The following is a 57671-nucleotide window of genomic DNA, read 5'->3' on the forward strand; positions in this document are numbered from 1 at the left end:
AAATATTTTTGATTTAATTTATAATATTCCTGTGTCAATAATTCTGCTGTTAACGCCTCATTATTTTGTTCTTTTACATGAATGAGTTGTTCAAATTCAGCAAACATTGTTTGGCGGAAAACAGTAGCTCTAAAACCTTCTAAATAATGATTAAGTAAATAAAGGCGTTTTTGTTCATCTGTAATGTTTTTTAATAAATAATCATTTAATAACGCTTCATTACAAGTTGACGCAACCTCTGCAACAAAGATTGAATAATTCCCGTATGTGTAAGGCTGTGTTTTTCTTGTGTAATAGCTATGAACAGAGTGACCGAATTCATGTGCAAGTGTAAAAAGATTATTTACATTGTCTTGCCAGTTCATTAAGATATACGGATTTGTGCCGTATGCACCAGAAGAGTAAGCACCGCTTCTTTTTCCTTTATTTTCATGAACATCCACCCATCTGTTTTCAAATCCTTCTTTTAAAATGGAGGCATATTCTTCCCCAAGAGGTTGAAGTCCCTTAATGATTAAATCTTTTGCCTCGTCATAGCTGACTTCCATTTTAACGTCTTTTACTAGAGGTGTATAAAGATCGTACATATGAAGCTCTTCTACCCCTAGCACTTTTTTACGAAGTTTAATATATCGATGTAGTAATGGCAAGTGCTCATGAATGGTTTCGACTAGATTTTCATATACTTGTTCCGGAATATTATTAGCTGATAGTGCTGCATGACGAGCTGAATCATAATGACGTATTTTCGCATTAAAAATATGGTTCTTCACATTTCCTGTTAAAGTTGAAGCAAAGGTATTTTTAAATTTTCCATACGTATCATAAACAGCTTGAAATGCATCATGACGTACACGCTGATCTCCGCTTTCTAAAAAACGGGAATATCGTCCATGCGTTACCTCCACTTCTTCACCATTTTCGTCTTTAATACTTGGAAATTCTAAATCAGCGTTATTTAACATGCCAAATGTATTGCTGGATGCATCTAAAACCTCTGATGCTTGTGCAAGTAGAGATTCTTGATCTGCAGAAAGTACATGCGGACGCTGCAAATTGATTTCTTCTAACACTTTTTCATATAGTTTTAATTCTTTCTTTCCCTCTAAAAACGATGTAACCGTTTCTTCTTCAATAGATAGAATTTCTGGAACAATATAGGCTAATGCACTGGCAGTATGTGCATAAAGATTTTTTATTCGGCTGTCAAATCCTTGATAAAAGCTATTAGTTGTATCTTGGTCATAGCGCATATGTGCATATGTATATAGTTTTTCTAAACGGCTGAATAATGTGTCTTGAAAAGAAAGAGCATTGTATAATGTATCTGCATTCTCTGATAGTTTTCCTTGGTATTCTACTGCTTGTTCAGAGAGTTGTTTTACTTCGTCATATTCTTTCTCCCAGGCTTCATCTGTTGGAAATATATCTTCTAACTTCCATGTATCTTCCACCGAAAGTTCGCTTCGTTGTGGTAATTTTTTTACTGTTGTTTCACTTGTCATCATCAAGTCCCCCGTTCTTTATTTCGCAATACGAAATCCATTCGTTCTTTCATAATTCTAGTTCCCGTCTTATAATTCCTGCCTGTTCCGACGATTTTTTCATATGCTATGATTAGCTTATGTAATAAGTGTTCTTTTTATTTCTTTCGTTTTGGTCTGCTGAAAAAAGGTTCCCCAGGTTGCATATACTTCGCTGTCCTGTGGGAGTCTTCCTACTCTGTGCTATAAATTATTTCTTTTTAAGGGTGCGCATTTTTCCAATATTATCATTTAGGCTTTAAACCGGTGAATGAGACTAATTTATTCAGAATAGCTGCATTTTCATAATAAAATATATCTTCTTTTTTGGTAATGGTTTCATAGTTCTTCTCTATTATAACTCTTTCTTTTAAAACGTAAAAAAGAGGCTTCACTTCTATTAGAATATTGGCAGCTGTTAAAAAATGCAGATAATCATAAACAGCTTGCCTCCAAGTTTCTCCTGCTATCATCGGAAGCTGTCTTTTTTTTATTTCTTTCCTGTTCATCCTTCTTTGAAATTGTTCGGTAATTTTATGAAGAGAAATGATTTTATTGCCCTTTTCACCAGTAAAATGATCCAAAAAGATGTATGTTTGCCAAAACAATGGAGCTGTTTCTATATGAATATTGGAACGGAGCGGAACGCCAATATAAGGAGGTAAAAAATGCGGATGCCATTTGTTTATATAGATTTCTTTTAAAAAATAATCATTATTTTTCGTTTGATAATGGATAGAATGGATTTTTTGTTTTCGTATTTCTTTTTTCCATTGTTGAAAAGGGATAGGAGAAGATCTTGATTTCCATAATGGTGGGAAAAACATGGAGTTAATTGATTGAGTATGGCAGGAAGCAAACAATTGATTTATCGTAATTGGAAATAAGGAGTGATAAAAATGAAAGTTTTTTTGGGAAGGACAGTATGTGGGCAAAATATATTGACCGTTGTATGCTATAAGAAATTGATAACAAAATGAAGATACTCGCAATTTATTTCTTATCATTTTTTGCATATTTTTAAATCCAATGATCCATATAGGATGAAAATTTTCTTTGCGGTAGCCATTCGTTCTTTTGATTAATAGTGCGGAAGAGATAGGAGAGCATTGATATTCTATAACATAATATTTATTATTGTAACGAAATCCAATATCTGCTCGTTGTTTAATGGTTGAAAAATATGGTTCCAAAACAGGCTGTAATCCTAGTTTATCAAGCCAGTTGTAAAGTTGCAATTTCCCCTCTAAATGATACTCCGACTCTGCTTCTGCACTTGCACAGCAAATAGAATTCTTTTCGTGAGCAAAATGAGTTACCCTTTTTTCCCCTAATTTCAAAATAACCCTTTCTGAACATTCCGGGCAAAAAAAATGATGACTGGAGCGAAGCTTTCGCAAGTATTCCTTATCACTTATTTTTTCATATAAACGGATGAAAGAACCATCCTCAGTTTTAGCAGTAAACACGAATATGCTCCTTTCCTAATTAAATTTTTCTAATAAATATATTCGCCTTTTCCAGCCACTTTCCTTCTTTTATTTCATTATATAAAAGAAGGAAAGCAAAAAGTATATTCCACCTGCGAAACCCTTTTTACAGTGTAGACATCATCCATGCAACAAAGTTATAAAGCAGGGAGCAGCCAGAACACACGAAGACACCCGCGGGAATGCGAGAAAGACGAGACCCCGCAACCGCAGCGAGGAGGCTCGTAGATGAGCCCACAGGAAAGCGAAGTGTATTCTGGATGCGGATTCATCGAGAAAGCCAAACCCTTTTTCAGGGTAGACATTATAATAAAGGAGACAATAACCTCGATGTTGATTCAAGAATTCGAAAACCAACATGTCTTTTATTAAAAGACTCACATTCTAATTCCTTAGCATCCTCCATATCATGCACCAAATCTTCCACCAGCTGTTTCGTGCTTTTCGTTTTATATAAAAATGCGCTTACTTCAAAATTCAGATGAAAGCTTCGCATATCCATATTACATGTTCCAATTGAGGCAATTTCCCCATCTACAATAACAATTTTACTATGCATAAATCCCTTTTCATACTCATATATCTTCACACCCGCTTCCAACAGTTCCGGAAAATAGGAGCGTGATGCATGAAAAACAATTCTTTTATCTGGTTTATTCGGTACTAATAACCGAACATCCAATCCACTTAAAGAAGCAATTTTTATAGCTGAGAATATATCCTCATCAGGAATAAAATAAGGAGTAGCAATCCAAATTGATTTCGTAGCAGATGTCATCATACTAAAGAAAATATTTTTGATGACACTCCATTCATTATCAGGGCCACCTGCAATCAGCTGCACTCCACCATGTGTATTTCCTACTGAAATCGGGGATAAATATTCATCTGTTAAGAAGCTGCTATTAGTCATGTAAAACCAATCTTGCAGAAAAATCAGCTGGAGTGATCGAACTGCTTCTCCTTCTACCATCAAATGAGTATCACGCCAAAACCCAACCGATGCATCTCGACCTAGATATTCATCTCCAATATTTAACCCGCCTACAAAACCAATTGTTCCATCAATAACAATAATTTTCCGATGGTTACGGAAATTAAATTTGCTGTTTAACACAGGCATTCTAACTGGACCAAATGCGATTACTTCTATACCAGCAGTTTTCAGCTGATGGATGTATTTTTTTGATAATTGCCAAGAACCAACTGCATCATAAAGAAATCTAATTTTCACCCCTTCTTCTGCTTTTTTTATTAACACTGATTTAATCTCTTCACCAATCTGATCATCGCGAACAATATAATATTCTAAGTGTATATGATGTTTGGCATTTTTTAATGCTTCTATAATAGCAGTGAAAGTTTCATCTCCATTTGTAAGCACTTTCGTAGAAGTGTTGAAAGAAATGGGTGTATTACCCAATTTTTCTGCTAACCGAAAAAGATTTCTTTGATGGACTTCTAATTTTTCTATTTTCTCTTCTGTTCCAAGACGCATTTCATTTTCAATACGTAAATACGCTTCTTTATCTAAAAAATATTTTTCCCGATAGATTCTTTCCTTGCGATAATTCCTTCCAAATAGTAAATAAAAAATAAATCCTACAACTGGAAAACTCCCTAAAACAACCAACCACGTCAGTGTCTGAGTTGGATGCCTATTCTCAAAAAATATTACAAATCCAATAAAAATAACAGACAAACTCATCAATAAGCTCAGCTGTCCGTATACTCCACCTTTTATTGTGATAAAAAAATTAGATATATATACAAAAAGTCCTGCTACTGCTAAAAAAATACTTAATCTAGCTGTATGATTCATTCCAACACCCGCCTATACTTCTCTGTTTAAATAAGGTTTTATATTCTCTTCTTTATGTACCCGATTACAATGAATGCTATTCTTTTTAGGGGGAACCGAAACCACAAGACAATGAAGCTCCAAACTCTTGCAGAGACACTCAAGTTAGCAGCTGATTAAGAAAAGCGCAAGCGCCTTGGTAAGCCCCGAAGAAAAATGTTCTCCTGACTCAAAAAGTGCTTTTTACTTTTAGAGGCATAAGGCAATACTTACTGGAGCTAGACACTAATCTAAGTTGAAAAACTTTATACTTTCTTACCTTCTTAAGAAACGTGCGGGGCACCTTACTTTCTTTTCTTAGTTAAAAAATACCGATTTCTAATGAAATCGGCATTTTTTATGGAAAATACTTTCTTAACTCAGTAAATACTTCATCTTGTATAATTATTTTTCCATATTCATCTAACACATGTATCGTTTTTTGCGTTTCATGTCCATATTCTAAAATAATACTTAAAGTGTTATCTATTTCCTCTTCCATCGTCTCATCTAAGAACTGAACAAATAAGTAATATTGATTTTCATAACTGTATAAAGTTGTATCAATATCTTGAATGCCCTGATGTTTAGAAAGAGAAATTAAATCCTCAAAATCTTTAAAAGCAATCACAAATTCTAATGTATCGTCTAGATCATCTTCACTGTCATTTACGGTAAAATGTTCTTCAATCATTTCTTCAAAACGATCATCTGTTGGTAGGTCCTTAAGTTTATCTTCTGGTATGGAAATTTCGAACTTTTGTCCATCTTTTGAAAGCTGAGCTCTAGTAACCAGTATTTCCAGCCCTTTATCCAACGCTTGAACTTGAATCCATAAAGGACCATCCAATACGAATTCTTCTTCTTGATGAACCTCATCCATCATTTCCCAAAAGAGTTCTTCGCTTCTTTCTCTGTTATACCAAATTTCCTCACGCTTAAAGCCGCGTTCTTCTATATCAATGTACGAAATATAAAACTTAACTGTATGATCATTTATACGTTCAATTTCCATTCTGTAACACTCCCTTCAGGCTATGATGGAAGGGACTAATACCCCCATACAGATACTTGTCTTATTCTTTACCCATTTTCTTAATAATTTAATACTTTTAAAATTTAAATAATTTGTACCTTGTACTTATATATTCTATGACAAAAGTGAGTGAAATGGAATTAAAATATACTGAGAATAAAAAAACCATTATATGCCTATTCAAATATTTTTCACATTTTTTCTTGTTTCTAATTAACCTATTCATCATTCTTTTATATTAGTAGTATTACCGATGAAAATAATTTCACTCAACAGATTATTGAATCAGCATATTTAGAGCATCGATTCCATTAGCTCGCCTTTTTACATATATAGGGCAAGGTGATTAATATGTTCGTTATTTATAACTTATTTATAATTGTTCTATATTTTAGCATTCTCGCTTGATTATCACAAATTTTAACTTCTTATACTAAAGAAAAACTTCCATTAAAGAAGATCTTCTTGCTTTCTAATGCCAGTTAGAATGACATAAAGTTTTATACGATGCACTATAAATGAAAAGGCCTGACTTATCCATACCAAAATTAGAATTAGGTATGGATAACTGTCAGACCTTTAAGATAAGAAACCAAGTTATATTAATTTACTAAGCGCTGTGCTTCACGCAATTGGAATGTCCGTACTTTTCTTGGTAAGAAACGACGAATTTCATCTTCGTTATAGCCAACTTGAAGTCTTTTTTCATCAATTATAATTGGACGACGTAATAGCCCTGGATTATCCTTTATAAGCCCAAATAAATCTTGTAAAGGCATTGTTTCTAAATTAACATTCAATTTTTGAAATGTTTTGCTTCTAGTTGAAATAATTTCGTCTGTTCCATCTTCCGTCATACGAAGAATTTCTTTAATTTCTTCGATTGAAAGAGGTTCGGAAAATATATTTCTTTCTTTGTAAGCTATATCATGTTCTTCTAACCATGCTTTTGCTTTTCTACAGGATGTACAACTTGGTGAAGTGTATAATGTTACCATTTTACAAATTCACACTCCCTTTATTTAGACATATATTTTAGAATCAATTACTATGATAACTACTTGGTATCAATAAATTATAATTAATTTAATCAAGTAATTTATATTAATTATTATACACTATTTATCATTAATTGGGTATATGTTTTTTAAAATATCATTCACAGTTCATAAAAAATGTTTCCATTTGAAGAATATGCTGATTTCCCATGCAATTTAGTTTATTTTTTCCTTTTTCTCCCCCTTTTTTTACCGAATTCTCCTATATTCCTTTAAGAATTCTATTATTTTTTTCATGTTAATAATATAGACGATTGAAAAGCAAAAAGGTTTCATTTATTCTTAATTTTTCTTCTGTTTTTTCTGTTATAGGGTATATTTACCCGTTATCTATTTTTTTAAACCACTTTTTATTCTCAATTAAGTCATTTTTATTGAAAATAAGATAGAAACATACATACTATTTTTCATATATCTACATGTTTAGTCAAATTTCATCAAAAATATCTTTTATTTCATCATGATTATTTTCTCGAACTACATCTTCAACCGGTTCATACGATTGACCATAAAACTGTTTATCTTTATATGTATGTATTTTTTTATACGTTTTTACAAGAGCATCGTAAACCATGTCTTCCCCTTCATGATTTGGCGCCCAATATAAAATCTCCATCTTAGTAACTTGATTTGTTGCCAATGATCTTCTTCTATATCCTATTGTTTTTGCATGCTGAAATTCTTCTCTTTGATAAAACTTTAATCTTTTATGTGTATCGGTATCTTTATAATCAACCGGCTCTACTTCTAATAAAATCGGTTTACCTTTTTCTTTTAATCTCTGAAGGAGTGTATGACCAATTCCTTTTCCTCTTGCTTCACTGGATACATATAAATAGTCAATAAAAATAAAGTCATCTAATTCCACATACATCAAAACATGATATTTTCCCTCATCTTTATGATAAGTATCTGGGAAATCTTTTAATAGCGCTTCCAAATGCTCTTGTGATTTCATCTCTTCTATAGGAAAATAATCATTTAATTTATCATACCAATGCATTGTATTTTGCCCCTTATTATTATCATTTTAGATTCTGACATAATCTTAACAGAAAAATTCATCGTTTTTTACGGTGTATAGTCAACATTTTTTGTATAGTTGGTTCCTGCATTCCATAATAGAAACTCGTTAATTCCATTGTCTTGTAATGCCTTAATCTGATCTTCAATTTGTTTACTGCCATATTGCTGAAAATTTCCTTTTCCAAGCCATGCTGCCGTAAAATCCTGTAGCCATGGTCTAGAAATTGGTGCTTTTTTTAGTTTTTCCAACTTGCTTTTTTCTACTTTACTATATGCATCCACAAGTTGATATGGCTGTAAATCTGGTTTTTCCAAACCGAAATAAGCACTCCAGTGACTGGGGTAAATCATTGATGAAATAACATCCACATTTTCGCTTATTTTTAAGAAGTTCTGTCCGATTCCTGGTGCTTCCTTTAACGTTGCAGTATATCCAAATATATCAACTGAAACCTTCACATTATATGGTCTTAATTTTTCTTTTGCATATTTTACAAAATCAGATACTGCCCTTACTCTTTGTGACCCTTCCTTACTATCTGTTTTAGCAAAATCACCTTTAGAATACCTTAACTGCTTCTCTTTCGACTCGAATCCTTCAGGAAAACGAACATAATCAAATTGAATTTCCTCGAACCCCATTTTCGCTGCTTCTATCGCAATATTTACATTATAATCCCAAACTTCTTTTTGAAAGGGATTAACAAAAGCTTCCTTTCTGCCATTTTTCCATATATTCTTGCCGTCCATAAATGACCATTCAGGCTTTTCAGATGCTAATAGCGTGTCTTTGAATACGACTACTCTAGCAATGGGATAAATTTTTTCTTGTTCCATTTTTTTTAAAAGTGCAGGCATATTTGGTATATAAGGTTTGCTGATAGAATAATATTGCGACTCTTTTGACGTTCTAAAAGTTAAGTTCCCATTATCATCTTTAAAGTCAATTACCATTGCATTTAAATCAGTGTGATGAAACAAGCTAATTAATTGATTCCATTTTTCACTTCCAGCAGCATGTCCATTTACATAGACTCCTCTAATCGCGTCAGGGTAGGAAAAGGAAAGCGTAGATGTTTGTAGCCGTGGGAAAAAGGTTGGAATATTTTTTATAGACATATTGACTTTTTTCTCTGGTTGTAAAGAAAACTCTCGGTTTTTTTCTGCAAGAGTACAAGTAGGGATAATAAAGACACTTAAAAGTGACAAAACTGCTAAACAATATTTATTTTTCAATATAATCCCTCCACCATCCTCATCCAAAATGGTTCTTTTAAACAGTATTATTATTTACAATACTTTCACATCACATTACAAATATTCATTTCCTTTATATTGTAACAATATTTAGTTCTAGTATTCAGTATTGTGTTTAAAATTATATCTTTCCATATAATTGACAGGTTATATTCCATTCTTTAAGAAAGACTGTCCTAAAATAGGAAATCATTTGGGACAGTACCTTAAAGCATCCTTTATTTTACTAGACTACTTAATAGGATTCCTTACGTTGCAGCACATGATGAACCAAATGGAATAAAGCAGGATTTTGATTTTCTCTTTTATAGGAAATAATCCATTCAGCAACTAAATCATCTTGATCAATCGCTTTATATACGACATCCAAGTTAAAAAGACGTTTTGCAGAATGAGGAACAACTGCAATGCCAATCCCTGCTGTGACTAACCCAATGACCATTTGATATTCAGTAGATTCCTGTACAATATTCGGAGAAAATCCATGATTTTCACATAACCGAATAAAATTAATATATAAGGTAGACCACGCTTCTTCCGCTAAAGAGATAATTGGCTCATTTGCGATATCTTTAATAGAAACAGTAGATTTAGCAGCTAAAGGATGATTTTTAGGAATGGCAAAAATACAGTTGCTTTTTTTAATGCTTCGACAGATCAATTCATTGCTTTCTACTGGTGGATGTAAAAAGCCAATATCAATGTCTCCATCTAATAGTGCTCTAACTTGGTCTGGTTTCGACAATTGTCGTAATTCTATATCAACCGAAGGATACATACTTCTAAATTCGCTGATGGCAGGTGGAAGAATTTCATAGGATGCTGTTCCAACAAAGCCAATTACAATTTTTCCAAGCTCTCCTCTAGCAGTATGACGTGCATGCTCAACTGCTCTATCCAGTTGATTAAGTACAGCACGTGCTTGATTTAAAAATACATTTCCTGCCGTTGTTAATTCTACCGCTCGATTAGACCGATGTAATAAAGGAAATCCAAGCTCTTCCTCCAAATGCTTTATTTGTTGACTAAGCGGCGGTTGTGTCATATTTAATCTTATTGCTGCTTTCCCAAAATGAAGCTCCTCTGCTACTGTGATAAAATATTGCAATTGTCTAAGCTCCATTAAATCCCATCCTTTTATCATTGATTCGTAAAACATATCAAAAACACCTTAAATTGATATTGGAAAAAAAACTTTGTGAAATGTATAGTAAATCATATCATGAAATTCAGCTTCCTATAAAGAATTTCTATTATTAAAGGAGTGGAGAGTAAATGAAACCACAACAAGAACCTATTATTACCAAACGTGGAGCAGAGCTCATTGTTGATACATTAATTGCTCAGGGAGTTACACATGTTTTTGCAATCCCTGGTGCAAAAATTGATGCAGTTTTTGACGTATTACAAGATAGAGGACCAGAATTAGTTTTATGTAGACATGAACAAAATGCTGCATTTATGGCTGCCGCAGTTGGGAGATTAACTGGAAAACCTGGAGTATGTCTCGTTACCTCAGGGCCTGGTGCATCCAACCTTGCAACCGGTTTATTAACTGCCAATACAGAAGGTGATCCAGTTGTTGCGATAGCAGGAAATGTTATTCGCGCTGATCGTTTAAAAAGAACACACCAATCTTTAGATAATGCTTTATTATTTAAATCCATTACAAAATATAGTGTAGAAGTTCAAGACGTAAATAATATACCAGAAGCATTAACAAATGCATTCCGAGCTGCCAAATCAGGTCAAGCAGGAGCCGCATTTATTAGTTTCCCACAAGATGTTACGGCACAAGAAGCATCTGTGAATACTATAGCACCACTGCCTTCCCCATCATTAGGTGCGGCACAGGATAGCATGATTAGCTCAGCTATTTCCAAAATTCAAAATGCTAAGCTTCCAGTTGCCATTGTTGGAATGAAAGGTGGCAGACCAAAAGCTGTCCAATCCATTAGACGTCTTCTTGCCAAACTTGGAATTCCATTTGTAGAAACATTTCAAGGAGCAGGCGCCCTTTCAAGAGAACTGGAGCCACAATATTTCGGACGTATCGGTCTATTCCATAATCAACCTGGAGATTTATTAATAGAACAGGCAGATGTTGTTCTTTCTATTGGGTATGATCCGATTGAATATGATCCGAAATTTTGGAATGTAAATGGTCAAAGAACGATCATTCATTTAGATGAAATGCAAGCAGATGCTGACCATTTTTATCAACCAGAACTTGAATTAATCGGAGACATAGCTGCTACAGTCGATCAAATAACATCTCATGCTGCTAAATTGACTCTTAACGAAGATAAAAAAGAGACATTGGGCGATTTGAAAAATCTTCTAAAAAAAATAGAAGAACTTCCTGCAAAACAGCTTCCAGATCGTTCACATCCACTAAATATTGTACAGGAGTTGCGTAAACTGGTTGACGATAATACCACTGTAACTTGTGATATCGGTTCCCATGGTATATGGATGTCTCGTCATTTTCGAGCATATGAACCTAACAAACTATTAATTAGCAACGGAATGCAAACACTTGGTGTAGCACTTCCTTGGGCCATTGCAGCGTCCATTTTAAACCCTTCTGAGAAAATTGTCTCTGTATCCGGTGACGGTGGATTTTTATTCTCTGCTATGGAACTTGAAACAGCTGTTAGGATGAAAACAAATATTGTTCATTTAGTATGGAATGATAGCACATATGATATGGTTTCCTTCCAACAAGTGATGAAATATAACCGTAATTCTTGTGTAGATTTCGGCCAAATCGATATTGTTAAATATGCAGAAAGCTTCGGAGCTACAGGTTTAAGAGTAAATTCTCCTGATGAACTGGCAAAAGTTTTAAAACAAGGATTCGAGCAAGAAGGTCCTGTTATTATTGATATCCCAGTTGATTATAGTGATAATATAGATTTAGCTAGTCAAAAATGGCCAAATTATTATGAGCTAAATATGAAAAAGAAAGCTATTGGGCATTCAAAATAAGTAAATTTATAAGCACTTATGCTCATAAATTTATAAGCTTGCCAATGAAGTCGTAAGTATACTAAGTTCTTATGCCTTCATTGGCACTAATTCTGAAGTTTCTTAATAGATGCTATAACTTTATAAACTTCAGAAGTTTTATTCTATCTTATAAGAAAGTGCATGCTCAGGTATTGCTTTTATGGGGATTTATTTATTAACACTAAAGCTATCAGCACTCTCTTTCTTCAATAAAGTTAGAATTTTTGACCAAAGGTTAGCCACAATAACATGAAATGCTGCCTTAACATTAAAATTATAAATAGGAGTGATATTTGCATGGGTGTGACTAAAACTTTACAAGAAGATAAACAGCCAGATCACCTGAAAAACTCACATGAAATTTATCAAGTTTCTACTATGACAGCACTACTTGAAGCTGTTTATGATGGGGATTTTTCGTTAAAGGAAATTCCAAAGCATGGTGATTTCGGAATCGGAACGTTTAATAAATTAGATGGAGAATTGATTGGATTTGACGGATCTTTCTATCGACTTCGTTCAGATGGTACTTGTACTCCTGTAAGTGATAGCGATAAATCTCCATTTTGTTCATTAACTTTTTTTGAGACAGAAATGGTACATGAAATCGATAAACCTATGACAATGAAAGAGCTTCACGAAGAACTTGATCGTATTTTACCAAGCAGAAATTTATTTTACGCTATCCGTATGGACGGTGTCTTTAAGAAAGTCCAAACAAGAACAGTAGAATACCAAGAAAAACCTTATGTGCCAATGATAGAAGCAGTACAAACACAACCTATCTTTGACTTTAAAGATATCCACGGAACCATCGCTGGTTTCCGTACGCCACACTACGCTAACGGCATCGCAGTAGCGGGATATCATCTGCATTTTGTAGATGACGATAGAAATGTCGGCGGCCATGTGTTTGATTACACCGTGGAAAAAGTAAGTATTCGAATTTCCAAAAAGCAATTTCTAAACTTAAGACTTCCAGAAACAAAGGATTTTTATGATGCCGATTTAGATCGTCCAGAACTTATCCACGATATTGAAACAGCTGAAGGTAGTCCGGAATAACAAAAAGGAAAGTCAAACCTGCTTTTTTGAAGGTTTGACTTTCCTTTTTATTTTTATAGTAATACAGTTGATTCAGAAAGATAATCCAGCCTTCTCAATACTACTCCAGTGATAAAGCGTGTAGATACCCTCTTCCCTTAAAAAATCCAAATTCAACTAAAATCCTATGCTAATTAAATTGGCACCTTGGAACATCAAAAGAAGTAGTTTTCTTAAGTTTTAAGGGAGCAGTCTGAATACACGAAGACTCCTTTGGGATTAGCGGGACAAAAGAGACCCCACGCTACACAGAAGAAAGCTCTGTGGAGGCTCAGGCATAGCCCCCCCCCTGGAACAGCGAAGTATTATATTCTGACTGCGACTATTTGAGAGAGCACGTAAGCCTCTTTTCAGGTAACCTTTTGTTTAAAAGACAAAAAATATACCTCCTATTACATGGCTCATTTAGAAAACTTACTATTTTTTCTTTTATATTGAAAATTCCCTCAATAGCAAGATGAAGTTCTCAGTGATGTACATAAAAAAATAACGATCTCAATCGGAGAGATCGTTATTTTTTATTTATTATAATCAGCTTGATACTTTTTAAATTCCGTTTCTGAACAGTAAACAAAATGTCCTGATTTTACTTCACGCATTTTGATATCATCCCCATTTTTATACTGATGAACAGCAGGATCGTAAACCGTTCTTGTACGAGTACGCTCTGTTTCAGGATCAGGAAGCGGTATAGCCGATAAAAGACTTTGTGTATATGGATGGATTGGAGAATTGTATATCTCATCAGCAGGTCCTATTTCTACTAATTTACCGAAGTACATAACTCCAATACGATCACTAATATATTTTACCATCGATAGATCATGGGCAATAAATAGATACGTTAAGCCTTTTTCCTTTTGCAGTTGTTTCATCAAGTTAACTACCTGCGCTTGAATAGAAACGTCCAGCGCTGAAATCGGCTCGTCAGCAATAATAAAGTCAGGATCAACCGCAAGTGCTCTTGCAATCCCAATACGCTGTCTCTGCCCGCCAGAGAACTCATGCGGATAGCGGTTAGCATGCTCTTTATTCAAGCCAACTGTGTTAAGAAGACTATATACTTTTTCCATACGTTCTTTTTTGGATTTAACTAATCCATGGATATCAATACCTTCTGCAATTATATCCGCAACGGTCATCCGAGGATTTAAAGAAGCATAAGGATCTTGGAAAATCATTTGCATTTTACGATTAAATTTCTTTAATTGAGATGCAGATTTTTTCCCATGCACGTCCTCGCCATTAAATAAAACTTGTCCGTCAGTTGCATCATAAAGACGAATAATCGATCTACCAGTTGTTGATTTACCACACCCGGACTCACCAACCAACCCAAGTGTTTCCCCTTTGTATATATCAAATGTAATATCATCGACCGCTTTTACTAAATTAGGTCTCCCTACATTAAAATGCTGCTTTAAATTTTTAATTTCTAATAATTTTTCAGCCATTTATCTTGTCCCCTTTCACTAATATTGGTTGTTCAAAATTAGAGGATAAAGGACGAATTCTTTCCTTAACAGATGCAGGCGGTTCAACTGCTGGCGCATCTGGATGCAATAGCCATGATTTCACAAAATGCGTTTCTGACACTTGATATAAAGGTGGTTCTTGTTCATAATCAATTGCTAAAGCATTAGGATTTCTTGGTGCAAAAGCATCTCCAACTGGAGGATTTGTTAAATCAGGCGGTGTACCAGGAATAGCAGCTAATTCTGCTTCGCCATCATTATCCAAACTTGGCATAGAAGCAAGTAATCCCCATGTATACGGATGTCTCGGATCATAAAATATTTCATCTACTGTACCCATTTCGACAATTTGTCCAGCATACATAACAGCAACACGATCTGCCACGTTTGCAACAACTCCTAGATCATGTGTAATAAAGATAATACTTGTATCAAGCTTTTTTTGTAATTCTTTCATTAAATCAAGAATTTGTGCTTGAATGGTAACATCCAGAGCAGTTGTTGGTTCATCTGCAATAAGCAAATGTGGTCTTGCTGCCAACGCAATGGCAATCATTGCACGTTGTCTCATTCCACCAGAAAACTCATGTGGATATTGATTTACACGTCTTTCGGGCATAGGAATCCCAACAAGCGTTAATAATTCAACGGCTCTTGCTTTTGCTTTTTCTTTAGACATCTGTTGATGCTTAATTAGTACTTCCATTATTTGCGTTCCAATACGCATTGTAGGGTTTAAAGAAGTCATTGGATCTTGGAAAATCATACTCATTTCTTTTCCGCGAATCTTCTGCATTTCTTTTTCTGTTTTTGGAACAATATCGTCTCCATTAAACAGCATTTGTCCGCCTTTAATATGACCAGGAGGCATTGGAATTAGTTTCATTAATGTTTGTGCTGTAACACTTTTCCCTGATCCAGATTCACCTACAATGGCTAATGTTTCTCCTTTATATAAATCAAAGGATACCCCACGAACAGCCTGCACTTCTCCTCCATACGTATGGAATGAGACTTGTAAATCCTTCACTTCTAATAATTTTTCCATCTATCTCACTCCTTACTTACGTAATCTTGGATCTAATGCATCACGAATCCCATCACCAATTACGTTAAATGCAAATATAGTTAAACAGATAAATATAGCTGGGAAGAATAATCTCCATGGATAATACTTCATCGCTGAAATTCCGTCATTCGCCATCGTTCCCCAACTCGCTAATGGTGGTGTCAATCCTAAGCCTAAGTAGCTTAAAAATGCTTCAGTGAAGATAGCTGATGGAACAGTTAATGTTAAAGTAACCAATATTGGCCCCATAGCATTTGGAATTAAATGTTTAGCCATAATTCTTGTTACGTTAGCACCTAATGTTCTTGATGCTAAAATATATTCTTGCGTCTTTAAAGAAAGGACTTGTCCACGAACGATCCTTGACATATTAATCCAGCCTGTAATACTCATTGCCAAAATCATCGTTGCTAAACTTGCAACCGGTCCTTTTTGATCTCCTAACACTACCATTAACAAAATAACTAGAAGTAAATAAGGAATTCCATATAAAATATCGGCAATACGCATCAAATATTCATCGACTTTGCCACCTTTATATCCAGCAATTCCTCCCCAGATAACTCCAATTATTAAATCAATAGCTGCTGCGGCAACACCAATAAATAAGGAAATCTTTGCACCATACCAAACTCGGGCAAATACATCCCGACCAAGATCATCAGTTCCAAAATAATGTTCAGTGCTTGGTGGAAGATTGGAATTATTTAAATCATTTGTACGATAATCATATTTCGTTAAATATGGACCAAACAATGCCATAACAATAAGAATTATTAGTATTACTAATCCAGTAATAGCAAGTTTGTTTTGTTTAAAACGCATAAAAACATCTTTCCAGAATGAAAGACTAGGTTTAGAAATTTGTTCTGCTTCTACTTTACTATTTCCAACAACGGAAAATTTATCTTTTGAAATCTGTTGCATTCTTATTCTCCTTTCTTCCCGCCTGCTAATTTAATGCGCGGATCAATAAATCCATACAAGATATCGACAAGAAGAACAGACGCTAATAGGATAATACTATAGAAAACTGTTACACCCATAATAACTGTATAGTCACGATTGCTGATACTTTTTACAAAGTGTGAACCTAATCCTGGAATACCAAAGATTTTTTCAATAACAAAACTACCTGTTACAATTCCAGCTGATAATGGTCCCATATAAGACACAACTGGAAGAATCGCATTTCTAATTGTATGTTTTGCTGTTATAACAAACTGACCTAATCCTTTTGCTTTTGCTGTTTTAATATAATCATTACTCAACACTTCCAGCATAGATGAACGTGTCAATCTAGCGATAAATGCAGTTGGTCCGGCTGCTAAAGCGACAGCTGGAAGAATACTTTGTGCAAATGTTCCCCATCGTGCAACTGGAAGCCAGCCTAATTTAATGGCAAATACATATTGCAGTAATGCAGCCATTATAAAGGAAGGCACCGAAATACCAAATACAGCAATAATCATGGCCAAATAGTCCTGCCATTTATTATGTCTTAGGGCAGCGATAATCCCCAATGTTACCCCTACTGCTAAAGCAATAAAAATTGCCTCTAAACCTAAAACTAAAGATACTGGAAATCCTTCGTTAATTAAATCATTAACTGTTTGACTTTTATATTTAAAAGATGGGCCAAAATCCCACTGTACTATTCGAAGTAAATATTCCCCATATTGAACATACCACGGATCATTTAATCCATAATGTTCATTCAAATTAGCTTCAATCGCTGGCGGCAACTGCTTTTCAGACGTAAACGGGTTACCTGGTGCCATGCGCATGAAGAAAAACGTCGCTGTTATAATAAGAAATAAAGAAAGAATCATAAACAGCAGGCGTCTTGTCAAATACTTTATCATGGTTTAACCTCCATTATTTTCTAATTACCCCCAATTAGAAAGGAAGGTATATGAAGCAAGGCTTCATATACCTTTTTAAACTTATAACTTTTAATTACTTATTCAAAGTGAGCCCATTTTAATTGAGCATCTCCAAGACCTGATACTACAACATCTTTTAGGTTGTCTTTTTGAACCCAAGAGTCAGTGTAGAAATAGATTGGTGCAATTGGAAGCTCGTCCATAAGAATTGCTTCAGCATCTTTTAACATTTGCTGACGTTTTGCTGTATCTGCTTCTGTTTGAGAATCATTAAGAAGCTTTTTGAAATCTGCATTTTCCCAGTTTGTATCATTATTTCCGCCTTTTTTATCACGGTATAATTCAAGGAAGTTGATTGCATCGTTAAAGTCGCCTAACCATCCCATACGTCCGATTTGGTAGTCGCCTGAATGAAGTTTATCAATATAAACTGCCCATTCTTCGTTGCCCAATTTAACGTTGATTCCTAATTCTCTTTTCCACATATCTTGAATTGCTTGAGCAATTTTAGCATGTGCTTCATCTGTGTTGTAAGATAAAGTGATTGCTGGAAGTTCTGAAGCATCTTTAAGGTTAAGTTCTTCTAAACCTTTTTTTAGATACTCTTTTGCTTTTGCTACATCATTATCGTTGAAATAGCCTTTTTCGTTTTCAGAGAACATGCTTGGAGGAACAGCTGCCATTGCTGGAATTTGTCCACCTTGTGTAATTTTTTCTACAATAGATTTACGATCGATTGCATATGTTAATGCTTTACGGATATTTACATTATTTAACGGTTTTACTTCTGTGTTAAATTTATACCAGTAAGTACCAGCAATTGCTTGTGTGTTTAATGTACCATCATCTTTTAATGCTTTCATAGAATCAGTTGGCACTGTATCAAAAGGAGCACCAGCTCTATCTAATTCATCATTGTCGTACATGCTTAATGTAGTGTTAGGATCATTAATCATGGAGAATTCAACAGAATTAAGTTTTACAGTATCTTTATCCCAGTATGTGTCGTTTTTCTCAAGAACGATTTTTTCTGAGTGAGACCATTCTGTCATTTTGAAAGGTCCGTTTGTTACATAATCATCACCAGCATCTTTATACCAGTTTGGATTTGCTTCTGCCACTTTATGGTTAACAGGCAAGTAAGTATAAAAAGCTGTTAACTGTGTGAAATATGGTGTTGGGTTAACTAAAGTAACTTCTAATGTTTTATCATCAACTGCTTTTACCGCAACATCATCAAGTTTGCCTTTACCTGTGTTAGCTGCTTCAGCACCTTGAATGTAGTATAGTTGGTAAGCATATTGTGATTCGTTTTTCGGATCTAATGCCCATTTCCAAGCATAAACGAAATCCTCTGCTGTTACAGCATCACCGTTTGTCCATTTTGCATCACGAAGTTTAAATGTATATGTTTTTAGGTCATCTGAAACTTGAATATCCTCAGCGATTGCATTTTCAGGTTCGTCATTCTTATTAATACGTGTTAAACCATCGAATGTTTGACGCAATACGTTACCAGATGCATTATCATTTGCTAAACCTGGGTTAAGTGAAAATGGCTCTGTAGATAAATTCAAGCGTAAATCTTGTGACACCTTATCTTTGTCTTTACTCCCGCTGTCTTTGCCGCATGCAGCAAGAAAAGCGCTTAGAGCTAGTACTAAACTAAGAAGTACAAGCAACTTTTTCTTCATAGTATTACCCCCTATATTTTTTCCACAAGTGAATGTTCGAAATTAGCTTTCCCATAAAAAAACAAGAATACACTTAGAACCATTTCCTAAATAGTCAGTTAATTTTTGAATAGCAACTGCAATACTATTTTAAGAAAGTACCTCCCTAAGTTAAATAATCAATAAACACTATTCATCTATTAAAATAATATAATTATAGAGATAGTATTATTTTATGTATTTATTATATTCTTTGTTTCAATAGTCTGAAATATTTAATTTCAATCCACTCGCATTTACAATTATATATATCATATAATTATATTGCAAGAAATTTTGTAGAATTTTGTAGAATTAATACTATTTAAAAATATTATAATTCGAAATTAGAAATATTTTACAAAAATAGCTTACTTTATGTATTTTTTGTGACAAAAGTAATTTTAAGATAATTTTGATCCTTGCTATATTCCAAATTTCGATAATCATTTCTTAGATATTGTTAAGCATACTTGATTTTTCTTTTGTATTAGTTTAATTTTAATTAATATATACTATTTAAATAACTGCATTGATAAAGAATAGTACTTATTCTATTGGTTTTTCAGAGAGTTTGTGGCTGGTGAAAACAAACATCCAAGTATAAGGAATGGACTTTTGAGCTCTGAAGTGGAAATGCTGTCATGCTAAATGCATGCAAGCAGATTATATTTCAGCGATCGCCTTTCGTTAACAAGGTTGAAGTGGCTTTTTTAAGCAATTTAGGGTGGCACCGCGGACCATTCGTCCCTATGTAATGTAGAGACGTATGGTCCTTTTTGTATGGAAAAGGGGCGGAGCTACGTGATTTAAATAGAAATAAACACGGTTCCGTACGCAATACTTTGTTTTTTATACGAATGAATAGAGGAGTTTCTCCACTCACACCGCCTTTATTAGGTTAGAATCTGCCTTTTTCCTAGTAGATGAATCGGCACCATACTAGTTGTGTATGTAAATTTAAGAATACCTTGTTTTTTCTTTATCATTTACCAAAATTGTACTATTTTAAAACTGGAGGACATATTAAATGAAAACAATTTTTTCTGGCATTCAACCAAGCGGAACCATTACATTAGGCAATTATATTGGTGCATTAAGTCAATTTGTCGAATTACAAAATGAATACAACTGTTATTTTTGTATTGTAGACCAACATGCTATTACCGTTCCCCAAGACCGCCTTGTATTAAGAAATAATATTCGCAGTTTAGCAGCACTATACTTGGCTGTTGGCATTGACCCTGCAAAAGCAACTTTATTTATACAATCAGAAGTGCCGGCACACGCACAAGGTGCTTGGGTTATGCAATGTATCTCCTATATCGGTGAATTAGAAAGAATGACGCAGTTTAAAGATAAATCGGCAGGGAAAGATGCTGTTTCTTCCGCTCTTTTAACCTACCCGCCATTAATGGCTGCGGACATCCTTTTATATAGTACGGATATTGTTCCTGTTGGAGAAGATCAAAAACAACATCTAGAGTTAACTCGTGATTTGGCACAAAGATTTAATAATAAATACAACGATATCTTAACAATCCCAGAGGTGCGCATTCCAAAAGTTGGCGCCCGTATTATGTCCCTACAAGAACCTACAAAAAAAATGAGTAAATCTGATTCTAATAAAAAAGCTACGATTACTCTTTTGGATGAACCTTCTGTTATCATTAAAAAAATAAAAAGTGCTGTTACTGATTCTGAGGGCATTGTAAAATATGATAAGGAAAATAAACCTGGTGTTAGCAACCTGCTTTCTATTTACTCTATTCTTTCTGGATTAACTATAGAAAGTCTTGAGGCTAAATACGAAGGGAAAGGATATGGAGACTTCAAGTCTGATTTAGCAAATGTTGTAGTCGATAAGCTACAGCCTATTCAGGAAAAGTATAAAGAATTAATGGCTTCTTCTGAGCTTGACGATATCTTGGATTTAGGTGCTGAAAAAGCAAATAAAGTTGCTGGCAAAATGGTCAAGAAAATGGAAAATGCCATGGGGCTTGGACGTAAACGTCGATAATTTTTTTATAAAAAAGCTACCCTGAAAATAGGCTCTCTTGTCATTAGTCCGCAGCCGGAATACACTTCGCTTTCCGTGGGGCTACGCTTGAGCCTCCTCGGAGCTAAAGCTGCGGGGTCTCACCCATCTCGCAATTCCCACAGGAGTCTTCGTGTATTCCGGCTGCTCCCTGGCTATAAATATTGGAATCTGTTTCTTTTCATGGGCCGTAGTGCGAATTTTTTATTCATGGGTGTCTACCCTAAAAGGAGATTCCATTGATTTTGAAAAGGGACATCCAATTGTCGGTATATCGACTTTTGGATGTCCCTTTTTGCTGTTTAATTTACTTTTGGTCCATGCTCTAGCTCCCATAACTTCTCAAAAAATGGTTGGCCTTTTATAATATTTTCACAGAAATGCTCATGTTTTTGTGTCCACCCATGCTTTGTGCTTTCATAGAGTTCATTCCAAGCATGTTCAAAGTTTAAATGCTGAATGTCAAAATATCGCTCTGGGCTCCATTCTGTATACCAATACCTAACTTCAGCTACGTTTTCAGATGAATGTAATTGATCCAGTGCCATAAAAAGCAATTGCTTGAGTTGTCTCTCTTTTCTTGTTAACCCATTCATCACATTTGGTTCTGGTGACAAAATATGAAATTCTTTCTTCTCTTCATCTAAATGGTATTCAAATGAAATAGTTTCTTGATTTTCTAATAATTCATACGCTAATTGTTCTTGTCTAGGGATCATTCTGCTTTTTCTAATTGGAACAGAATACCCAATTGTGTCTATCACTAGAATGGCTACACCGTCTGATATAACAAAACAATAATCTAACTGAATTCTTTCGTGGTTTTTGCGTAAATATGCTTTTTGATAAATTTCATCCAACATTTCTCTTGGCAATTCCGCTAAATCATTTTCTATGTAGTTAAATAGAACAGAATCTATTTTCAAAAGCGGAACTTGGTCTAGCAACTCTACACTATCATCTTTCCGCCATTCATGAAAATGGCATACATTATAGCCGTTTTCTTCTCCTTCAAACCAGTTTACCCAAACATCATGAAGATACTGCATTTTTTAACCCCTCACTTCCTCATCTGTTTGTCAATCAGTATGGGCAGTCTGCAGTAAATTTATTCCTGAATTTTTCTTGTTTTGTTAAAAGTTGCTTCTATTAGAAGAGTACAAAAAATCTATTTTCTAATTATCGTATTAATTCTTTATCATTTAGGGGGAAATATTGTTCTCTTAAAGTAGGTTCTATGCCAATAAACTATCTCTTACTTCTTATATATATGAGGTAGTTATTTTACTAGTACATGCTTTTCCCTTTGAGTTTCCTCTTTATTTTAAAGCTACCATGATTCCTTACACTCTCAATCAGTCCGTTGTCAGAATACACTTCGCCTTCCATGGGGCAGGGCTCGCCTGTCCCGCAATTCCCATAGGAGTCTTCGTGTATGCTGACTGCTCCCTGCTTATAAAATTTAATAGATCTGCGTCTTTTCATGTGTTATGGTTCTAATCTAAATCTCTATTTTTGTGAATGGTTGCTCTAAAATAATCATTGGTCAGAAATGATTGTAAATAGAATTTCTGAATCTTAATTAGACATTCATTCCATTTTCCTTACCTGTTCATCTTGCAGCATTGTTTTATTCGCTTGTTTTATGGGATGAGAGTATAGGAACCCCTTCCCTCATAACAATATTTTCATTCGAAACGGAATCTATTCAAAAAAAAAGTTTGCCAATAAAGAATGGCAAACTTTTTATCGTTTTGATTTCGGATTAAATGCGTCTTTTAATCCTTCTCCTATAAAATTAATAGATAGAATGGTTAATGTTAATATCGTTGCTGGAGGTATCCAAATCCACCACTTATTTGTTAATACATCAGGGCTTCTGGCTTCCTGCATCATATTGCCCCAAGTAGGTGTTGTTGAGGGTACGCCAAAACCTAAAAAGCTTAAACTTGTTTCCACTACAATCATTGTAGCTAATGTTAAAGTTGCTTGTACGATTATCGTGGACATAACATTTGGAAGTAAGTGTTTTATTATTACCTTAGATGGAGAGCAGCCAATCGATATAGAACTTAATATATATTCGTTTTCTTTTTCCGCCATAATCTTGCTTCTTACTAAGCGTGCTATTCCCGTCCAACTCAGAATACTAATAACAAAAATTAGTGTAAATAAACTGGATTCAGGGAAAATAGCTGCTAACACAATGACAAAAATCAAAAATGGAAAGTTCATAACAAAATCAGTAAATCTCATTAATATATTATCTACCCAACCACCAAAGTATCCGGAAATTGCACCTATTAGTGTTCCAATAACTACTAGAGATGCTGTAATGGAAAAAGCAAGGGTCAATGAAGTTTTCCCGCCTAATAATGTTCTCGCAAAGACATCTCTTCCCGATTTATCTGTTCCAAAAAAATGTTCTGCTGAAGGTACTTTACTAATTTGTGTAAAGTTTATACGATTCGCCTCTTTTATAGACATTGTTAATGGTTCAGCAAAAATAGATACTATAATGATGATAAGAAGATAAATAACACTTATAACAGCCAACTTATTTTTAAAGAATTTTTTTCGTGCAAGTGCCCATGGTGATTGCCCTTTTGTAGGCTTAACTGGATTGGACATAACAGAAGTTTCTTGAGAATATGATGGTTCCAAACTGTTCACACCCTAACTTAAACGAATACGCGGATCTACTATTCCGTATAGTAGGTCTGCAATTAAATTTCCAAGAAGTGATACAACCGTTAACAATAGAGAAATAGCCATCATTACGGAATAATCACGAGAACTGACTGATTCATAAAATAAATTCCCTATCCCTGGATATGTAAAAATAGATTCAATTATAACGGCACCGCCAATAATATTAGCAATATCAAAACCTAGTAACGTAATAATAGGTATTACTGAATTTCTTAATATATGCTTATTATAAATCGTCGATTCTTTCGTCCCCTTTGCTCGAGCGGTACGAACATAATCTTTACGAGAACTTTCAATCATATCATTTCTTAAAAATTGCGTATATGAAGCAGTTGACATCGCTCCCAACACAAGAGCAGGTAATATCGTATGTTTTGCTTTGCTTATAAAATACTCCCATGATCCTGGATCAACACCCGAACCAATACTTCCACTCGCCGGAACCCACCCTAAGTGGATTGCAAAAACATAAATGGCAACTAACGCTGCTACAAAACTAGGAATGGCTAACATTAAATAGTTTAATCCCGAAATAAAATAATCCCCAAAAGTATATGGCTTTCTTCCAGAGTATCTTCCCATAAAAAAAGCTAAAATATAGGTTATTATTAATGCCGTAATACCTAAAATTATTGTATTTCCCAATCTTTCTCCAATAAGCTCCATAACCGGTTGTTTATGCTGAAATGAATCACCAAAGTCTCCTTGTAATACCCCGCCAATCCATCTGAAATACTGAATATGAATAGGATCATTTAATCCCATTTTTTCCTGCATTTCTGCGATATAAGCTGGATCAGAATTTAATGGGTCTATTTTTCCAGATAGGGCATCCCCTGGCATTAATTTCGCCAGGGAAAATACCACAACTGAGATAAGAAAGAGTATTGGAATCATACCGATAATTCTTCTAATTGCATATTGCAACATCTTCCATTCTCCTTATCTTTTAAACTTTTTTACAATTATTTAACAATGTGCCATTTATAGATTTCAGAAGGAGTTACACCAAATGGATCAATTTTTACTCCATCCACACGTTTGTTGATTGCCCATGCATCTTCTCGTTGTTCGAAGAAAATAGTTGGTAGCTCTTCGTTGACAAGTTTTTGCCATTCGTAATAAATTTCTTTACGATAATCCTGTACATTTTGACTAGAATCTTTCGGGTATTGAATACCTTTTTTAATTAATTCATCCGATTTTTCTGAATACCAGCGTTGGTAGTTCCATACGTCTGTAGATAACCATAAACCAGAAGGATCTGGATCATTAGCTAAGCCCCATGCACCCATAAATACTTCTGCTTTATCTGCTTCTACTGTATCGTAGAATAGATTAAATTCTTTTAAAGAGCCTCCGTTAAGCTCTGCTTTTAAACCAACATCTTCCCATGATTGCAGAATAAATTGTGCACGTGCTTCAGAAGTTTCAGCACCGCTCATTGCATCAAATTTAATTGTAAATGGTTTTCCATCTGGATCTTCACGGAAGCCATCTCCATTTGTATCTTTATAACCAGCTTCATCTAATAAAGATTTTGCTTTTGCCTGATCAAATTTATAGTTGTTAATTTGATCATCTGGAATCTTAGCCCATGATGCAGTTGGGTAAGGAGTGTTTAACGGTTTACCTAAACCATTAGCAAAGTTGTCAATAAATGATTGTCGGTCAATGGCATATACCATTGCTTGACGCAAGTTTTTATTTTGATACTTTGGATTATCCATTACAACTTTTCCAGCTTTTTTATCATAATGACCAAATTTGAAACCAATATAAGAATAAGACATTGCATCAACCGTTTTGGGATTAATATTATCTAATTCTTTAATTGTACCCCATTGATCTTTTGGCGCTTCAATTACATCCACTTCACCATTTTGAATTAAACCAGAAGCTAAAGATCCATCAATAATTTTATAATTGATACCATCTAGTGCTGGCTTACCTTTCCAATAGTCATCAAATCGTTCAAATTCGATACTTTCACCAGGAACGATTTTTTTCACTTTAAACGGACCTACCCCAATTGGTGTTTTACGAACTTGATCTGCTTCTGAAATTTTATCTGCTGCAATATCGCCATAATAGTGCTTTGGCTCTGGGTATGTCCAAATATTTTCAAGAACGTTTACTTGTGGTTCTGTTAAAGTAACTTCAATTGTATAATCATCAACTACTTTAATTCCTTCAATTTTGTCTGCTTTTTTATCGTGGTATTCTTGTGCTCCCTTAATCATGGCAACATTTGAAAAACGAGGTCCATTATAAGCTGGATCAGCAATTAAATACCAAGCATATTCCATATCTTCCGCTTTTAATTCCACACCATCATGCCATTTAATACCTTGTTTAATTTTAAATGTTAATTTTGTGTTATCATCGGAAAATTCGTATGTAGCTAAATTTGGTTCAGATACTAATTGATCATTTGTTTTCAATAAACCTTCATGCATAAATTGAAGCGCATTTGCGTCGTCTTCCCCTTCATAATATGCATAAGATAATACCCCTTTAAATGGTTGTGTATAACCGAAAGTTACAGTTCCACCTTCAACAGCTTTTTTATCGCCGCTATCTTTTCCATCTGAACTTGTTTTGTCTGAACAAGCAGCTAAAAATGCAGATAAAACAAGAATAAGCGATAGCAACAGCAAACCTGATTTCTTTTTCATTATTTTCCCCCCAAATAAATTTGATTAGTTATATAAATGGCAAGCAACTCTATGTCCAGGCTTCACCTCCTTCAATACAGGCTTTACCTTGGAACACTCTTCCATCGCAAAGGGACAGCGTGGATGAAAAGTGCAGCCTTTTGGCGGATTAATTGGACTCGGCACGTCCCCTTTTAATATAATCCGCTGTTTTTTCTTGCGCGGATCTGGTTCAGGAATAGCAGAAATAAGTGCTTTAGTATACGGATGTAATGGTTCTTCATACATACTGCTTTTATCGGAAATTTCTACTAATCCACCTAAATACATGACCCCTATTCGATCACTCATATGCTTTACGACACTTAAATCATGTGCAATAAACAAAAATGTTAAATCGAATTCTGCTTGTAATTCTTTTAATAGATTCAATACTTGCGACTGAACAGATACGTCCAGTGCAGATACTGGTTCATCGGCGATAATTAACTTAGGTCTTAATGCCAGAGCACGTGCAATGCCTACTCTTTGCCTTTGTCCACCTGAAAATTCATGTGGATATTTATAGTATGCATCTTCTGGCAAACCCACTTTATTTAATAATTCCAATACTTCAGATTTAAGTTCATTTTCTGATTTTTTAAAATAATTTTTAATTGGTTCTGACACAAGATGTCCAACCATCATTGTTGGGTTAAGCGATGCATAAGGATCTTGAAAAACCATTTGAAAATCTTTTCGTAATTTTCGAAGAGAAACCCCTGTAACATTTGTAATGTCTCGTCCATTAAAAATGATTTCTCCATCTGTCGGTTCGAGCAATCTAAGTATTGTTCTGCCTGCAGTAGATTTTCCACATCCTGATTCTCCTACTAAGCCTAATGTTTCTCCTTTTTTTATTTCAAAAGATATATTATCAACAGCTTTTACTTCCGCGACTGTTCTCCTTAATAATCCACCTTTAACGGGATAGTATGTCTTTAAATTCTTCACTTCCAACAGTGTTTCTTTCTCGATTTTGTCTTGATTATGCTTGCTATCTTTTACACTTGTTGCCATTTATACCCTCACTCCTTCTTTTGGATTGCTTGTTTCATAAAGAAGGCAAGATACTTCATGTCCATCTTCTACGTTTGCAAGAATTGGTGTAATCGTTTTGCATTCTGCCATTGCCATTGGGCAGCGCTCTGCAAAACGACAACCTTGTTTCGGCATATTTTTTAATGAAGGGACAATTCCGCTTATGGAGCTTAGCACTTCTACATCTTCATCCATTTTCGGAATTGCTTCCATCAATAGCTTTGTATAGGGATGTTTTGGATGATAAAACAAGGTATCCACATCCGTTCTCTCCACAATTCTGCCAGCATACATAACAATTACCTCATCACACATTTCAGCAACTACTCCAAGATCATGTGTAATAAGAATAACGGACATATCATTTTCTTCTTGAATCTCTTTTAGAAGCTCTAATATTTGTGCCTGTACTGTTACATCGAGAGCAGTTGTAGGCTCATCCGCTATTAACAAACGGGGCTGACAGGCAATGGAAATGGCAATCATTACCCTTTGTCTCATCCCACCTGATAATTGATGTGGGTATTCGTCTACTATTTTTTCCGGTCTCGAGATGCCAACATTTTTTAATAATTCGACACTTTTGGATCTTGCTTCTTTTTTGGAGATTTTCATATGATTGAGCAAAACTTCCATCAACTGGAAACCGATGGTGAAGACGGGGTTTAAGGAAGTCATAGGCTCTTGGAAGATCATCGCAATATCTTTCCCTCTAATACTATTAATCTCTGTATCTCCTAATTGTTCCAAGTGTTTTCCATCAAATAATATTTCTCCTGATCGAATCAATCCTGCATCTTTCGGGAGGAGCTTCATAATAGATAGACTAAGAACAGATTTTCCGCATCCGGATTCTCCAACTATTCCGACTATTTGACGTGGCTTCACATTAAACGAAACATCATCGACAGCATTATATAGTTGTCCATCAATGGAAAAGGAGGTTTCTAAATTTTTTACTTCTAGTAAAGATTGATTTTTGTTATGTAAAGAAGTATTTGCTTTCATTTTACACCTCTAACAGTTTATTAAAATTATTCTGTCTATTCATTCTATTGTTTAAAATATTATTACATTATAATTACAAATGCAAGATTTTTTTCAAAATTAATACAATTATAAAATAAAAAAAATAGAAACCTTGCAAAACAAGGTTTCTATTTCCTATTCTAATCGATCTTTAACAAATAGTTCGCTTTTTGAAATAAAATATGTTTTTTCAGGAAAGTTTTTTCGGCTTAAAAACTGGCTTATTATATAATATCCGCAACAATATCCCATCATTTTAGGATACCTGCCTAAACCAAATAATAATGTATCATGAAGCTGTTCTGTTTTTTTGCTATCTAAATTTTCTTGTATATCTTCCTTCCAAAACTTTTTTAATTCCTCTTCTTTATACAAATGACACCAGCTTGCATTATAATTTTTTCCACAATGTTTTTCTACTGCATGTTCAGCTAAACCTTCCATTACTAAAGAATCCAACAGCGTATAATCCTCTATTTTTTTCTTTTGATAATGGATGCGGCAAACATGATGGTATTCATGAACAAATAGTGCTTCTAATTCTTTTTCATCTTCTATATCTCCCACAAAAAGAAACAATTTATCTGGAAAAGACACCCCTGATTTATTATCCGCTTTCCCTCTTGAAGGTTGAAAAGGAAAAATATAAATAGAAATTTCCGGTCCCTTCCATTTTTTTTTGTATGTTCCATAGAATTTCCGCACTGTCTTCCAGACATCTTTTTCTACTAATGAATCATAGATTTCTTTCGTTTGACGAGAAGGTTTGTACATGCCAAAACTCACTAAATATTGATAAATTCTTCTTGGATGATCTTCTTCAAAAAAGGATTGAAATTTTTCACATATTTTTATCGGTTCTGTAAAATCCTCTTCTAACCATTTATTTGTATCCACTACCCCATGCCATTTTCACCCTCTATTTGTTTATTCCGTTCATCATAGTATGGAGAAATTTTTATGAAAAAGTTGGTCGTTATTTATCTCTTCGCATTTTAGAGGTTAAGACCTCCACCTCTATGCGAAGATCGGATCTTTCAGCTTGTTGATACGAGTTCATTGTGGTTCTAGATTTAATACAGTATGTTCATTTTTATTAATGGTGAGGGAAAAATTAAAAAAAATTTACATTTACCTAGACTATAAAAAAATCTGTATGAACATAAAAAAATGTTTCATACAGATTTATTTTCTTTTAGATTCTTTTAGAATTCTAAATCCACAGCCACAAATAACAGAATGTTTTAAGCGTTTTATTGGCTGATTGCATTGCAGACAAACACCTTGATCTTTCGACTCATGCTTTTTCGCATTCTTTGCATATCCCGTAAAATTGAAGGTTGTGGGATTTGATATGGAACTTTGATATGGATTCTGCAACTGTTTCAACCTCCTTTAAAGCTGGATACCAAACATCTACCATTTCTCCACATGATTTACATAGAATATGATAATGAGCTTCTTTTTTCCACTCATACATGCTTAATCCTTCGCCAAATTGAATTTCTTTTACAAGGTCTATTTCACAAAATAAATTTATATTATTGTATACGGTTGTTATGCTCACTGAAGGCATATTTGCATTTAAAATCTTATATATGTCATCCACTGACCAATGTTTATTATCTTTTGAAAGAATATGCATAATCTCTAATCGTTGAGGTGTAATCCGAATATTATTCTCCTTCAATGCTTCTATTGCTTTATCAACACTTAGCATAGGAACCTCCTTTTTAAAAGTGTTTTCTTCTGGTTATTCGCTTATTCAAACAGATTAATTTACTACATATTATTGGCTTGCAACTTCCAAATCAGAAATAACAATTTTCTACTAAACAACAGTTTTACACTATCTATATATTTAATTATATCCATTTTCTTTTTATAGTCAATTTTATTTTATAATTATTATTATCAATAAACAAACTTTTATCATTTATATTTATAAATAACTAGTATTCCACTTTTATTCCAAGCTAGCTAGCTTCCTTGTTTTTCTCTCTTTTTCAGCAAAAAGGCAGTTTCCAATATATAACTACACCTTTTGATATTTTTAAAAACTTTTAACACAAATGAGAAATCCTATCATTATAAAAACAACCCTTTTTGAGAAGTGTAAACTTAAGAAAAGCGCAAGCGCCTTGGTAAGCCCCGAAGAAAAATGTTCTCCTGACTCAAAAAGTGCTTTTTACTTTTAGAGGCTGGAGGTTATCTTTCACAGGGGCTAGGCGCTGGAGCTAGACACTAATCTAAGTTGAAAAATTTTATACTTTCTTATCTTTAAAAAAAGGGCTGCTCAATTGCCGATAAAATCGACTTATTGAACAGCCCTCATGCTTATATGTCCTCAGTTTAGTGAACTAAACTTGCTCTTTTCATTCACTGATATTTTTTAAAGATAATGGTTGCGTTATGACCACCAAAACCTAATGAGTTGCTCATTGCAACATTCACTTCTTGTTTTCTATTCGTATTTACAACATAATCAAGATCACAATCTGGATCAGCTGTTTCAAAATTAATGGTTGGTGGAACAACACTATCTTTAATTGCTAAAATACTAAAGATGGCTTCTACTCCTCCTGCTGCTCCTAATAAATGACCTGTCATAGATTTCGTACTGCTCATTGGTACTTTATACGCATAATCACCAAAAACTTCTTTCACAGCCATTGTTTCAAACTTATCATTATAAGCGGTACTTGTTCCATGCGCATTAATATAAGAGACATCTTCAGGCGTTAAACCAGCATCATCAATTGCCATTTTCATTGCTCTTGCTCCACCTTCTCCGCCTGGTGCAGGTGAAGTAATATGATAGGCGTCTCCAGTTGCTCCATATCCCACGATTTCTGCATAAATCGTTGCTCCTCTATTCAGAGCATGCTCTAATTCTTCTAATACTAGAATTCCTGCTCCCTCTCCCATAACAAATCCATCACGGTTTGCATCAAACGGTCTGCTTGCCGTTTTCGGATCTGGATTTGTAGATAAAGCGGTATTAGCACAGAATCCAGCAACAGACATTTTTGTAATCGGTGCCTCTGCTCCTCCTGTTACCATAGCATCTGCATCGCCTCGTTGAATTACTTTAAAAGCATCCCCAATCGAGTTCGTACCAGTTGCACATGCTGTTACTGTACATGAGTTGACTCCTTTAGCGCCAAGTGTAATTGACACTTGTCCTGTTGCCATATCAGGAATTAACATAGGCACAAAGAATGGGCTTACACGCTTATATCCTCTTTTCAAGAATATTTCATATTGATTTTCGAATGTTTCCATTCCACCAATACCAGAACCAATCCATACTCCAACGCGTGCAGCATTTTCTTCCGTAATTTTCAGATCCGCGTCTTTTACTGCCATTAAAGAAGCAGCAAGCGCATATTGTGTAAATCGATCCATTTTTCTTGCATCTTTTCTATCCATATAATCTTCCGCATTAAAACCCTTTAATTCTGCTGCAACTTTTGCTGGATATTCATCTGCATTCACTCTTGTTAACGGTCCAATACCAGAAACACCTTTTACAATGTTTTCCCACGTTGTTGTTGCATCATTTCCTAGGGGCGTAACTGCTCCCATACCTGTAACGACAACTCTTTTTTTAGTCATTATCACTATTCTCCTTTTTCTTTCATTCGTATTTATATGAAAAATTAGGTATTTCGATTTATTTTAAAAGAAAAACGCAAACTTCCTTTGTCCATCGACGAAATGCACTATTCCAGCCGATAAAAAGGACTACTTTTTACTCTTAATCATTTTGGTTATTTAACACTACTTAATAGGTTGCTGAAGCTGGACAGTACTCTAATAAATTCTGATATTGTTACAATAACGATTTTATCACGATGAATAAAAGTTATTTCCCCCAGCGTATAGCAATTGCACCCCATGTTAAGCCGCCGCCAAATCCAACCATAACAATAACATCATCATCTTTAATTTTGCCTGCTTCTAATTCTTCCACTAAGGAGATCGGGATAGATGCAGCGCTTGTATTCCCATATTTATGCACTGTTTTTGATAATTTCTCCACTGGCAGATTTAATCTTTGTCTAGATGCTTCCATTATGCGAATATTCGCTTGGTGAGGAATAAGAAAATCAACATCTTCTTTTGACAATCCAGCTTTGATAAGCACATTTTCACTGCTTTCGCCCATTTGACGAACCGCAAATTTAAACACTTCTCTTCCATTCATTTGAATATAATCATCTTGATATAGATGTTTACCACCTGATCCATCAGCACCTAATTCAAAGGAGAGAATTCCTCTGCCTTCTGTTACTTTCCCTAATACTGCTGCCCCTGCTCCATCACCAAAAAGGACTGCTGTATTTCGATCTTCCCAATTTGTAATTTTTGAAAGCTTTTCTACACCCACTACTAATACATACTTATATGCGTTATTATCAATAAATTGTTTAGCTGTTACCATGCCGTACATAAAACCAGCACATGCTGCGCTAATATCTAATGCTGCCGCTTTTGTTGCACCTAATCGTTCTTGCAACATACATGCAACCGAAGGAAACGGCTGATCTGGTGTAACGGTTGCTACTAAGATAAGATCTATTTCTTCAGGCTTTATATTTGCATTTTCTATCGCATTTTTTGCTGCTTCATACCCAATATCGGAAGTATTCGTATTATCATCTGCAATTCTTCTTTCTTCAATTCCAGTTCTTGTACGAATCCACTCATCATTTGTATCTACCATTTTTTCTAAATCAAAATTAGTAATTATTTTTTCAGGCAAAGCGCGTCCAATACCAATTATTCCTGTGCTCAAAGCTCTCAGCTCCTTTAATATGACCGATTATACGGTATAACTTGCTTTTTTCAAAATATAAAGCAACTTTCTGTATCTTATATATATTATTATCAATTATTATGACTTGGTACTAATTTTATCAAATTTCTCCTACCATTTGCAACATATTTTCCTCTCTCTATGCCATTGTCTATTCATCCAGATTATTCCTACATAGGATATTACTATAGAATGCTACTCATTTAACTCGAAATTATAAGAGGTTGTTCAAAAAGTCCGGTAAAAATGACACGTCGAATTTCTTCGTTGGTTTGCTTTTCCGCTTCTCACGTATAACTTAGAGGTTCTTCCACTAAAAACGCTCACGTCCTGTGAGCAACGTGGAAGTCACCACATCCTGTGGAAGACCGATGCTAAAGGTGAAACCACCTCGAACTTCTTGGTCCTTTTTATCCTCCTTTTTGAACACGCATTATAACAAATAAATTCTCTATAGATAAGGGGGGAGTTACTTATGGAAGAAGATGTAGAAAGAATAGAGGAAAAGGAAGAAGAAGAGGAAGAGGACCTAATAGCACCTCAACAAAACACAGATCACCTTACTAATTTTATGTTTGGTACAAACTATCCTGCCCGCAGAAGAAAAGAAGGAAAACATGATAATAACTATATTGGAAGAAATAATGGTGATGCATGGATCTTAGGCAGAAATCAAAAAGAAGAAAAACAATATGAAGAGGAAGTGGAAGATGATAAATTAAGTGCTGTCACTGACTTTTTAGATCAAATAGATATCGATTTGTTAATGAAAAATGTCGATAGCTTCATGACATCTGCCAATGAATTCAAACCAATTATAAAAAAATTTGCTCCGCTTATAAAAAAGTGGATAAAATAATTGCTTCTTTCCATCTTTGTTTCAAGACTTTAGAAATAACGATAAAAGGAGTCGATTCTTTCAACCTGTTTCACAGATAAAGAATCGACTCCTTTTTCCTATAGATAATAAATTTTCACTCTAAAACTCAGAGTCTACTAAGTGCTCTTTCTTTAATGGAAGCAGAAATTATTCATTAACAATTTTTAATTCTGTCCCTAACTCTATAGTCGGAACATCTTTATTTTCTAAATAAAGGGTACCAGGAAGTTCTGGAATAGTAGAGCCATCAAATCTGATTGAAATATGTCCTAATGTAGTTAAATTACGCTGCACTACATCTCCAACGGATGTTATTTCAAATTTATCGCTGTTAATATAAAGCTTTTGTCCTGGTTTAATTTCCCCATCGACATGAACTACTTGAATGTTATAGCAGAAATCTCTTAAGTCTTGTGGAGCTTCATTTCCAAAAAGAATAATCATCTTTTCCTCCAAAAATGAGTTAGCAAATGCACCAATACTTTGTACTTTATTTTCATAAATTGTTTTCATATCATTTGGCAGCTTCTTTTAAAAGCGACCTTCTTCCCTCCTGCTATTTTTATTTTTTATTCAGTCATAATATATATTTAGCTGCTATATAGTCCAAAACTAGCAAGCCACGCTACAAACACCCTAGGGACACCAATTAAAAATCTTGAATAAAGAACCGCAGGCACTCCTACTTCTACTGTTTCCGGCTCAGCTTCTGCCAATCCTAATCCAACTGGTATGAAGTCACATGCATTTTGTGTATTAATGGCAAATAATGCTGGAAGCGCTAAGTTTGGGGGAATATTCCCTTTGCCTATTTCAACGCCAATCAGTGTTCCGATAATTTGAGCAATTACACCACCTGGCCCTAGCAACGGTGATAAAAATGGCAACGAACAAATAAATCCAATTAACAATAATCCCCATATATTCCCTGCAAGTGGTGACATCAATTTTGCAAAGAAGTTACCTATCCCAGATCCTTGGATAATCCCTATTAATAGGGATACAAATGCCATAAATGGAATAATTGTATTAATTAATGTTTGAACAGCGTCACGACCTGCTTGATAGAAGGTATTAATAACTTTTCCTGCTCCGAGTCCAATTCTAGTTAAAATGCCTTTATTTTTATTGGCAGCCATTGTTTGCGAAATTTTTTGCTCACTATTGTATTTGAATTCTTTTTTAGGATGCGGCATTTTCTCCGCTGCAGCAGCTACATCAGAAAAGTCTTCTTCTACAAATGGAACTATTTGCTCAACGTCTACTGCCGATACATAAATATTTTCTGTTATAAATTTGGCCAATGGGCCACTTTTCCCAGTCGGCATAATATTTACAGTTGGAATACCCTTTTGTGGATAAATTCCGCATCGTAGAGTACCTCCACAATCCACAATAGCGAGCATAATTGTCTCATCTGGAACAGACGTTCTGAAACCGTTTACAGTTTCAGCACCAGTTAATTCAGCCAGTTTATCTACAATAGCTGGTTTTGCACCTCCACCTGTAATATAGACAATTTTATTTCTATCAGCCGTAGGTGTGATTGTTAATGGTCCTCCAAAGCCACCGCTGCCTTTCATAATTTTTACAGAACGATATTCTGTCATCTCCAAAACCTCCCTTTATTTATTAATGATGTAATTTGATATCTGTATTTAATTTAATACCTTGCTGTTTCTCGACCATTTTAGTTGTAAAATCCGTCATCCAACCTGCAAAAAAATTCATTACTATCCCAACAAGAAAGTATCGGACAGCTAATTCTGCTGTACTAAAACCTAACTGCTCGATACCTGCGGCTATTCCTAAAAAGATAAATAATTCCCCTGGATTAATATGAGGAAATAATCCATTACTTGTATGACAAAAATAAGCACCCGATGCATAATAGCTAGGTTTATATTTTTCAGGTAAAAAACGGCCTAATGATAAAGCCATTGGATTTGCTAGCATAAATGATCCGACAAAAGGAAGCACCATATATCTTAATAACGGATTTTTGGAAGATGCCCTTGCTAAACGATTAATTCGATGTTCACCAATTAATTGAATTAAAGTATTCATCGCTACCATTAACAATAATACAATAGGTACAATCCCTTTCATCCATGACACAAATGTATCGGCACCTGTACGAAATAAATGCAAAAATCCTTCTGCAAATGTTACGATAATATCCATCTTTTTCACCTCTTATGATTTTTTTATAGAAACGACTTTTTCAGCCTGCATAATCATTCGTCTAAAGAGACTATTTTTTTCCGGAATTTCTCCGCCGCTCATAATAATTTTGTAATTGCTTGCCGCATCGAGAATTGCCTGTTTAAGCAATCTATTGCAGTGAGCTACTTCATTCTCATCAATTTGTTTAATATTTTTATTTGTAAACCCGTTCAAATCGCGAAATTTTGCTAAAACTGTAACCCCTTGCATTTTTTTCGCCTTTATTATTATTCCGCTGTTATTAACAGCAAACATAACAATTGTTCCTGCTTGAAATTTTCCTGGCCTCTTACCAATAGCAACTTTTCCAATTTTCCTTAATTCTATATAGGCTTTTGTAAAATGTTTAATTTGCCAATATCCTAATGCCATTTGAAGAAGAAAAGCACCTGCAATAAAAATCATAATCATGTACATTTGCATTTTTGTCACTTCCTATTTTTATCTTTTCTTCATCACATTTACCTGTTCTAAACATCGGGAAATTTCTTCGTAACTTCTCGCTTCTGTGAGCTTATTGACTATTTCCTGCCTCGAAGCAAGATGAATAATCTCATCATATATTTTTACTAATAGACTCGCATCATAGTCGGTTTGTTTTGGTAGTCCTAATAAAAATATTAATTTAACTGACTTATTTCCTTCTATTATATTTTCTAGAAAAACACCTAATGCCAATTGAATAGAATTTGATTGATAGTTAATAGTATGAGGAAGTGCAATGGCTTGATCGAATAACATTGTTCCTTTTTTTTCTCTTTCCACAAGCCTTTCTAAGAATTTTTCATCTACATATCCTAATAAAGTTAAATGATTAACCATCATCTCTAAATTTTCATGGTAATTTTTATGGCTATCTAATAAAAAGAATTTGTCCTTATCTATTAATCGTTTGAGTATGGAGTAATGACTTTCCGTATCCTTAAGATTAAATTTTTTCAAATAGCTTGCTTTTTCAACTTGTTGTGCCACCATTTGTTCGTTAAAAATTTCATGGATTCTGATCAAAGGTGATTCTATTTCAAAAGGCAATAAAATAGTAGTAAACACAAGGTCATATGATTCTAGTAGCTTTGTAGTGCACTCTTCTTCTGAAATTACATCTATTTTTGTATTGTGATGTAGAACTTTTTGAAGCTGCATGCTTATTAATTTAGAAGTTCCTCGTCCTGTTCCACAAATAACTGCCACCTTTTGAAATCGTTTATTCTTCCCTTCATGATCATCAATAAATATACAAAAGTAGAAGGCTAAATAACCAAGTTCATCTTCAGAAACAGAAACACAATACCTTTTTTGTATCACTTGACCTGCTACCTCCGCCATCTTAAATGCAAGTGGATACTTTTCTTTCACATCGCCTAATAAAGGATTTTTCAAATGGGTACCAAACATTAGTCTATTAAGCATAAAAGTTAAATGATATTGCAAATCTGTAAAAAAGCTTATATTTTGCTTCATAATTTCTTTATCAAATCCAAGTTGTTCCATAATTGCGTCAATCAAAGCCTTTATATCTTCTGTGATTGTTATATCTGCAATCGTACGATTATTTGTCGGCGTTCTTCTGCCTGCTATTGGAATAGCAAGAAATAGAATTTCTGAGTCTGGTATGCTAATTGGTAAACGCAATTGAATGACTTCCACTAATTTCTTTGCTATTTGATAGTCTTTTGAATGTTGCAGCTTCTTATATTTATTATCCATAGTTTTTAAAGACTTATTTTTCAAAAGACGATCCAGCATCACAATAATCGTCTGCATTAACCGCGTTTGAGTATTTGATTCAAAATCGTATTCATACATCACTTCCATTAATGCATGCGATACATCCTTATCTAATGGATATTCATCGTACAAATAATTAAAAATATGATCAAGTATAAAAAAACGCAAATGTAATTCTTCACCAGTTAAATACATACCATTGTTCTGTTTACCTTTTATAGACAAACTATATGTCTGAAGAGCCAATGCTGCCTTCTTCAGCTCATTTACCAATGTTGTTCTGCTTATATTCATGCTGTATGCCAGTTCATCTAATATGATAGGTTCATCACTGGTTATTAGTTTATCTATTATGGAGGCCAGCCGTTTCTGGGAATTATCATAGGTAGTATTCGTATTAGTTTTTAATTGTATTAATAAATCCTCAAACACCTGCTGATTGAATACCTGTAAAGAAAATCCTTTTCCTTTTTCATTATTTATTGCAGCGATTTCCTTAAGATCATCATTTAGTTGCCTGATATCATTTCGGATCGTCCTAGTACTCACCCCTAATGTAGTCGCTATATATTCTAGTGAACTATACATTTTTTTTCTTGTTAATTCTATGATTTGAATAACTCGATCATCCAAATTTATTTCGTACATGTAATTACCCCTTCAAGCACATTTATCCATTCTAGGTATCGGACGGATTCCCTTTTGCTTGTAATAATGTAGAATATTTTCGAGCTATCTTCCTTATGAACATTCAGAAAAAGGGTTTAAAAACGCAACAAGTGGTTAACCACGTGATTTCCCACCTGATATATTAAAAGTAGTTCCTGTAATATAACTTGCTTTTTCTGAAGCTATATAACAAACTAATTCGCCAATTTCTTTTAATTTTCCTTCTCTTCCTAAAGGTATTGATTTACTGTAGTCCGTTGTTAGACCTTCCACCGTAACACCTCGTGTATAGGCTAATGCTTCATTATAAGCATGGGTTCTTAGCCCTGTTTTCTCCAGAATTCCTGGTGCAATAGCAACAACACGAATATTATATTTGCCTAATTCCTTTGCCCAAGCTCGACTAAAAGAAATTAACGCACCTTTTGTAGCGGAGTAGCAACTTTGACCTGCCGATCCTTCTTGACCTGCTTCTGACGCAACATTTATTATTACACCACTTTTTTTCAATAACATATTTTTTGCTGCGGCTTGGGAACAAAGAAAGGGGCCTTTTTGATTTATTGCCACCATAATATCAAAATCTTTCTCATTTAATTCATACTCTGGCTTTTTCCCCTCTATATCCACTAATAATCTCGGAAGGTTTATTCCTGCATTATTTACGAGAATATCAATGGATCCAAACAAATTCACTGTTTTTGTTATCATTTCATCCACACTTGTTTTCTTCGATACATCACATTTAATTAAATAGGATCCATTTGTTTGCTTTCCTTCTTCTCCATTTAAATCAGAAACCACTACCTTTGCTCCGTTGTTTACTAATTCCTCAGCTATGTGAAAACCTATGCCTGATGCTCCGCCAGTTACAATTGCTACTTTCCCTTCCAATTCAAGCCATGATTTTTCCATATTTTTGTCCTCCATTTCTTTTTTTTGAAGCGTTTTCATTTATCTTCATTTAGTATAAAACGAATAAAGAAATAGATTAATACGGAGTTTTTCACACAAAAATGAAATCATTTAAATTACTCTCAAATTGACTGGTAAAGGAACTATTTTATCGATTGAATAACCATTTAAGTTCAAATTAAAAAGACTGCCCGAATGATACGCACAGCCTTTCTAATTGTAGTTCATCTAAACTCTATCCATTACGGATGATAATACTTTCACTAGCTATTCTTTTGTATAAAAACAAAAAAACACTTTATAAACTGCCTTTTATTATGAAATTAATTATCCTTCTTCTCAGCATCTGATTTCCCTAATTCATATGCCTCGTTCATTACTTTCGTAAATAAATTCATAAACGGTTCCAACATTTCAAAAGAAAGCTCTACACCTGCTTTTTCTAATTCTCCTTTTGCTTCCGGTAAGTATTTCATTGCGATTTGCATAAACTCCATTGTTTTTTCTTGGTTTGTCATGATAATCCTCCAAAAATTATTTAGCCTTTTTTTTCGGTAATTCTCCTGTTTTTTTATAATGATCCATTTCTTTATAGATTCTATGCTTAAATGCCTTATCTATCTTGGGACTAAACTTTCCTAATGAAATAAATTCATCTTTCATGCTAACATGAATATTTCCAGGTAGAAGTTTACCTTCATTAAAGTCTTTTGCTATTTTAGCATAAATTTCAGGTAAATATTGAATCGTACTTGTCAAAACGGTAAATTCTCCAAGAGTGGATTGTTCTGACATATAACCAATTGCATACAATCCCTTTTCTTTCAACCTCTCTATTACTGCTATATTATAGTTATTTTCTGCTGCATAAATAACATCCGCTTTTTGTTCCAGCTGTTTATCCAATAAATGCAATACTTCCTCTTGATTATTCTTATCAGGAACATTGGTTGTTATCACTTTTACACGACTATTTTCGTGTTTTGCTCCATCATGGAATCCTTGTACTTCAGCAGACTGTGACTCTAAGGTGGACAAACTAGCTACAGTATTAGTTGTTGTCATATGTCCAGCTACCATCCCTGCAAAATAACCACAAGCATATCCTTCTAAGACAATACTTGTCGTATTGCTATTTGTTGCTTGCCCATTAAAACTGACAAAATGAATGGAAGGATATTTACTTGAAATCTCATTAAAGTAATCGGCAAACAATTGTCCATTGCCGATGATCAAATTAATTCCCTTATTTTTAAATTCTTTGACCGCTCTTTCTATAATAGCCTCAGAAGTTATCTCTTCCTTATAATAAACATCAATATTGTATGTTGACTGAATCATTAATAATCCTTTATACCCTTTAGTCCCCACCATTTGGTCACTAACTGTTCCTTCAACCAGCAATCCCACTTTTTTTATTTTTCCGTTTTGATTGGCTTGTCCACAAGAAACGAGAAAAAAAGAAGATAAGAGGATGGAAGTTAAAAGGATTAATTTTGTCTTTAACATTCTTTTTGCCTTTCCCATATCCCCTTGTATGGTTTATTCATATTTTTAATCTATATACATCATAATATGCTTTCTTTGTATTTCCAAGTTTTCTGATATGTTATTTTTATTTTTCACGATAATGGTAGAAACAGAGTCACTGAAACAACAAATGCTTGTTTCCTTTGTATCTTGCTTCCAATCAAGGGAATTCTTACATTTATTCCAATGATTCTCTACATTACTTTTTAAGACAACTTCTCTTTCTTTCCCCTGAACAATTTGATTCACTATTTCCGTAATTGCATCATCAATATAAATAGCGTCTTCTGTATATTCCATTTCATGCTTTTTGATTGTTTTTCTTTTATCTGCTAATATTTGTTGAAACAAAAAAATTTCTGGTTGCCACGGACCATAAATCGTTGGTAAATAGATGATTTGATATGCTTGTTGGTGTAACTCAAACAAACTTATACTTTCCTCCATTATTTTCTTTTCAATCGTAATAGGACAAATTATCACTATCTTCTTTTTGGTCATTTCTTTTATTAATGCAGCTTCCTTATAGGCAGACAGAAGGGTAAGTACTAACTCGTTTTTCCTGTCTAACGTATATAAATCAAATATAATCACCTCTACATCTGCACACACTAAATAACCCCAATCTTTTTCCATAAAATTCGCATTTCTTCCAAAAACCATTTTTTTATCTTCCAGCTTATTTATTTGTACTTGAGGATAGGAAATTCCCATTATATCAATCCCTTTTTCTAACAGAGCAGAACAAAGGTGAATGCCGATAAAATGATATGGTCCAACAATAACAGCTTTTTCCATAATAAATCCTCCCATAAAACTTCATTAGTGTATACTATGCAAAAGCTACCCCATTATTTCATAATGATTGGAAGAAGAAAGCTGTTTGAAAAGATCCAAAGAAAAATATTCTTATTACTCTGGAAAGTGCTTATGACTTTAACAATACCTATTTCTTCTTAATAAAAAAATCTCCACAATGATAACCCATGGAGATTTTCTCTAGAATAATATTTAGTTGTCCGGACTTTTTCTAATAACGTCTTATAAATCTTTTTCATATTCTTGAAAAAAAACAACAATTTGATTAGGAATTGCACTCTTTTTCTCTGGTAATACGTAAGAAACAAAAATTGGTAAGCACTTCTTTTCCCATATAATCGATGTTTTTTTTAATAAGTTGGATTGATAATACGATTTCCCATCATGAAGGATATGAAAGATTTTCACCGGCAATTTCGTTTCTTCTAATTGAAATTCCTTTCTCTCTTGTAAGAAGGAAAGTAATCCATCTTCGTTAAGGTGAAAGGCTATTGATATTTCATTACACAGCTTTTTGAAAAAAAACTTATGCTCTTTTTCTCTCTCAAGATGCTCTCTTAAAGATAAAATAGGATTAAATAGTACAACAGAGCGAATGTTTTCCCTCATTTCTTTCATTAAATGGAGGGCAATTAATGCACCCATCCCTTCTGCTATGACATGAATTTTTTGATTGAGAATTTCTGTACGTATGATAAATTCATAAAGTCGTTTTGCTAATTGGCATGCTTTGTTGCTTCCCCAATTTTTTCCGTATAAATTAGAATAAAAGATTGTATAACCTTTTGCAAGAAGAGAATCAACCAACTGTTTTTTCCCTTCATTTTGTGTCCAAAAACTATTCGAGTTATTCACATAATGCCTGTCATCCCCGATTATTAAGACACCGAAACCATTCGGTTGAGATGGATAATGTATCATATTCCATTCGGTATCTAATTGGAAGTTCCGGTTCTCCATCACTAAAACTCCTTTTTTACATTTTCCTTTTAATAATGTATGAGCAATTTGTTAAAATGTAAGGGAATCTGCCTATATTTCTCTACTTCTTTTAGGTCCATGTAAACGAGATAGGCTGACGCAATAAAGAAAAGCGCAGGCGCCGGATGGGGACACAAACGCTAAGTTATCCCCAATCCACTTCATTTATAATTCTTAGACAATAAAAAATGAGTGGTTTTAACGTGCTTTTCATAAATCATTCTGTCTAATTATTTATCTTACATTGTATCAGCAGTCTCCTTCCTCATTCCATATATAGAAAGGAAGGCATAAGTTTTTCAATTTAGTCCATAATGTATAAAATAGTATGATCTTACTAAGTATGCTTCTATCTTTTTTAAATCAGTTTTTTTACTATTGGTTTGCATATGCGGATGCATTTTCTATTTTAAAAATTTTCGTCAATCAATAGACATTTATTATTTCGATTTGTTGTGATAAGATGAAAAAAGAATTGAAATAGTGTGAGGTGATTATAGTGCGTTATTTAGTAACATTCTTTTGGACATTCTTACTTTCTCAAATGTTAGTATATGTTATTAGCTCTATGGGCGGAATTGCATTCAACTTTAATTTTGGCGTTATCTTGAGTATTATTTTTACCGTTCTAACTATTCTACTAGGAAGCATTCTTCCAAATGACGATGCTCATGAAAAAGGAGCTCATTAATTCCTATTATAAAACGTTTAAGAAATCAAAACTAGAAAAATCTTACTTATTTTTAATAAACAATAAAAGAGAGGTATTTTTCCCTCTCTTTTTTGTTTACCCATGTATTAATACGATTTTATCGTCCTTCACATCAATTATGACATGGTCCTTTTCTTTTATCTTTTCAGCAATGATCTCTCTAGCCAATGCCGTTTCAACTGATCTTTGTAAAAAACGTTTAAGTGGTCTTGCCCCAAAGACTGGATCAAATCCATTAACTGCTATATATTCTTTGGCAGCATCTGAAATTGCAATCGTAATTTGCTGTTCTAAAAGCCTTGCTTCTAAATTAGCTACCAACTTCGATACAATCTCTTTTATTTCATTTAAAGCTAATGGTTTAAACAGGATAGTTTCATCGATTCTGTTTAAAAACTCTGGGCGAAAATGAGCTCTCAATTGACTCATGACCCCTGCTCTTGTACTCTCAGGAATTTCTTGTTGCTCTGACTGCTCTAATAATAGGTGAGAACCAATATTTGAAGTCATTATAATAACGGTATTTTTAAAATCAACTGTTCTTCCTTGAGAATCCGTTATTCTGCCATCATCTAATACTTGTAATAGAATATTAAACACTTCCGGATGTGCTTTTTCTACCTCATCCAACAATACAACAGAATAAGGTTTTCTTCTTATTGCTTCCGTTAATTGCCCGCCTTCTTCATATCCTATATATCCTGGAGGTGCACCAATTAAGCGGGATACAGCATGCTTTTCCATGTATTCTGACATATCAATCCGAATAATCTGTTCTTCACTGTCAAATAAACTAGTAGCTAAAGCTTTTGCTAGCTCTGTTTTCCCGACACCTGTCGGCCCTAAAAATAAAAAGGATCCAATCGGTCTATTTGGGTCTTTAATGCCTGCTCTTGCCCGCAGTACCGCATCGCTTACTAATTTTACTGCTTCCATTTGTCCAACTACTCGTTCATGCAGGATGCTTTCTAAACGCAGTAATTTTTCTCGTTCTTTTTCTACAAGCTTCGAGACAGGTATTCCTGTCCATCTAGCAACAATATTGGCAATTTCATCGTCTGTTACTTCTTCCCTTAACAATCGATTTTCTTTTTTTCGGCTTACCTTTTCTTCCAGTTCTTGCAATTCTTTTTCCAACTTTGGAATCGTTCCATGTCTTAATTCAGCTGCTTTATTTAAATCATAATTATTTTCTGCTTCTTCCAGTTCTCTTTTTTTCTTTTCCAATTCTTCTTTTTTCTCTTGAATTTTCTGCAAACCTTCTTTTTCCAGCTGCCATTTTGCGGTTAGCGCGTTTGCTTTTTCCCTTAAATCGGCTAATTCTTTCGCAATAGCATATAAACGGCCTTTGCTTTGTGTGTCTTCTTCTCTTTGAAGAGCTGCTTCTTCAATTTCTAATTGCATAATTTTTCTTGTTAATTCATCTATTTCTATAGGCATCGAATCAATTTCGGTTCTAATCATCGCACATGCTTCATCAATTAAATCGATTGCTTTATCTGGAAGAAAACGATCTGTAATGTATCGATCAGACATCGTAGCAGCCGCAATTAATGAACGGTCCTGAATCGCAACTCCGTGGTGTATTTCGAATCTTTCTTTTAATCCTCTTAGAATAGAAATAGTATCCTCCACTGTTGGTTCCGATACTAGCACTTGTTGAAAACGGCGCTCTAGAGCTGGATCTTTCTCAATATATTGGCGATGTTCATCTAATGTTGTTGCACCAATACAATGAAGCTCTCCGCGGGCAAGCATCGGTTTTAGCATATTACCAGCGTCCATTGCTCCATCCGTTTTCCCAGCACCAACAATGGTATGAAGTTCATCAATAAATAAAAGAATGTGTCCATTGCTGTTTTTCACTTCTTGCAAAACTGCTTTTAAGCGTTCTTCAAATTCTCCTCTAAACTTTGCTCCAGCGATTAATGCTCCCATATCAAGAGAAAAAATTGTTTTTTCTTTTAAACCTTCAGGCACATCTTTTCGAACAATTCGTTGGGCAAGCCCTTCCACTATAGCTGTTTTCCCTACACCTGGCTCTCCTATCAACACCGGATTATTTTTTGTTTTTCTTGATAAAATACGGATAACATGCCGAATTTCATTATCTCTTCCGATAACAGGATCAATTTTTCCAGCACGAACATCTGCAACAAGATCACGACCATACTTTTTTAGCGCTTCATATGTTGCTTCAGGATTTTTAGAAGTCACCTTTTGATTCCCCCTTATTTGCATCATTGCATCTACTAGTTCGCTTTTCGTTATACTCATTTCCTTCAGTATTTTCCCTACATTGGAGTTTTTCTCTAAATACGCAGCAACCATTAAATGTTCAATTGAAAGATAGTCATCCTCCATTTTTTTTCTTTCTTCATCTGCTTGTACCATTATTTTTTGAAGGGTATTTGTAATATAAATATTCCCTTGCTGTGTACTGCTTAATGTAACTTTTGGTCTTTTTTCTAAATCTTTTATTAGTTTCAGCTTAAGCTTTTCTGTGTTTTTATCCAATTTTGTTAAAATAGAGGATATTATATTATCTTCTTGCTCTATAATCGCTAAAAATAAGTGAATATCATCTATTTCTTGATGGCTTTCTTTCACGGCAATCGTTTGTGCTTCACTTAATGCTAATTGTACTTTTTCTGTCATTTGATCTATATTCATTCATAAAAGCCTCCTTTGACCTTTATTGACCTTTAATTATATTATAGGCTTTTTTATCCATATGTAAAGCCATCCGATTTGTTATTCGGATGGCTTAAGGCTTTCTCTTTAAGGTTTTCGTTGATAGGTCCAAACTCTGTTATGGTTGGAGTTTTCGGGGAAACGGTCCCCTGCTTTCAATTTTAATGTTTGAGGATTATTAACATTGCTGCCTGTTTCGCCACACTCTATATATAAACCATTATTCGGGGCTTTTTGCCCTGAACGAAATTGTCTATTTTGTCCCATAAAGTTCCTCCTTAAAATGAAGCAATATACAGTTGTTTTTCTACTGCTTTTTTATTGTTTCCTTTTTTTTAACTTACATGAAGGAAATTTTTGTTTATATTTATAAAATCATTCAACTGAATCAAAAGGAATTTCGTGAGATTTTTTGGAGATGCTAAGAGGTATAAATAAAAAACCTCCATAATAGAGGTTTTTTATAAGAAAGCAACCCTGCTAAGAATTACTTCTTTTGTAAATTTTTTAAACTTAGCTTTTTATTTATTTTAGTATTTCGACTAGTAATGCTTTTTGGGCATGTAGTCTGTTTCCTGCTTGCTGGAATACTGCTGAATTATCTCCGTCAATTATTTCAGCTGTTACTTCTTCTTCGCGATGGGCTGGCAGGCAATGTAAGAAGATATAATCATCTTTTGCATGTTTTACTAGCTCACTATTGATTTGGAAGCCTTGGAAATCTTTTAAGCGTTGTTCATTTTCTTCCTCTTGTCCCATACTAGTCCAAACATCGGAATAAATTACATCGGCATTTTCTACCGCTTCTACAGGATTGGTTGTGATTAAAATGCTGCTTCCGCTATTCTTTGCAAATCCTTTTGCTAACGCTACTACTTCCTTATTTGGTTCGTAATTAACTGGTGTCGCAACTGCAATATCAATGCCCACCTTTGAACATGCAATTAATAGAGAGTGGACAACATTGTTTCCATCACCAATATATGCAAGCTTTTGGCCTTTTAATGTACCATTGATTTCTAGAATGGTTAAAAGATCTGCTAATGCTTGACATGGATGGTAAAGATCCGTTAAACCATTGATAACTGGGATGGTAGCATGCTCTGCCAATTCTGTAATAATATCATGAGAAAATGTACGAATCATAATAGCATCTACAAATTCCGATAATACTTTTGCTGTATCTGAAATTGGCTCTCCTCTTCCAATTTGTAGATCACGGCTACTTAAAAACAGCGCATGTCCTCCAAGCTGGAACATTCCTGCTTCAAAGGAAACTCTTGTTCTAGTAGATGATTTTTCAAAAATCATCCCTAATGTTTTCCCTTTTAACGGCGTATATTCTTTTCCGCTTAATTTTGCTTCTTTAATTTCTTTTGCTTTTTCTAACAGCTGTAAAATCCCTTCTGGGGAAACATCAATAAGAGAAAGCAAATCCTTGCCTTTTAAATCGATTGCTGAAGTTGTAATCATACGGTACTCACGTCCTTTTTCAACATATTATGCCATTCGTTAATGGATGAAACTGAGAATTCATCTACTTTAAAAGAGTCAATAAATGCTTCTGTGCTTTCTGCTTGTGTAAAGGTAATGATTCGATTTAATGTAGCCATTTCACGCAAATGCTGATCCTTTTCATCTTTTGTTTCGTTATAAAAAGCAACTGTTTCTTTTTGCGTCAAATATTTCTCTGCTTCTTCCTTTACCTCGATTACTGTTAAGCCAGCAGCTTCTGCTTTCTTTTTTAATAAAGTAAGTTCTTGATCTGCTTTAATTACTATTTGTTTATTTGTCACTTTTTTTAATGTGGGATGGAATACTTTTTTCAGTGCTTCCTCCATTGTACTCCCTAGAGCAATCCCTTCTCCTGTTGAGCGCATTTCTGGACCAAGCTTTGAATCTAAACCTTTTAATGCATAGTTGGAATACACCGGATATTTAACACATGTAAATGGAATATTATCCGTAAATGTTTTTTCCTCTTCCGACAATTTATATTTCCCAAGCAATATTTTTGTCGCAATTTGAACTAACGGCACACCAGTTACCTTGCTTATAATTGGAGCTGTTCTACTTGCCCGCGGATTAACTTCTAAAACATATACATCTTCGTCTTTAATAATGTATTGAATATTCATTAATCCTTTGTAATTTGTATTTTTGACAATCTTCTGTGCATAATCCAGCATTTTTTCTTTTACCGTATTAGATAAATTTTTTGCTGGTAAAATGGATAAACTATCACCAGAATGCACACCTGTTTTTTCAATATGTTCCATAATAGCAGGTACACATATATCAACACCATCTGCCGCAATATCCAGTTCTGCTTCTAATGCATACATAAACTGATCAACAAGGACAGGGTATGGAATATCTGTTGTTAAGTATTTTTGCAACTCCTGCTTATTTTCAATACGTTCCATTCCTTTTCCGCCAATTACATAAGAAGGTCTAATTAGCACTGGAAACCCTAGTTTTTCAACAGATGCTACTACCTGTTTCTCTTCAAAAGCAATATCACCTTGAATATGCGGAATATCTTCTTCATCCAACAGCTTATAGAATAAATCTCTATCTTCGAGCAAATCAATCGTATGGCTGCTGTTTCCAAGGATTTCGACCCCATATTCTTCTAACGCTTTTGCAACATTAAGAGCAGTTTGTCCCCCTAATTGAACAATCGCTTCTTTTATTCCTTCTGATTCAATGACATTCATAATGTCTTCTATCATAAGGGGTTCAAAATATAAACGATCTGCCGTCGCAAAATCTGTACTTACCGTTTCTGGGTTATTATTGATAATGATTGTTTCAATATTCTCTTCTTTTAAGGCGAATACACCATGTACAGAGCAATAATCAAATTCAATTCCTTGACCTATGCGGATTGGTCCACTCCCTATTACAAGTACTTTTCGTTTATTGCTTTCTGTTTGTTCATTTTCGCCGTAAAAGCTGGAGTAATAATAATTTGTTTTTGCTTCGAATTCTGCTGCACATGTATCAACCATTTTATAAATAGGCAATATGCCCATTTCTTTTCTTAATTCACGAACTTGTTTTTCCGTGCATCCCCATTCGCTTGCTATAAAGCTATCGCTGAATCCTTTTTCTTTCCAATGCTGCAGCATTTCTTTAGTCGCAAGTTCTGCGTTGGAATTAGAGATTTCTGTTTCCATCTTCACCAATCTTTTGAAAATATGAAGGAAAAACAAATCCATTTTTGTTAAAGCATGAAGTTCCTCTAATGAAACATTTTTTCTAATCAACTCTAATACTACAAAAAATCTTTCATCTGACTGCTCATGAAGCTTACTCATTAATTCATCAACTGACAACTGGATTAGATTCGGCTGTTTTAAATCATTCACTTTTATTTCTAGTGAGCGGATTGCTTTCAGCAAGGCTCTTTCCATATTTCGATCAATGCCCATTACTTCCCCAGTTGCCTTCATTTGTGTTCCAAGTTTTCTTGAAACAGTTGGAAATTTATCGAAGGGCCATTTTGGAAATTTCACTACTACATAATCCAGTGCTGGCTCGAAACTTGCGAAAGTATCACCTGTTACTGGATTGATAATTTCATTTAGTGTATAACCAACTGCCAATTTCGCTGCCATTCTTGCAATCGGATAGCCTGTGGCTTTCGATGCTAATGCAGACGAACGGCTTACCCTTGGGTTTACTTCAATTAAATAATACTGTTTGCTGTTCGGATCAAGAGCAAACTGAATATTACAGCCTCCAATAATACCTAAAGCAGATATTATTTTAATGGAAGCAGAACGAAGCATTTGATATTCAACATCCGTTAACGTCTGCGACGGTGCCACAACAATGCTGTCCCCTGTGTGAATGCCAACTGGATCAATATTTTCCATGTTGCAGATCGTAATACATGTATTCATACTGTCACGCATTACTTCGTATTCTACTTCTTTAAATCCAGCAATGCTTCTTTCTACTAAGCATTGTCCGATGGCACTTTCTTGCAAGCCGCCAGCTACAAGCTTCGTATATTCTTCCATATTATCTGCAATTCCACCGCCTGTTCCGCCAAGTGTGTAGGCAGGGCGTACAATAATTGGAAAACCAATTTCTTCTGCAAATTGTACTGCTTCCTCTACGACGTGAACTATTTTACTTTCAGGAACTGGCTCATTTAGTTCATACATTAATTGACGGAATGCTTCACGGTCTTCTCCTTTTTTGATCGATTCAATCGAACTTCCAAGAAGTTTTACATTATATTTATCTAAAATTCCGTGTTCACTTAATTGGAAAGCTAGATTTAATCCCGTCTGCCCACCTAATGTTGCAAGCAAGCCATCTGGTTTTTCTTTTTGTATAATCATTTCTAATACATCTACTGTTAGTGGTTCAAAATAAATCGAATCTGCAAATGTTTGATCTGTCATAATAGTTGCTGGATTATTATTTACAAGGACAACTTTGTATCCTTCTTCTTTTAAAGCCATGCATGCTTGTGTTCCAGCATAATCAAATTCTGCTGCTTGCCCAATAACAATGGGACCTGATCCGATTACGAGTACTTTTTCTATCGCTGTATCTTTAGGCATATGCAAAAACTCTCCCATAATTTGCTTTGACATTTTCAATAAATTCATCAAATATATAATATCCTTCTGAAGGACCTGGATTTGCTTCCGGATGGAATTGAACGGTAAGCAATGGATATCTTTCATGTGACAATCCTTCTACCGATCCATCATGCAAATTGTAAAAACGCATCGTGCAACCCGTATTTTTTAAACTTTCTTCTTCTACCACATAGCTATGGTTTTGCGAAGACATAATCACTTTTGTATTTGTTTTATCCATTACTGGATGATTCGCTCCTCTATGGCCAAAAGGTAATTTGGATGTTTCACCGCCAAGAGATAATGCCGCTAATTGATGACCTAAGCAGATTCCAAGCGTTGGATAATGTTGAATCAATTCTTTTACAGTTGGCAGCACTTCTTCAATATCCTTTGGGTCTCCAGGACCATTGGATAGAAGGATTCCGTTAGGATCTAATGCTTTGATTGCTTCAAATGATGTATCAAAAGGAACGACTGTTACTTTGCATCCTCGTTCAAGCAACGCATCCAGCATCGAACCTTTTTTCCCAAAATCCATCAATACAATATGCTGTGCTCCGTTTCCATATGTTTGCATATCATTATCTGAAACTTGTGCTACTTTTACTGTCTTTTGAAGCACAATATCTTTTGTTTCCGTCACTTGCTCCGTGGTTATAATCGCCGGCATGGAACCTTCATTACGGATGTTTTTTACAATCGCTCTTGTATCTACATGTGTTAATAACGGGATATCCCATTTTTGCAAATAGTCTACAAGGGAATGCTGTGATTGGTAATGAAAGGCTTCTTTATTCGCTTCATATACAATTACTCCTGCAACATGGGGCTTTTTGCTTTCAAAATCTTCATTGTTAATTCCATAGTTTCCTATTAAAGGGTACGTAAAAACAACAATTTGATCTTTATAAGAAGGATCTGTCAGCACCTCTTGATATCCAGTCATTCCTGTAAAAAACACAATTTCACCACTCACATTTTCCGCAGTATCACTCAGAAATGCTCCTTTATATTGTGCTCCATTCTTTAAGTACAAATATCCTTCCATTTTGTACACCTCTATATTCTTTATTTCAGGCATTTGAGCCAATTGACATTGGTCAAATCCCAATATATTTTCGAAAACCAATGTATATTTATATCATTTTTCTTATAATTATACATCAACTTGCAAAAAAATTCATCTTAAACTGTCACTTTTTTGTAAAGATTTATTTGTTTTTCGAGCATTTTTACTGCTTTATCGATTTCTTCTATTGTACAAGTTAAACTTGGAAGCAGGCGAATTACATTATTTCCTGCAGGAAGTACAATAAGACCATCTTTTCTTAACTCACTTAAAATCTCGCTTACTGGCTGATCCATTTCAATTCCGATCATCAAACCTTTGCCACGGATATTTTTCACATGTACGTTTTGCCCTAATTTTTCTTTTAACGCAGTCATTATATACTCGCTTTTTTTATTCACGTTTTGCAAGAAAGATTTTTCAAATATAATCTCCATTGTTTTACATGCAGCTGCCATTGCAATCGGATTTCCACCAAATGTTGTACCATGGCTGCCTGGTCCAAAAAATTCCTTTAATGCTGCTTTTGCTGCAATAGCGCCTACTGGCATTCCATTTGCTAGACCTTTTGCAGATGAAATAATGTCTGGATGGATGTCAAATTGTTGAAAAGCAAATGGTGTTCCAGTCCGTCCGACTCCTGTTTGAATTTCATCGACAATCAACAATGCCCCTTTTTCTTTGCATAAAACTTCTACTTCTTGAAGGAATTCTTTTGTACCTACATGAATCCCGCCTTCTCCTTGAATCACTTCCAGCATAACAGCTGCTACATCCTCTGTTAATTGGCTTTTTAAAGCTTCTATATCATTAAATGGTACATATTCAAATTTTTCTAGCATTGGACCATAGCCATGTTTAATTTTATCCTGGCCTGTTGCTGACATAGTCGCAAATGTTCTACCGTGAAAGGAAGATAAGAAAGTGATAATCTTTGTTTTTCCTGTTGCTTTTCTAGCTAATTTTATTGCTGCTTCGTTCGCTTCCGCCCCGCTATTGGCAAAAAAGACTAGATCCATTCCACTTGCTTCCGCTAAAAGTTTTGCCGCCTGTTCTTGCACTCCCACTGGAAAGAGATTGGACACATGCCAAAATTTTGACAATTGGTCTTCAATCGCTGCTTTTACTTCTTCATGACAATGTCCTAAGTTGCATACACCGATTCCAGCTGTAAAATCTAAATATGTTTTTCCATCTGTTCCAGTTAAATAGCTTCCTTTCGCTGATGCTGGCTCCACTTCCCATTTCGCATAGGTTGGAAATAAATGACTCATTTGATTACCTCCTGCTTTTTCACAATTTGTGTTCCTTTTAACGTTTCATCCTGATAAAAAGCTTTTTTTCCAGAAACAATCATTACACTCTTCAATCCGCTGTCCAATGCCGCAAGAGCTGATGTTACTTTCGGAATCATCCCCCCGGTAATCTGGCCTTCCTCAATATAATGTGTCACTTCGTTTTCTTCTAAAAGGGAAGCGACTTTTCCGTCAATAATAATTCCTTCTACATCTGTAGCAAACATGCAATGTTCTACATTTAAGCTTTTTGCCACTGCTGCAGCAGCATAATCTGCATTTATATTTAACTTTTTATTATCTTCTGTACTGCCTAGTGGCGTGATAACTGGTATATAGTCTTTCTCTAAAAGCATGTGAATAAGATCACTGTTTACTTGCTTCACATTGCCAACTAAACCAAGATTTTCTTCATTAATAATCGAAGCTTGTATTAACTGATCGTCCGTCCCATTCATTCCTACAGCAGCTAAGCCATGTTTGCTTAATAATTGTACAAGCTTGCGGTTGGTTTTCCCTGAAAGAACCATTTCTACAATATTTAATGTTTCTGCTGTTGTTTTGCGGAGACCATTATGAAATTCCGGTTCAACGCCCATCACTTCGAGCATTTCATTAATATCCGGTCCGCCCCCATGAACGAATACTAATTGATAGCCGCTTTTCTTTAATTCTTTTAAGCTAGTAAAAAAATCTTCAGAAAGCTGATCAATCACGCTTCCTCCACATTTGATAAGGATTGTTTTCAATTTGGTTCACTCCTACGTTCTATAGCTCGCATTAATTTTTACATAATCATAAGATAAATCGCATCCCCAGGCTTTTCCTTGGCCTTCTCCATTATGAAGATGTACAGTAATTTTAATAAAATCTTGATTTAAATAGTTAATTGCTTCATCTTCGGAAAATGCTTGCGGTTCGCTGTTTTTTAACATCTCAATCGGCCCGATTGCAATATCCACAGTAGAAGGGTTCACGCTCGTTTTTGTTTGACCAATTGCCGTAATAATTCTTCCCCAATTGGCATCCGATCCGTAAATGGCTGTTTTTACTAAATTTGATCCTACAATTTGTTTTGCAATTACTCTTGCTTCATTCTCTGATTGTGCTCCAGACACTTCTACTTCAATTAATTTGGTTGCCCCTTCTCCGTCTTTAGCAATTTGTTTCGCTAAACTTTCGCAGGTTTTTGCTAAAAGCTGTAGGAAAGCTGGATAATCAGGGTGCTCTTTTGTTAATGGACTATTCTTTGCCAATCCATTCGCCATCACTAGTACCGTATCGTTTGTTGATGTATCGCCATCCACTGTGATCTGGTTAAAGGTTGTTGGAATAACGGTGCTTAACGATTCTTGCAAAAGATCGGAATCAATATTTGCGTCCGTCGTAATAAAGCCCAGCATTGTTGCCATATTTGGGTGAATCATGCCAGAACCTTTTGCTGTACCGCCCATCGTCACAACAGCTCCACCGATTTTGCTTGTATAGCAGCATTTTTTCATTACCGTATCTGTTGTTAATATCGCTTCTTGGAATGCATCGGCATGATTTGAAGTATCGCCTTGTTGCAATTGCTTGATGCCGTCATTGATTTTATCCATTTTTAGATATTCACCAATTACTCCTGTCGAAGAAACGGCTACATATTCTTTTTTTATTTGTAAATGATCTGCAAGTGATTGACGCATGGTATAAGCATCTTCTAACCCTTTTTCCCCTGTACAAGCATTTGCACATGCACTGTTTACCACAACTGCTTGAATAAGCTTTTCTGCTGCAATAGAAGCCTGTGTTACTTTTAACGGAGCAGCTTGAAAATGACTCATTGTATACACTGCTGCACTATTAGCTGGAACTTCACTTACGATTAGCCCTAAATCTTTTTTATTGTATCTTAATCCAGCATGTACTCCCGCTGCTTTAAACCCGATTGGCGATATAATACTTCCGTCTGTAACTTCTTCAACATGGGATGATTGTTCTTCATTAATATTTGATATAACCTGCACGGTTGCTCCTCCTTATGGGTACAGCGGTAAAAAGTTTAATCCAGTCATTTCATGCAACCCATTCATTATGTTTGCATTTTGAACTGCTTGCCCTGCTGCCCCTTTCATCAAATTGTCGATAACAGAGATAATGGTTACTCTTCCTGTTCTTTCATCTACATGAACACCAATATCACAATAATTCGAACCACATACTTCCTTCGTTGTCGGGAAATTGCCTATTGGTCGGACACGGACAAAAGGATGATCTTTATATGCTTCTTCATATAATTCATGAATAGCAGCAGTGGTATATTCTTCTTTTAAAGACGCATATATGGTTGCCATAATTCCTCTGTTTGTTGGCAGTAGGTGGGTTGAAAAAGTGATAGGCTGTATGTCCTTATTCCAATCTGTTAGCTGCTGTTCAATTTCGGGAATATGTTGATGTTGATTTACTTTATATATTTTAAAATTTTCATTCATCTCCGCAAGCATTGTTCCCCTTGATGGGCTTCTTCCAGCACCGGAAATACCTGACTTTGCATCTATAATAATGCTATCTGGTTTTACTACGTTTTCCTGAATAACTGGTGCAAGCCCCAGTAATGATGCTGTTGAATAACATCCAGGATTAGAAATCCACTTTGCACCTTTTATTTCTTCTTTATTCCATTCTGAAAGTCCATAAACAAATTTATTTATTAACTCAGCTTTTGCCGGTTCTTTTTTATACCATTTTTTATAATCTTCTGTATTTCGAAGCCTCAAATCACCAGACAAATCAACCATCTTAATGGTTGTTTCTGCAAAATCTTCTACTAGTCTGCTAGAAACACCAGAGGGAGTGGCAAAAAATACGATATCACACTCTTCTGCAATTTTTTGTGGATCAATTTTCTGTAATTTATTTTCTACAATATTATATAAATGAGGATATTCATTCCAAACCGGAACCTCATCTCTTGTTGTGTGCACTGATTGTATGTCTATTTCGGGGTGTGTATGCAATATTCGTATTAATTCCGCCCCGCCATATCCAGTTGTACCGATAATAGCTGCCTTCATAATTTCCTCCTTCTATAGGAAATGTTGTATATTTAATCATTTTTTTTTATATTTATTAATATTCGATTCTCTTATTATAAAAACTTACTATTATAAAATCAACACTTTTTCTTAAAAGTGATTGTATTCTGATTTTTCAATAAATTATAAAGCTAGATAAGAGGAGAAGAACTGGATATTTTGGGTTTCGTATTTATTTTTCATAGAAAAAACTCATAGCTTGCTTCCACCACTCGAAATCAGCAACAATGCTTGTTTAAATTGGTGATGATTTCCCTCTTTTCACACATAAAAAAGATGCCTCAATCGAGACACCTCTTAAAGAGGTTGTTCAAAAAGTCCGGTAAAAATGACACATCGAATTTCTTCGTTGGTTTGCCTCTCCGCTTTTCACGTATTAATACCATACGCTGTGATGCTCGAAGCTAAACCGCCTCGAACTTCTCGGTCCTTTTTATCCTCCTTTTTGAACACGCACTTAAACTATTATAAATCTTCCACTAATATATAAGCTGCTTTTACCGGACCATGTACGCCGACAACAAGATTCATTTCAATATCTGCTGAATTGCTTGGACCGGTTATATAATTGATGCATGATGCAACTTGTTCCCCGCTCTGAACCTTCTCTCTTAGAATTTTCGCCGCTTGTGTCATTCGAGGA

General features: G+C 34.6%; 48 protein-coding genes and 1 other annotated feature (2 of these 49 running past the window's edge). Of the genes, 5 read left to right on the forward strand and 43 right to left on the reverse strand.

The window, feature by feature from the left end; genetic code table 11:
- The 8 genes from pepF to alsR form a co-directional block, all read right to left on the reverse strand.
- Nucleotides 1-1505: the 5' portion of an oligoendopeptidase F gene (gene pepF / locus AC5LWL_RS18570; protein ID WP_493436660.1), read on the reverse strand. It extends 313 nt beyond the left edge of the window; the window shows 1505 of its 1818 coding nt (coding positions 1-1505); the start codon lies at nt 1503-1505; its stop codon lies off the left edge, out of view.
- A gap of 266 nt (nt 1506-1771) precedes the next feature.
- Nucleotides 1772-2992, reverse strand: a complete 1221-nt coding sequence (locus AC5LWL_RS18575; RefSeq protein WP_493435695.1) for a competence protein CoiA — start codon at nt 2990-2992, stop codon at nt 1772-1774.
- A gap of 325 nt (nt 2993-3317) precedes the next feature.
- A complete protein-coding gene (cls, locus tag AC5LWL_RS18580) occupies nt 3318-4835 on the reverse strand; it encodes a cardiolipin synthase (RefSeq protein WP_493435696.1) in 1518 nt (505 codons plus the stop codon).
- Nucleotides 4836-5211: 376 nt separating this feature from the next.
- Nucleotides 5212-5868, reverse strand: a complete 657-nt coding sequence (gene mecA / locus AC5LWL_RS18585; RefSeq protein ID WP_493435697.1) for an adaptor protein MecA — start codon at nt 5866-5868, stop codon at nt 5212-5214.
- Nucleotides 5869-6491: 623 nt separating this feature from the next.
- Entirely contained in the window at nt 6492-6887 is a 396-nt protein-coding gene (gene spxA / locus AC5LWL_RS18590; protein WP_248560495.1) for a transcriptional regulator SpxA, read from the reverse strand.
- Nucleotides 6888-7374: 487 nt separating this feature from the next.
- Complete coding sequence (locus AC5LWL_RS18595) at nt 7375-7950, reverse strand: GNAT family N-acetyltransferase (protein WP_493435698.1); 576 nt, start codon at nt 7948-7950, stop codon at nt 7375-7377.
- Between the two features lie 68 nt (nt 7951-8018).
- Nucleotides 8019-9158, reverse strand: a complete 1140-nt coding sequence (locus tag AC5LWL_RS18600; RefSeq protein WP_493436661.1) for a putative glycoside hydrolase — start codon at nt 9156-9158, stop codon at nt 8019-8021.
- A gap of 307 nt (nt 9159-9465) precedes the next feature.
- Entirely contained in the window at nt 9466-10353 is an 888-nt protein-coding gene (alsR, locus tag AC5LWL_RS18605; RefSeq protein ID WP_493436662.1) for an acetoin biosynthesis transcriptional regulator AlsR, read from the reverse strand.
- A 152-nt stretch (nt 10354-10505) separates the two neighbouring features.
- Here alsR and alsS point away from each other — a divergent pair, with 152 nt between their 5' ends.
- Together alsS and budA are read left to right on the forward strand one after the other, a co-directional pair.
- Nucleotides 10506-12221 (forward strand): acetolactate synthase AlsS, encoded by a 1716-nt coding sequence (gene alsS, locus AC5LWL_RS18610; RefSeq protein ID WP_493435699.1) that lies wholly within the window; start codon nt 10506-10508, stop codon nt 12219-12221.
- A 318-nt stretch (nt 12222-12539) separates the two neighbouring features.
- Nucleotides 12540-13307 (forward strand): acetolactate decarboxylase, encoded by a 768-nt coding sequence (budA, locus tag AC5LWL_RS18615; RefSeq protein ID WP_493435700.1) that lies wholly within the window; start codon nt 12540-12542, stop codon nt 13305-13307.
- A gap of 557 nt (nt 13308-13864) precedes the next feature.
- Here budA and AC5LWL_RS18620 read toward each other — a convergent pair.
- The 5 genes from AC5LWL_RS18620 to AC5LWL_RS18640 form a co-directional block, all read right to left on the reverse strand.
- The gene (locus AC5LWL_RS18620; RefSeq protein WP_493435701.1) at nt 13865-14800 is read right to left on the reverse strand and encodes an ABC transporter ATP-binding protein; all 936 of its coding nucleotides are present in this window, start codon (nt 14798-14800) and stop codon (nt 13865-13867) included.
- Nucleotides 14793-15869 (reverse strand): ABC transporter ATP-binding protein, encoded by a 1077-nt coding sequence (locus AC5LWL_RS18625; protein ID WP_493435702.1) that lies wholly within the window; start codon nt 15867-15869, stop codon nt 14793-14795. The genes AC5LWL_RS18620 and AC5LWL_RS18625 overlap by 8 nt, the downstream gene beginning before the upstream one ends.
- A gap of 12 nt (nt 15870-15881) precedes the next feature.
- A complete protein-coding gene (locus AC5LWL_RS18630; RefSeq protein ID WP_493435703.1) occupies nt 15882-16817 on the reverse strand; it encodes an ABC transporter permease in 936 nt (311 codons plus the stop codon).
- 2 nt (nt 16818-16819) lie between these two features.
- The gene (locus tag AC5LWL_RS18635; protein ID WP_493435704.1) at nt 16820-17755 is read right to left on the reverse strand and encodes an ABC transporter permease; all 936 of its coding nucleotides are present in this window, start codon (nt 17753-17755) and stop codon (nt 16820-16822) included.
- Nucleotides 17756-17853: 98 nt separating this feature from the next.
- Nucleotides 17854-19470 carry a peptide ABC transporter substrate-binding protein gene (locus AC5LWL_RS18640; RefSeq protein ID WP_493435705.1) on the reverse strand — a complete coding sequence of 539 codons (1617 nt, stop codon included), beginning with the start codon at nt 19468-19470 and terminating at the stop codon, nt 17854-17856.
- A 541-nt stretch (nt 19471-20011) separates the two neighbouring features.
- Nucleotides 20012-20243: a binding site (T-box leader), on the forward strand.
- A gap of 275 nt (nt 20244-20518) precedes the next feature.
- On the opposite strand from AC5LWL_RS18640, the gene trpS reads away from it, so the two are divergent.
- Complete coding sequence (trpS, locus tag AC5LWL_RS18645; RefSeq protein WP_493435706.1) at nt 20519-21508, forward strand: tryptophan--tRNA ligase; 990 nt, start codon at nt 20519-20521, stop codon at nt 21506-21508.
- A 320-nt stretch (nt 21509-21828) separates the two neighbouring features.
- On the opposite strand, the gene AC5LWL_RS18650 is transcribed toward trpS, so the two are convergent.
- From AC5LWL_RS18650 to AC5LWL_RS18695, 10 genes are all read right to left on the reverse strand, one after another.
- On the reverse strand, nt 21829-22575 hold the full coding sequence (locus AC5LWL_RS18650; RefSeq protein WP_493435707.1) for a YjbA family protein: 747 nt from the start codon (nt 22573-22575) through the stop codon (nt 21829-21831).
- Nucleotides 22576-23272: 697 nt separating this feature from the next.
- Entirely contained in the window at nt 23273-24190 is a 918-nt protein-coding gene (gene opp4C, locus AC5LWL_RS18655; protein ID WP_493435708.1) for an oligopeptide ABC transporter permease, read from the reverse strand.
- A gap of 12 nt (nt 24191-24202) precedes the next feature.
- Nucleotides 24203-25168, reverse strand: coding sequence for an oligopeptide ABC transporter permease (gene opp4B / locus AC5LWL_RS18660; RefSeq protein WP_493435709.1), 966 nt, complete (start codon nt 25166-25168; stop codon nt 24203-24205).
- 35 nt (nt 25169-25203) lie between these two features.
- Nucleotides 25204-26916 carry an oligopeptide ABC transporter substrate-binding protein gene (gene opp4A, locus AC5LWL_RS18665; RefSeq protein ID WP_493435710.1) on the reverse strand — a complete coding sequence of 571 codons (1713 nt, stop codon included), beginning with the start codon at nt 26914-26916 and terminating at the stop codon, nt 25204-25206.
- 24 nt (nt 26917-26940) lie between these two features.
- Nucleotides 26941-27954: an ABC transporter ATP-binding protein gene (locus AC5LWL_RS18670; RefSeq protein ID WP_493435711.1), complete on the reverse strand. Its 1014-nt coding sequence runs from the start codon at nt 27952-27954 to the stop codon at nt 26941-26943.
- Nucleotides 27955-28983, reverse strand: a complete 1029-nt coding sequence (locus AC5LWL_RS18675) for an ABC transporter ATP-binding protein (RefSeq protein ID WP_493435712.1) — start codon at nt 28981-28983, stop codon at nt 27955-27957.
- 156 nt (nt 28984-29139) lie between these two features.
- The gene (locus tag AC5LWL_RS18680) at nt 29140-29901 is read right to left on the reverse strand and encodes a DUF2268 domain-containing putative Zn-dependent protease (protein ID WP_493435713.1); all 762 of its coding nucleotides are present in this window, start codon (nt 29899-29901) and stop codon (nt 29140-29142) included.
- A 400-nt stretch (nt 29902-30301) separates the two neighbouring features.
- Nucleotides 30302-30724: a Fur family transcriptional regulator gene (locus AC5LWL_RS18685; RefSeq protein ID WP_493435714.1), complete on the reverse strand. Its 423-nt coding sequence runs from the start codon at nt 30722-30724 to the stop codon at nt 30302-30304.
- A 659-nt stretch (nt 30725-31383) separates the two neighbouring features.
- A complete protein-coding gene (gene fabF, locus AC5LWL_RS18690; RefSeq protein ID WP_493435715.1) occupies nt 31384-32622 on the reverse strand; it encodes a beta-ketoacyl-ACP synthase II in 1239 nt (412 codons plus the stop codon).
- Nucleotides 32623-32872: 250 nt separating this feature from the next.
- Nucleotides 32873-33805: a beta-ketoacyl-ACP synthase III gene (locus AC5LWL_RS18695; RefSeq protein ID WP_493435716.1), complete on the reverse strand. Its 933-nt coding sequence runs from the start codon at nt 33803-33805 to the stop codon at nt 32873-32875.
- A 496-nt stretch (nt 33806-34301) separates the two neighbouring features.
- Between AC5LWL_RS18695 and AC5LWL_RS18700 the strand changes: the two genes are divergently transcribed.
- Complete coding sequence (locus AC5LWL_RS18700) at nt 34302-34685, forward strand: hypothetical protein (RefSeq protein WP_493435717.1); 384 nt, start codon at nt 34302-34304, stop codon at nt 34683-34685.
- A 168-nt stretch (nt 34686-34853) separates the two neighbouring features.
- Here the strand turns inward: AC5LWL_RS18700 and AC5LWL_RS18705 are convergent, their stop codons facing one another.
- The 10 genes from AC5LWL_RS18705 to AC5LWL_RS18750 all read right to left on the reverse strand — a co-directional run bounded on the left by AC5LWL_RS18705 (nt 34854) and on the right by AC5LWL_RS18750 (nt 43553).
- Entirely contained in the window at nt 34854-35219 is a 366-nt protein-coding gene (locus AC5LWL_RS18705) for a PTS glucitol/sorbitol transporter subunit IIA (RefSeq protein ID WP_493435718.1), read from the reverse strand.
- 77 nt (nt 35220-35296) lie between these two features.
- Nucleotides 35297-36316: a PTS glucitol/sorbitol transporter subunit IIB gene (gene srlE / locus AC5LWL_RS18710; RefSeq protein WP_493435719.1), complete on the reverse strand. Its 1020-nt coding sequence runs from the start codon at nt 36314-36316 to the stop codon at nt 35297-35299.
- Nucleotides 36317-36338: 22 nt separating this feature from the next.
- Nucleotides 36339-36890 (reverse strand): PTS glucitol/sorbitol transporter subunit IIC, encoded by a 552-nt coding sequence (gene srlA, locus AC5LWL_RS18715; protein WP_493435720.1) that lies wholly within the window; start codon nt 36888-36890, stop codon nt 36339-36341.
- A gap of 12 nt (nt 36891-36902) precedes the next feature.
- Nucleotides 36903-37355, reverse strand: a complete 453-nt coding sequence (locus tag AC5LWL_RS18720) for a transcriptional regulator GutM (protein WP_493435721.1) — start codon at nt 37353-37355, stop codon at nt 36903-36905.
- 18 nt (nt 37356-37373) lie between these two features.
- Complete coding sequence (locus tag AC5LWL_RS18725; RefSeq protein ID WP_493435722.1) at nt 37374-39308, reverse strand: BglG family transcription antiterminator; 1935 nt, start codon at nt 39306-39308, stop codon at nt 37374-37376.
- Nucleotides 39309-39443: 135 nt separating this feature from the next.
- Nucleotides 39444-40244, reverse strand: a complete 801-nt coding sequence (locus tag AC5LWL_RS18730; RefSeq protein ID WP_493435723.1) for an SDR family oxidoreductase — start codon at nt 40242-40244, stop codon at nt 39444-39446.
- Nucleotides 40245-40567: 323 nt separating this feature from the next.
- Nucleotides 40568-40762, reverse strand: coding sequence for a ComZ family protein (locus AC5LWL_RS18735; RefSeq protein WP_493435724.1), 195 nt, complete (start codon nt 40760-40762; stop codon nt 40568-40570).
- 16 nt (nt 40763-40778) lie between these two features.
- The gene (locus tag AC5LWL_RS18740) at nt 40779-41753 is read right to left on the reverse strand and encodes a BMP family ABC transporter substrate-binding protein (protein ID WP_493435725.1); all 975 of its coding nucleotides are present in this window, start codon (nt 41751-41753) and stop codon (nt 40779-40781) included.
- A gap of 45 nt (nt 41754-41798) precedes the next feature.
- Nucleotides 41799-42572, reverse strand: coding sequence for a hypothetical protein (locus AC5LWL_RS18745; RefSeq protein WP_493435726.1), 774 nt, complete (start codon nt 42570-42572; stop codon nt 41799-41801).
- A 243-nt stretch (nt 42573-42815) separates the two neighbouring features.
- Nucleotides 42816-43553, reverse strand: a complete 738-nt coding sequence (locus AC5LWL_RS18750; RefSeq protein WP_493435727.1) for a lipase family protein — start codon at nt 43551-43553, stop codon at nt 42816-42818.
- Nucleotides 43554-44073: 520 nt separating this feature from the next.
- Here AC5LWL_RS18750 and AC5LWL_RS18755 point away from each other — a divergent pair.
- The gene (locus AC5LWL_RS18755; RefSeq protein ID WP_493435728.1) at nt 44074-44265 is read left to right on the forward strand and encodes a YjzD family protein; all 192 of its coding nucleotides are present in this window, start codon (nt 44074-44076) and stop codon (nt 44263-44265) included.
- A 96-nt stretch (nt 44266-44361) separates the two neighbouring features.
- Here the strand turns inward: AC5LWL_RS18755 and clpB are convergent, their stop codons facing one another.
- The 10 genes from clpB to AC5LWL_RS18805 form a co-directional block, all read right to left on the reverse strand.
- Nucleotides 44362-46959, reverse strand: coding sequence for an ATP-dependent chaperone ClpB (clpB, locus tag AC5LWL_RS18760; protein ID WP_493435729.1), 2598 nt, complete (start codon nt 46957-46959; stop codon nt 44362-44364).
- Between the two features lie 108 nt (nt 46960-47067).
- Entirely contained in the window at nt 47068-47247 is a 180-nt protein-coding gene (locus tag AC5LWL_RS18765; RefSeq protein WP_493435730.1) for a YjzC family protein, read from the reverse strand.
- A gap of 258 nt (nt 47248-47505) precedes the next feature.
- Nucleotides 47506-48453 (reverse strand): ornithine carbamoyltransferase, encoded by a 948-nt coding sequence (argF, locus tag AC5LWL_RS18770; RefSeq protein WP_493435731.1) that lies wholly within the window; start codon nt 48451-48453, stop codon nt 47506-47508.
- Complete coding sequence (gene carB / locus AC5LWL_RS18775; protein ID WP_493435732.1) at nt 48450-51563, reverse strand: carbamoyl-phosphate synthase (glutamine-hydrolyzing) large subunit; 3114 nt, start codon at nt 51561-51563, stop codon at nt 48450-48452. The genes argF and carB overlap by 4 nt, the downstream gene beginning before the upstream one ends.
- Complete coding sequence (locus tag AC5LWL_RS18780; protein WP_493435733.1) at nt 51556-52635, reverse strand: carbamoyl phosphate synthase small subunit; 1080 nt, start codon at nt 52633-52635, stop codon at nt 51556-51558. The genes carB and AC5LWL_RS18780 overlap by 8 nt, the downstream gene beginning before the upstream one ends.
- A gap of 137 nt (nt 52636-52772) precedes the next feature.
- Complete coding sequence (gene argD / locus AC5LWL_RS18785; RefSeq protein WP_493435734.1) at nt 52773-53930, reverse strand: acetylornithine transaminase; 1158 nt, start codon at nt 53928-53930, stop codon at nt 52773-52775.
- On the reverse strand, nt 53927-54700 hold the full coding sequence (gene argB, locus AC5LWL_RS18790; RefSeq protein WP_493435735.1) for an acetylglutamate kinase: 774 nt from the start codon (nt 54698-54700) through the stop codon (nt 53927-53929). The genes argD and argB overlap by 4 nt, the downstream gene beginning before the upstream one ends.
- 12 nt (nt 54701-54712) lie before the next feature.
- On the reverse strand, nt 54713-55960 hold the full coding sequence (gene argJ, locus AC5LWL_RS18795; protein ID WP_493435736.1) for a bifunctional ornithine acetyltransferase/N-acetylglutamate synthase: 1248 nt from the start codon (nt 55958-55960) through the stop codon (nt 54713-54715).
- A 12-nt stretch (nt 55961-55972) separates the two neighbouring features.
- Nucleotides 55973-57007, reverse strand: a complete 1035-nt coding sequence (gene argC, locus AC5LWL_RS18800) for an N-acetyl-gamma-glutamyl-phosphate reductase (RefSeq protein ID WP_493435737.1) — start codon at nt 57005-57007, stop codon at nt 55973-55975.
- A gap of 486 nt (nt 57008-57493) precedes the next feature.
- Nucleotides 57494-57671 carry the end of a LutC/YkgG family protein gene (locus tag AC5LWL_RS18805; protein ID WP_493435738.1) on the reverse strand. Its footprint extends 533 nt past the window's final position, so the window shows 178 of its 711 coding nt (coding positions 534-711); its start codon lies beyond the right edge, outside the window; it ends in the stop codon at nt 57494-57496.

This window comes from Niallia sp. WK069_GA_01 (genome assembly GCF_983173855.1).

Bases quoted from the DNA above. Each gene is read 5' to 3' on its own strand.
- opp4B (WP_493435709.1), bottom strand. From the start codon at position 25,168: ATGTTGCAATATGCAATTAGAAGAATTATCGGTATGATTCCAATACTC.
- AC5LWL_RS18745 (WP_493435726.1), bottom strand. From the start codon at position 42,572: ATGGAAAAAGCTGTTATTGTTGGACCATATCATTTTATCGGCATTCAC.
- AC5LWL_RS18635 (WP_493435704.1), bottom strand. From the start codon at position 17,755: ATGATAAAGTATTTGACAAGACGCCTGCTGTTTATGATTCTTTCTTTA.
- AC5LWL_RS18640 (WP_493435705.1), bottom strand. From the start codon at position 19,470: ATGAAGAAAAAGTTGCTTGTACTTCTTAGTTTAGTACTAGCTCTAAGC.
- argD (WP_493435734.1), bottom strand. From the start codon at position 53,930: ATGAGTCATTTATTTCCAACCTATGCGAAATGGGAAGTGGAGCCAGCA.
- AC5LWL_RS18735 (WP_493435724.1), bottom strand. From the start codon at position 40,762: ATGACAAACCAAGAAAAAACAATGGAGTTTATGCAAATCGCAATGAAA.
- alsR (WP_493436662.1), bottom strand. From the start codon at position 10,353: ATGGAGCTTAGACAATTGCAATATTTTATCACAGTAGCAGAGGAGCTT.
- AC5LWL_RS18675 (WP_493435712.1), bottom strand. From the start codon at position 28,983: ATGAAAGCAAATACTTCTTTACATAACAAAAATCAATCTTTACTAGAA.
- cls (WP_493435696.1), bottom strand. From the start codon at position 4,835: ATGAATCATACAGCTAGATTAAGTATTTTTTTAGCAGTAGCAGGACTT.
- opp4A (WP_493435710.1), bottom strand. From the start codon at position 26,916: ATGAAAAAGAAATCAGGTTTGCTGTTGCTATCGCTTATTCTTGTTTTA.
- AC5LWL_RS18700 (WP_493435717.1), top strand. From the start codon at position 34,302: ATGGAAGAAGATGTAGAAAGAATAGAGGAAAAGGAAGAAGAAGAGGAA.
- AC5LWL_RS18780 (WP_493435733.1), bottom strand. From the start codon at position 52,635: ATGGAAGGATATTTGTACTTAAAGAATGGAGCACAATATAAAGGAGCA.
- AC5LWL_RS18630 (WP_493435703.1), bottom strand. From the start codon at position 16,817: ATGCAACAGATTTCAAAAGATAAATTTTCCGTTGTTGGAAATAGTAAA.
- AC5LWL_RS18730 (WP_493435723.1), bottom strand. From the start codon at position 40,244: ATGGAAAAATCATGGCTTGAATTGGAAGGGAAAGTAGCAATTGTAACT.
- trpS (WP_493435706.1), top strand. From the start codon at position 20,519: ATGAAAACAATTTTTTCTGGCATTCAACCAAGCGGAACCATTACATTA.
- AC5LWL_RS18595 (WP_493435698.1), bottom strand. From the start codon at position 7,950: ATGCATTGGTATGATAAATTAAATGATTATTTTCCTATAGAAGAGATG.
- clpB (WP_493435729.1), bottom strand. From the start codon at position 46,959: ATGAATATAGATCAAATGACAGAAAAAGTACAATTAGCATTAAGTGAA.
- srlA (WP_493435720.1), bottom strand. From the start codon at position 36,890: ATGGATATTATCGTAACATTTGCAGAAGGATTTTTGCATTTATTTCGT.
- budA (WP_493435700.1), top strand. From the start codon at position 12,540: ATGGGTGTGACTAAAACTTTACAAGAAGATAAACAGCCAGATCACCTG.
- AC5LWL_RS18685 (WP_493435714.1), bottom strand. From the start codon at position 30,724: ATGCTAAGTGTTGATAAAGCAATAGAAGCATTGAAGGAGAATAATATT.
- alsS (WP_493435699.1), top strand. From the start codon at position 10,506: ATGAAACCACAACAAGAACCTATTATTACCAAACGTGGAGCAGAGCTC.
- spxA (WP_248560495.1), bottom strand. From the start codon at position 6,887: ATGGTAACATTATACACTTCACCAAGTTGTACATCCTGTAGAAAAGCA.
- carB (WP_493435732.1), bottom strand. From the start codon at position 51,563: ATGCCTAAAGATACAGCGATAGAAAAAGTACTCGTAATCGGATCAGGT.
- AC5LWL_RS18765 (WP_493435730.1), bottom strand. From the start codon at position 47,247: ATGGGACAAAATAGACAATTTCGTTCAGGGCAAAAAGCCCCGAATAAT.
- fabF (WP_493435715.1), bottom strand. From the start codon at position 32,622: ATGACTAAAAAAAGAGTTGTCGTTACAGGTATGGGAGCAGTTACGCCC.
- AC5LWL_RS18725 (WP_493435722.1), bottom strand. From the start codon at position 39,308: ATGTACGAAATAAATTTGGATGATCGAGTTATTCAAATCATAGAATTA.
- AC5LWL_RS18705 (WP_493435718.1), bottom strand. From the start codon at position 35,219: ATGAAAACAATTTATGAAAATAAAGTACAAAGTATTGGTGCATTTGCT.
- AC5LWL_RS18720 (WP_493435721.1), bottom strand. From the start codon at position 37,355: ATGCAAATGTACATGATTATGATTTTTATTGCAGGTGCTTTTCTTCTT.
- argF (WP_493435731.1), bottom strand. From the start codon at position 48,453: ATGATTACAACTTCAGCAATCGATTTAAAAGGCAAGGATTTGCTTTCT.
- AC5LWL_RS18670 (WP_493435711.1), bottom strand. From the start codon at position 27,954: ATGGCAACAAGTGTAAAAGATAGCAAGCATAATCAAGACAAAATCGAG.
- argC (WP_493435737.1), bottom strand. From the start codon at position 57,007: ATGAAGGCAGCTATTATCGGTACAACTGGATATGGCGGGGCGGAATTA.
- AC5LWL_RS18625 (WP_493435702.1), bottom strand. From the start codon at position 15,869: ATGGAAAAATTATTAGAAGTGAAGGATTTACAAGTCTCATTCCATACG.
- AC5LWL_RS18740 (WP_493435725.1), bottom strand. From the start codon at position 41,753: ATGTTAAAGACAAAATTAATCCTTTTAACTTCCATCCTCTTATCTTCT.
- AC5LWL_RS18620 (WP_493435701.1), bottom strand. From the start codon at position 14,800: ATGGCTGAAAAATTATTAGAAATTAAAAATTTAAAGCAGCATTTTAAT.
- mecA (WP_493435697.1), bottom strand. From the start codon at position 5,868: ATGGAAATTGAACGTATAAATGATCATACAGTTAAGTTTTATATTTCG.
- AC5LWL_RS18650 (WP_493435707.1), bottom strand. From the start codon at position 22,575: ATGCAGTATCTTCATGATGTTTGGGTAAACTGGTTTGAAGGAGAAGAA.
- AC5LWL_RS18750 (WP_493435727.1), bottom strand. From the start codon at position 43,553: ATGGAGAACCGGAACTTCCAATTAGATACCGAATGGAATATGATACAT.
- srlE (WP_493435719.1), bottom strand. From the start codon at position 36,316: ATGACAGAATATCGTTCTGTAAAAATTATGAAAGGCAGCGGTGGCTTT.